Below are 52787 nucleotides of genomic sequence, written 5' to 3'. Positions count from 1 at the left end.
AAAATGTGGATAACTCCAACACCAAATTCCACAAACCACTGGTTAGACGGTTTTTGGCGTTTTCGGTTTTCCGAAGGTCCAGACCTTATTGATCACAAAGTTCACCGGCATCGCGATCAGTGTGGAGATGGCTTGGGCCCAGTAGGATTTGGTGCGCAGGCCGGTGGAGTCGTCGAAAAGTGAATCGGAGAGTCCGATGGGGGTCGTCGGGTTCATGAGCAACGTCATGCATGTCAGCGACACCGCGAACGCGAGCGCGCCGGTGGCCAAGAAGGGGAAGAACCCGCGGATCCAGGAGCGCGCGTGCACCCCACGGAAGGTCCAGGCGCGGTTGAGTTGGTAGTTCCACGTGTTGGCCAGGAGGAACGCCAGGGTGGACATGAGGTGGTACCAGCGGATGTTCCAACGGGTGGAGCCGAGTTGCATGAACACGTCGTTGGCGTGCAGATCAAAGCCGTTCTCTAGGGCTTTGTTGGCCAAGTAGAACACGACGAAGTTCACGAGCACGCCGGAGCCGCCGACGATGCCGAAGCGCAAAAATTGGCGCAGCCCGGCAACGAGGCGTATGGCAGTGCTGCCGCTTTCGGGCGCGGCGGCGTGCTGGTCGCCGGCGGCCGGCGACGGATGAGTGGGGTTAGTCAACGGTGTTTCCTAGGCGGGCGACTGCCGCTTCGATGCGCTCGTCGGGTGCGGTGAGCGAGATGCGCACGTGTTGGGCGCCGGCGGGGCCGTAGAAGTCGCCGGGGGCGCCGAGGATGCCGTGGTCGGCGAACCAGTTGAGGAGTTCGCGGGAATCCATGCCGTCGTGGTGGACCCAGAGGTAGAGGCCGGCATCGGAGTCGTCGATAGTAAGACCTGCGTTTTGGAGGGCCTTCATGAGTACAAGCCGTCGCGCGGCGTAGGTGGAGCGCTGCATTTGTTCGTGCAGGTCGTCGCCGAGGGCGGCCACCATGGCGGCTTGGATTGGGCCGGGCACGATGAGGCCGGAGTGCTTGCGGATAAGCAGAAGTTCTTGCACTAGGGCTTCGTCGCCGGAGATGGTGCCGGCGCGATACGACGCCAGGTTGGACGTCTTGGACAGCGAATGCAGGGCGAGCAGGCCAGTGTTGTCGCCGTCGGTGACGGACGGGTGCAGGATGGATACCGGTTCGGCGGACCAGCCGAGGTAGAGGTAGCACTCGTCGGAGGCGATGATTGCGCCGGTTTCGCGGGAGAATTCCACCCAGGCGCGCATCTGCTCGACGTCAAGGACTGCGCCAGTTGGGTTCGACGGCGAGTTGATGAAGACGAAGGCGGCGTCGCGGGGTGCGGCGGCGGGGTCGTCGCAACGAATAACTTCGCAGCCTGCCATCAGCGCGCCGACCTCGTAGGTGGGGTACGCGACCTCGGGGATCACAACTTTCTCGCCGCGCAGGCCCAACAATGTGGGCAGCCACGCGACGGCTTCTTTGAGCCCGATCACGGGCAGCACGGAGCGTTCGGTCAACCCTGCGATGCCGAAGCGGCGGGCGTGGGAGGCCACGATCGTTTCGCGCAATTCCGGCGTACCCGCGGTTTGCGGGTAGCCGGGCGTTGCGGCAGCTTCGGACAGCGCGAGTTGGATGGACGGTGCGACCGGGTCGACGGGGCCGCCGACGGAGAGGTCGATGAGCCCGCCGTCATGGGATGCGGCGCGCTTGCGCACGTCGGCGATGGTGTCCCATGGGAAGTCGGGCAGTTGTGATCCGAGTGGGGTGCGTGCCACGGTTTAGTCCTGGTTCTGCGGCGGCAGTGCTGCGACGAAGGGGTGGTCGAAGTCCTGCGGGCCGGTCTTGGCGGCGCCGCCTGGCGAGCCGAGTTCGTCGAAGAAGCCGACGTTGGCGTCGTAGTATTCACTCCACTCGTCGGGGGTGTCATCTTCGTAGAAGATGGCTTCGACGGGGCAGGCAGGTTCGCAGGCGCCGCAGTCGACGCATTCGTCGGGGTGGATGTAGAGCATGCGCTTGCCCTCGTAGATGCAGTCAACGGGGCATTCTTCGACGCAGCCGCGGTCCATGACGTCGACGCACGGTTGAGCAATCACGTAAGTCATGGGAAACAGTATGTCACTTCGTCTTGATCAGTGGCCAAACGCCTCCGGCGATTCCGGTGAGAAGGAGTGCGAGGGTCCACCCGGTTGGAGGGAGGATGACCATGGAGGCGAACAGTGCTGCTGCCCAGACGGCAAGCGGAACAATCATGCTTTTCGACGACCACAGCCGCGCCGTCTTCGCCAACACCGCATTAAACACCGCTGCGATGATGACCCAGAACCAGTTCAGGTACGCCACTTCCAGGATGAGCGAGCCGAGGGCGCCGACGCTCAGCCAGGTGATGCCGGCGATGGCTTCCCCGCGTGAAAAATTGTCGCGGATGACGGGGTGGCTCATTTGGGGATTCCGGATAGGACGTGGGTGGCGTCGTCGTGAAGCGGTGCGCCTGCGCCGAGTTGGAAGTGTTCGACGCGCTGGATGGGTTGGGTGATGAGGTTGGACAGGGCGTAGTAGACGACTGGGCCTTGGGCGATGGTGGCATGGGGGTTGACGTCGGTGGTGCGGCCGTCGGCGATCCAGAGTTGGGTGGCGTGGGCACGCATGGCGGCGATTTTGGCGCTGTAGGCGTGGTCGTCAAGGGAGACGGCGATGTCGGAGGTGGCGACTCCGTCGAGTTCGCCGGGTTGGGCAAGGCGCCAGCCGTCGGGGGCGGTCTCGGGCGTAAGCGCTGCGGTTTCTTCGGCGAGGCGCACGGCCCACAGGATGCGCGGGATAGCGACGCGTTCGGCGGCGGTGTGGGTGATTTCGTGGGCGCGGATGTGGTCTGGGTGGCCGTAGCCGCCGTCGGGGCCGTAGGTGATGACAAGGTGGGGGCGCTCGGCGTCGAAGATCGCGGCGAGTTCGGCTACTGCGGCGTCGCCGGAGTTGACAAAAGCGCGCGGGTTGCGGCTTGCGGGCGAGCCGGCCATGCCGGAGTCGCGGAAGCGGCCGGCCCCGCCGAGGAAGGTGCCGCGCGCGCCGATGGCGGCCAACGACTCGCGTAGTTCGCCGATGCGGAAGCCGCCTAGCTGGTCGGCTTCGTCGACGACGAGGTGCTGGTACGGCTCGCCGATAACTTCGCCTTCTTCGCCGAGTGTGCAGGTGACGACGAGGACGTCGGCGCCACGTCGGCTCAGATCGGCGATGACGCCTGCGGTGGTGATGGCTTCGTCGTCAGGGTGGGCGTGGACGGCCACTACTCGGTAGCCGGTGAGGTCGCGCGTTGTCATGGTTTCTCCTTCGGTGTCGGGCCTACTGTATCGGCCAGTTGCCAGCGGGCGGCGTCGCTGATACCCCCGGGCCAGGTGGAGACGCCTGGGATGGCGACGCCACCGGAGGATGCTGCGATGCGTGTTTCGTTGAGGATGGGCACCCACACGGCGTCGCGCTCTTCGGCTTCGGCCACGGCTGCTCGGGCCTCGGTCGCACTCATGGTCCCGTCCAGGATTCGCCCGGCGAGCGCTTCGTTGCCCACGGAGCACAGGCCGGAGAGGTTGCCAGCACGCGAAGTTTTGGACGGACACGCCATGCGGCTGGCAAGCGTGGTCATGGACGTGGAGTTGCGCTGCCACACCACTGCCAGGTCAACTTCCGACGATGGCAGGCTGCGCCCGGCGAGCGTCGTCGCGTCGGTAGAGGTGAGTTTTGCGGGAATGCCGGCGCCGTTGAGGATGTCGACAAGGGTGCGCGCCGCTGCGGCCGCCGCCGGGTCCATCGCATCCGCCCCGACGCGGATGGGCACGGTGCGCGCTCGTAGCGCTGCGGTGTCCTTCTCCCCCGGCGTGAACGCATGCTCTGCTACGGCCAGGTTGGTGCTGCGGCCGGCGGCGATGTGGGCGAGCAGGGGGACGTCGATAAGCGATCGCACTTGCTCGCGCATTGCTTGGTCGAGCCCGCTTGTCGCGGAGATGACGACGCCAAGCACGCGTGACGACGACGCCTCGCGCACCTCCACCCCCGGCACCCGGCGAAAGACCTCTTCCGTGGTTTCCTGCGGCGTGACGTCGGCGAACGCGAGCTGGCCGGAGCGCAACTGGTCGGCGGTTTGTGTTGTATCGCGCGCGGCGGTCAGCGTCAAAATGTCCACGCTTGCTGGCTCAGTACCCCAAAACCTGTCGTTTCTATTCAGCACTACCGTGCCGCGGGCCCGGCCGACATCTGCCATGAGGAAACGCCCGGCAGACGCAGGGACCATGTTGCGCAGTGCGAACGGGAAATCGCTGGCGTCAGCGGCGAACAGGTGCGACGGCAGCAGGTAGGCAAAGAGCTCCTCGCGGTTAGCCACGGGGCGCTCAAAGTCCACATCGACGACCTTGCCGCCTTGACCAGAAATGCGGATCGCCTGAATTGCCCGGTAGGCCGCAGGGTTGACGGTGCCGGCGGTGGTCACCATCCCGCGCCACAGGTAGGCAAAGTCGGAGCCGGTAATTGGAGTGCCGTCAGACCACTGCGCCTCCGGTGCGATGACGTAGCGCACGGTTTGGGCCGCGGGCGAGGTCGGCAGCGTTGAAACCCCCACCAGCAGGTCCCTGTTCGGGCTCGTGCCCACATATGCGCTAGGCAGGGTGAGGTCTGCGATGGCACGCACCGTCGAGGAATCGTCCGCAATCAGGTGCGGGTTGAAGCCTCCTCGTACAGGGTCAACACCCACTTGCACCTGAGTGCGGTCGCTGCGGCGCGGGTTGTCGTCGGAAGGTGTCGTCGATACGCCAGATGTTTCGCTTTGGGCGGATTCCGGCTCAACGAGCGGCGGCGGGCCCGGGTTCGCCGAGCACGACGCGACGAGGCAAAGCGCGGAAAGCGCCGCCGCAGCACGGGTGGCTGGGCGGCGCGATCGAGGAGGCTGCATGAAGAACAGGCTAGCTGTTCTTCTGCTTCGCACGGGAGCGGGCACGGCCACGCTCGGTAGCGTTCAGGATGAGCTTGCGCACACGCATCGCCTCAGGGGCGACCTCGACGCACTCGTCCTCGTCACAGAACTCGATGGCCTCATCCAGGGAGAGGGTGCGGGCCTTCTGCAGCGTGACAGTCGCGTCCGCAGTGGCGGAACGCATATTGGTCAGCTTCTTTTCCTTGGTGATGTTGACGTCCATGTCCTCGTCACGCGAGTTCGCACCAACGACCATGCCTTCGTAGGTCTCGGCACCCGGCTCGACGAAGAAATCGCCGCGGTCTGCAAGCTGCTGCAGGGCGTACGCGGTGACCTGGCCGGAACGGTCGGCGACGAGCGAACCGGTCGGGCGGCCCTTGATCTCGCCGGCCCACGGACGGTGCTCGATCGAGTAGGAGTTGGCAATACCGGCACCACGGGTCTCAGTGAGGAAGGTCGTACGGAAACCGATCAGGCCACGCGACGGGACGTCGAACTCCATGCGGACCCAATCGCCGGAACCCGCGTTGGACATTGCGGTCATCTGACCCTTGCGGTTTGCCATGAGCTGGGTGACGGCACCCTGGTGCTCCGACGGGACGTCGATGATCATATGGTCGTACGGCTCGTAGGTCTTGCCGTCGATCTCCTTGGTCACTACCTGCGGCTTGCCAACGGTGAGCTCGAAGCCTTCTCGACGCATCGTCTCAATCAGCACGGTCAGCGCCATCTCGCCACGGCCCTGGACCTCCCACGCGTCCGGACGCTCGGTCGGCAGCACCTTGATGGAGACGTTACCGATGAGCTCCTGATCCAGACGAGCCTTGACCATGCGGGCGGTGAGCTTGTCGCCACCGTTACGGCCAGCCATCGGCGAGGTGTTCACGCCGATGGTCATGGAAATTGCCGGATCGTCGATGGCGATGCGCGGCAGCGGCTCGACGTGCTCCGGATCGCACAGCGTGTCACCGATCATGATGTTCTCCACACCGGAGACAGCGGCAATGTCACCTGCGACAACGTCGCCTTCAGCCGGAACACGGTCGAGGCCCTCGGTGACGAGCAGCTCAGCGATCTTGACGTTCTTAACCTGCTGGTTGCCGTCCTCGTCGTAGTGGACCCATGCGACCTGCTGGCCCTTCTTTACCGAGCCCTTGAACACACGGATCAGGCCGATGCGGCCCAGGAAGGAGGAGGAGTCCAGGTTGGTCACCTGCGCCTGGAACGGTGCATCGATCTCAGCGGACGGCTCCGGCAGGACGTCGTAGATAACGTCGAACAGCGGCTGCAGGTCCTCGTTGTCCGGCAGGTTGCCGTTGCCCGGGTTCTCCAGGGACGCGCGGCCTGCACGGCCTGAGGTGTACAGCACCGGCAGCTCGAGGAGGTTCTCAGCAGCCTCTGCAGCCTCCGGGTCCTCCAGGCCAGCGCCGAGTTCGAGGAGGAGGTCCTGTGCTTCCTCCACGACTTCGTCGATACGTGCGTCCGGACGGTCAGTCTTGTTCACACAGATGATGACCGGCTTCTTCGCTTCGAGGGCCTTGCCCAGGACGAATCGGGTTTGCGGAAGCGGGCCTTCGGAAGCATCGATCAGCAGCACGACACCATCAACCATGGACAGGCCGCGCTCGACCTCGCCGCCGAAGTCGGCGTGGCCCGGGGTATCGATGACGTTGATGACCAAGTCCGCACCGTCTTTACCCTTGCCGGCGCGACGGATGGCGGTGTTCTTGGCCAAAATGGTGATGCCGCGCTCGGACTCGAGCTCGCCGGAGTCCATCACGCGGTCGCCATGCTCGCCGTGGTCGCCGAAGACGCCGGACTGCTCCAGCATGGCGTTGACCAGGGTGGTTTTGCCGTGGTCAACGTGGGCGACGATAGCTACGTTGCGAAATTCAGGGTGCGACACTCAACAGATCCTTTTACATTGTCGGAAATAACGGTTACACGATACTCCCCAGCTAAGTTGAGCGCACCTCTCCGCTACCCCTCCAACGTGGCGCGGAGCTCTGCAAACGCGTCATTGAAGAACTGTTCGGCCGTTCCAGTAGTAATGACAGCCCCTTCCGTCCCTCGCGCGGAGAGCTCGACGGTGGTGGTGCCATCGCCGTTATCTGCGGCATCGATAGCCAGCGGCGCCTGGTAGTCCTTATTCAAATACACACCGATAAGACGGAACTTCAGTGCACTGCCGACGTTGACAGCCAGTTCGCTGGCGGTTTTGTCCTTGACATTGAACTTGTCCAGTCCGGACAGCCGCTGCTCAATCTCCTCAAGGGACAGGTTGGTGGTGAACGTCTGGGCATCCATTGTGATCAGTCCTTTCAGTGTTGGGGACAACGGATCTCACGTTCTCACGGGTCTTAAATGTGCCCGTGCTCACAAGGGTAAACAGATAAAACTGGGAGAACACCGAAAGTTTCTGGACAATTCCCCCTACAAAATCAACGGTTTCCACTTGACGCTGTTACTTATGTGACTAATGTTGCTTGAGTTAATGTCCGTGGCCCCTATGTAATAAAGGACAGCCGTGCGCACTCCCCGATCTTTTGCACGCTCCGCCGTCGCGGCGGTTTGCGCTGCCGGCATGCTGGTAGCCGGTGTCGTCGATACGCAAATGGCTCATGCCAAATCATCGAACCCGCTCGATAGCCTTGGCCGCCCCACCCCCGAGACCGTCGCCCGAGTCCACGCGTTCGCGGACCAACCACAGGTGCCGGAACAGGTCGGCAACGCGCTTCGCACCGCCGTGAACTTCTTCGCTGGTACCGGCGAGCTCGGCGGCCCTCCACTGCCAGAGGACGCCCCGGCCTTCACGCAGTTCGCCTGGCCGACGGTCTCCGGGCACTGCATGGGCAAGGGGCTGCACTCGACCGCGTCCGCAATTGCGGTACCGGGACCGACCAAAACACCAGCGCCAGGCGCAGGCGCGGGACAGACCACGTTTGTGTTCACCGCACTAGGCACCCCGGCCGCCGCCAAGGACCAGGGGCTCATGAAGGTGTACTGGGTTAACCTCAACACTTTTCGCACCGGCGTAACACCTTTAGATAACAACGGGATAAACCCAACAGGACCGTCCACCCTGTCCGCCACCGCAAACACAGGCAAGGGCCGCGTCCTCGCAGTCGTCGACGGTGCAGTACGCACCACCGACAAGACCTGCGCATTTGCCCCGACCGCCGCTTCGATCAACGTGAGGTAACCGATGACCGTCGACCTACACCCGGTAAAGCAAGAGACCTTTGACACGTCCGCGAACATCAACACGGACCCAAAGGGATTCCTGCGCGAGGTAGACACGTACCAGGTCACCGACTTTGGCCTCTACATGGCACGCGGGGCGAATCACCCCGAGTTCGGCTACCTAGAAAGCTGGCTGCTGCCGGAACTCGGCCTGCGGGCAAACATCTTCCACTACCGCGAGGGCGCAGAGCGCGATCAGGACTTCTACTTCGACATCGCCGACATTGACGTTGATGGCGATATCTGGCGCACACGCGACCTGTACGTCGACATTGTGTCGCTGACAGGCAACCCGATCGACGTGCTTGATATCGACGAACTCGCAGCCGCGACGTCTGCAGGCTTGATCACTGCCGAAGAGGCAGAGAAGGCCATGGACGTCACCCTCAACGCCGTTGAGGGCATTACTCGGCACGGCGACGATGCCATGGAGTGGCTGCGCGCCCTGGGTATTGAACTGACGTGGGCGGACGAAGTCGAGTTAACTCCTGTGGCATAACACCCCAATTCCCGTACTGCACCCCACCTGCACCCCGCAGGTGGGGTCGTTTCATGCGAATAACATTCACGATCCGTGAAGAAGCTGAGAAAGCGTTGCGATGGCTACAGATGCCTATCAGCGTGCAGAAACACCCATTCCTGTCATAGCCCTGTGAGGCAGCATGCATTTCGCCGTAAATTACTTTTCACAAACACTGTGAACTGCCTAACACTTCATGTAAGTTTTTGTGCAACCTGATTACGTCGTGTTCACCTGAGCTTCAAGTTTTGGTGGGCCCAATCGTGGTGCAGGGGTCGTCGAAATACCCATTTCGTCGTACCGCCCAAACACGGGCAACCGTCGCAAAGTTCTCTGCGTACGGACGATCACTGAAAGGACCCAGACCATGAGCAAACGCCTCCGTGTCGCCGCTCTCGCCGGACTCTCCTCCCTGTCCCTCGTCCTCGCCTCCTGCTCCTCGGATGGCGGAACCGAAGAGACCACCGCAAACCAGGCCGGACAGGACTCCGCGAACTCCAAGGAAGCTGACAACTCGGGCGAGCAGCTCGAAGTCAACGCTGCCGGTGATTACAACCCGCTCGAGCGCGACCAGATCCAGGATGGCGGCGAGCTCACTCTCGCGATTACCGAAATTGCTGAGCAGCAGAACGTGTTCCACGCGAACATGACGTCCTACACGGACACCATCTGGAGCAAGTACAACCCGCAGCTCACGCTTTTCGACGGCGACGGCACCTATCACCCGAACCCGGCTTATCTGACCGACGTGAAGGATGAGACCGTCGACGGCAAGACCGTGGTCACCTACACCATCAACCCGGACGCCGTGTACAACGACGGCACCCCGCTTGACTGGACCGCCTTCGAGAACACCTTCAAGTTCAACAACGGCTCCAACCCGGATGTCCAGGTCAACTCCACCGACGGCTACGAGCTCATCGAGTCCGTCGAGCGCGGCGAGGACGACAAGCAGGCCGTGGTCACCTTCAAGCAGGCATACCCGTGGTGGGAGGGCCTCTTCGGCACCCTCGTGCCGCCGCAGGTCAAGGACGCGGACACGTTCATGAACGCTTACCTGAAGAAGGTCAACCCGGAGTGGGGCGCTGGCCCGTTCAAGGTTGAGAACGTTGACTTCGAAGGCGGCACCGCCTCCTTCGTCCCGAACGAGAACTGGTGGGGCGAGAAGCCGAAGCTGGACAAGATCACCTACCGCCAGATGGAAGACCAGGCATCCCTGAACGCCTTCCGCGCAGGCGAGATCGACGCAACCGGCGTTTCTTCCCGTGACCGTCTGGCAACGGCGAAGGAGATGGGCGACTCCATCGAGATCCGCACCGCCCTGAACCCGGCGAACTACCTGATGACGATCAACTCCACCGCCCCGGGCCTGGACGACATCAAGGTCCGCGAGGCCATCATGCGCGGTGTTGACCGCGAGCAGCTCGCCGCGATCCGCTTCCAGGGCCTCGGCTACACCGAGGATCTGCCAGGTTCGTTCAACCTGTACCAGACCCAGCCGGGCTACGAGGACAACTTCGGCGAGGTCATCCAGTACGACCCGGAGAAGGCCAAGGAGCTGCTCAAGGAAGCAGGCTACGACGAGTCCAACCCGCTGTCCGTGCGCTACGTCACCCTGGGTGACTCCCCGATGATCCAGGCGACCACCACTGCCCTGCAGGCAATGCTGCGCAACATTGGCATCGACGTCCAGGTTGAGGAGCGTCCGAGCTCCGACTTCTCCAAGGTCGTCTCCGAGCGCGACTTCGACCTGTTCATGTCCGGCTTCCGCTCCTCCGACCCGTTCGGTGTGGCGTACTTCGGCCAGATCTACAAGTCCGATTCCGAGCTGAACAAGTCCGGCACCGGCACCCCGGAGATGGACAAGAAGATTGAGGAACTGCAGCAGCTCCCGGATGCTGACGAGCAGATCAAGCGCGCAAACGAGCTTGAGAAGGAAGCCCTGGCTCAGTACGGCATCATGCCGTACGCCAACGGCCCGGCCATCGTCGCCGTGAAGAAGGGCCTGGCAAACTTCGGTGCTAACTCCTTCGCGATCCTCCCGATCGAGAACGTGGGCTGGGCGAAGTAACCGTAACGGTTCGACGCACGTGAAATCCACGAACTGAGTGCGAGCCCGCCCAGCATTCCCACGCTGGGCGGGCTTCCAATCTTTCTCAATAACTCCCCCGTCCGCCCACCACGGAACTGAGAGACACTATGTTTCGATACCTGATCCGGAAGACGCTGAGCTGGGGCTTGATTGTTTTTCTTGCCACCAACCTCACGTTTTTTCTCGCCAGCTTTTTCCTCGATCCCCGCGCCAACTACTTTGGCCGCCGACCACCTCTGCCAGAAGAGCAGATCGATGCACTGCTCGATCCGTTGAACTTGAACCCAAACACACCAATCTTCGAGCGTTGGTGGACGTGGCTTACTGGCGTCCTGACTCGTTGGGACTGGGGTAAATCCCCGATCGGCGACTCCGTCAATGAACAAGTCTCCTACCGCATCTGGGTCTCCGCGCAGCTGACCCTGTTTGCCACCCTGCTGTCGATCCTCCTCGGTGTCGCCCTCGGTGTGTACACTGCGTCGCGCCAGTACAAGCGCGCCGACCGCATGTGGCAGGGCATCTCGATCATCACGATGAACATTCACGTGGTCGTCGCCTCGATCGCCGTGGTGTGGTTCGGTCTGAAGGTCAACGAGTGGACCGGCAAGCGCGTCTTCTACGTCACCGGTGCTTCCAACCCTGGCGTTGAAGGGTTCTTCCCGAAGATGGTCGACTACGCCCAACACCTCGTGCTCCCCACCTTGTCACTGTTGATCATTTCGTATGCGGGCTATCACTTCATGCAGAGAACACTGCTGTTGGATAACTTGAACGCCGATTACGTCCGCACCGCCCGCGCGAAGGGCCTAACCAAGGCGCAAGCAGTGCGCAAACACGCGCTGCGAACCTCGCTGATTCCGGTTGCTACCTCGGTGGCGTTCTCGGTGCCCGGCATCTTCACCGGTGCCGTGATGACGGAGCGCATCTTCGCGTGGCAAGGCATGGGCCAGTACTTCATCCAAACGATTGCGCGTAACGACGTCCACGGTGTCGTCGTTGTGGCCGCATTCGGTGCCGCAATGACCGCAGTGTCCGCTATCTTGGCCGACCTCATCGTTGTTGCCCTCGACCCGCGCGTGCGCGTGAGCTAAGGAGATCACAGCCATGACAAACAAGCCACCACGCGGTACATCCCGCAAGCTCAGTGACCCCCGCGCCCACGCCACCTCGAGCGAGCTGGCGCTGCACGCCGCAATGCCGGTCAACGACATGACCGCCATCTCTGAGACCGGCCGCCAGGCCGACGGCGTGATGAGTAAAGACAAGAACACGCCGCCAATCCTGCCGAAGCAGGGCGATAGCATCGAAGATCAGCAGACGATGCGCGCAACGCGTAAGTCGAAGATTTACCTGCGCCGCTTCATGCGTAACAAGGCCGCGGTTGTCGGCCTGGTGATTTTCTTCCTGATGGTACTGCTCGCGCTCTTTGGCAAGTTCATGACGCCGTGGAGCTACGACGACCCGGACTTCATGAACCTGTCCGTCGCGCCCTCCGCTGAACACTGGTTTGGCACTACTGACTCCGGCAACGACCTGTTTGCACAGGTGGTGCACGGCCTCGGTCGCTCGCTGTCGATCGCTGTGCCGGCATCGATTGCCACGACGGTGATCTCCGCGATTGTCGGTGCAGGTGCTGCCCTGTTTGGCGGAAGCTTGGAGAAGATTGTGCTGGCAGTGATCCACTTCCTGCTGGCTGTGCCGACGTTCCTCATCATCGCCCTGCTGGTATCCGGCTCGGGCGGCGACTGGAAGGTGCTCACCGTCGTGCTCATCGCGTTTGGCTGGATGTACTCAGCACGTGTGATTTGGTCCTTGTCGTTGTCCATCCGCGAAAACGACTATGTGCGTGCCGCCAAGTTCATGGGCGTGTCCAACTCCAAGACGATCGTGCGCCACATCATCCCGAACGTCGCGTCGCTGCTGATTATCCAGCTGATGTTGGGCATCGTGTCCACGATCATGTCGGAGACTGCCCTGTCGTTCTTGGGCCTCGGTGTGAAGCTGCCGGACGTGTCCCTGGGTACGTTGTTGCAGTCTGGTACCGCAACCCTGGTGACCGCTCCGTGGCAATTCTACTTCCCTGCCCTCGTCCTGACCTTGCTCACCGTGTCCATGGCGTTCATCGCCGATGGTCTGCGTGACGCACTCGACCCGAACTCGAACTCTGGAGGTTCTGCAGCATGACAACCAGCATCAACAACTCGGGTTCCCCGGTGCTTTCGGTACGCGACCTCAACGTGTCGTTCCCGTCGGAAGCCGGTGTGGTCCGCGCGGTGCGAGGCGTGGATTTCGATCTCCTCCCAGGCCGTACCCTCGGCATCGTGGGCGAGTCAGGTTCCGGCAAGTCCGTCACCTCTCTCGCTGTCATGGGCCTGTTGCCGGATTACGCCAAGGTCACCGGTTCTGTGAAGTTTGAGGGCGAGGAGCTCCTGGGCAAGTCGGATGCCGCAATGTCGAAGATTCGTGGCAACGGTATCGGCATGATCTTCCAGGATCCGCTGTCCGCTCTGACCCCGGTGTACGACATCGGCACGCAGTTGGTGGAAGCCATCCAGGCGCACACGAACATCTCTAAGTCGAAGGCGATGGACCGTGCTGCAGAGTTGCTCGATCTGGTGGGTATCCCCGAGCCGAAGAAGCGGCTGCGTTCCTTCCCGCACGAGTTCTCGGGCGGCATGCGTCAGCGTGTGGTGATCGCAATTGCGATTGCGAACAACCCGAAGGTGCTTATTGCCGACGAGCCCACCACCGCCCTCGACGTAACCATCCAGGCTCAGATTCTGGAAGTGATCAAGAAGGCGCAGCGTGAGACCGGCGCTGCCTGCATCATGATTACCCACGACATGGGCGTGGTCGCAGGCACCGCCGATGACGTGCTGGTGATGTACGGCGGCCGTCCGGTCGAGCGCGCCGAGGTCCACCAACTGTTCGACAACCCGAAGATGCCGTACTCGGTGGGCCTGCTGGGTTCCACTCCACGTGTGGATCAGCCATCGAACGAGCCGCTAACGTTTATCGACGGCAACCCGCCGATGCTCATCGACGTCGCCGACCGCTGCCAGTTCGCACCACGCTGCCCCATCGCCACCGAGGCCTGCCTGACGCAGGAGCCGCCGCTGGTGCCGAACAAGGGCGACGAGAACCACATGGTTGCGTGCGTGCGCCACGATGAGATTGAAAACGGCACTCTCGACGGTAAGCCGTTGTTCCCCGCACCTGTCCTGCCGGAGAACAAGTTCGCGGGCATCCCGCGCGAGGAGCGCGAAGTCACCCTCGAGGTAGAGAACCTTTACCGTGCGTTCCCACTGACCAAGGGCGCGCTGGTGAAGCGCCGCATCGGCACCGTGGAGGCTGTGAAGAACATCTCCTTCGATGTTCGCGCCGGTGAGTGCATGGCCATTGTGGGTGAGTCCGGTTCCGGTAAGACCACGACCCTGCTGGAGATCATGGGCCTGGATCCACAGGGTGATTCCCGCATCGTGATCTGTGGCAAGGACGCGGCGAAGATGAGTGCGTCGGATCGTCGTCAGGCACGCCGCAATATTCAGATGGTGTTCCAGGATCCGATGAGCTCGCTGAACCCGCGTATGACGGTCAAGGAGATCATCCAAGAGCCGTTGGATGCGTTGGGCTACGAGGGCGACAAGGATGCCCGTATCTCCGAGCTCATGCGCACGGTGGGTCTGGATGAGAAGCAGTTGGACCGCTTCCCTGGCCACTTCTCTGGTGGTCAGCGTCAGCGCATCGGCTTGGCGCGTGCGTTGGCCACGAACCCTGCGGTGATCGTGCTCGACGAGCCGGTATCGGCCCTCGACGTGTCCATCCAGGCCGGCGTGATCAACCTGCTGGATTCGCTCAAGCGCAAGCTTGGCTTGTCCTACCTGTTCGTCGCACACGATCTGTCGGTGGTGCGCCACCTGTCGGATCGTGTGGCCGTGATGTACAAGGGCGACTTTGTGGAGTTCGGCGAGACCGACGACGTCTTCGACAACCCGCAGCATCCGTACACGAAGGCGCTGCTGTCGGCGATTCCGATCCCTGATCCGGATGCGGAGCGCTCCCGCGTGCGCACGGTGTACAAGCCGGAGGAGGTTACCTCCTAACGGTCACATCGACGGGCAGTGTCGGCAGTTTCTTCTCCTGCGCTGCCCACATCTGCCACCAAGGTGCGTAGCCCGGGTCCCTGCGCAAGGCCCGGGTTTTTCGCGTTGCTAGATCGGCAGTCACACGGATGGTGTCCACTGTTCCGCGTGCCCGCGCAGCGCTTATCGACGACTCCGTAACCGCCCCAACCCCTTCCACCACAAGATCCTCTGCAGGGTCGAGCGCCACCCACTCCGCGCGTTTGTGGTTGATCCAGTCCCATCGCCAAAACCCTGGGGTTACGGGATGTAACACGTCGCGGGCGACCATCGCCGCGCCTTCTTCGAGGCCGTACCAGCCGGGGTAGAAATCGTCGAGGTGCACCACCCGGATGCTGAGCGCTTCGCCGATCTGGTTGGCCAAAGTAGTTTTGCCGGAGCCAGAAGGGCCATCAATGAGCAGGGTGTAGGTCATCGCACTGACCACACTGGGCGCAGGTCGCCTGTGAGCCACGCGATGCCAAGTGCAACGAGCGCCATGCCAAGGCACACAACCATGACAGCCCAATCACGGCTGTGCAGTTTGGACTCGCGTGCCCAGGAACGCTTCGTCGGGCCGCCGAAGCCACGCGCTTCCATTGCGGTGGCGAGCTTCCCGGCGCGGCGCAGCGACATCACCAGCAACCCGAATGACAACGTGAACCAGTATTTAATCTTGCCCTGGTCTGCGATGCCGCGGGCGCGGCGCGATCGGCGCATGGCGTCCAGGTCGTCGCGAAGCAGTGTGAGCATACGAAGCGCCGCAACGGTGCCGATGACAAAGCGTTCGGGGAGGCGAAGGACTTGGGAGAGGCCGTCGCCAAGGTCAGTCGGGTCGACATCGGCGGACAACAGCACCACCGGCAGCGCGATGGCAAGCACGCGCAACACCATCGCACCGGCTAAGGAAACGGACAGTTCCGTGACGTGAATCAAACCCCAGTTCAGGTAGGTCTCCCCGCCCGCCTGTCCGTAGAGCGCCATCGGAATGCCAGCCAGGGGCGCGACGATGAGGATCGGCACCGCGCGTTTGAAAAACCGTCCGTAGCTCAACCCACACAACGGCACCATGAGCAGCGTGAACGCGAGCACAACGGTGGCGGAAACCCAGTCCACGGTGAACATCAGCGGCGTGGTCAGCAGCGCCAAGCCGAGAATGCGGGTGACGGGGTTGATGTTTGCCAGCAGGTTCATGGCTACCTCTCCCCTGCCGTGATGTGCTCGGTGTGGTCTCCAAGCGATGCGATAAACGCTTCGTCGTGGGTAATCGAGATGACCGTGACGCCCTTGTCCGTGAGTTCGCGGATCAGGCCGACGAGTTCGACGAAAGTGCGGTCATCCTGGCCGAAGGTCGGCTCGTCCAAAATAAGCAACTTCGGAGCGTTGACCAGCGCGGTTGCCACCGAAAGTCGGCGTTTCTCCCCGCCAGAGAGTGTGAACGGGTTGGCGTCGACGAGGTGGGTCAGGCGCAAACGCTGCAGCAGATCATCGATGCGTTCCTGCGGCGCACCAGACAGCGCCATTTCCTCGCGCACGGTGGCAGTGACAAATTGGTGTTCCGGTTCCTGGAAGACGTACCCGATGCGTTGCGCCAGATCTGCCGAGGACCAGTCAATCGACGGCTTGGCTAGCCCCTGGCGGATAGTTTCCGAGTACTCCACCCGCCCTTGCTTCGGCGGTGTGAGCCCGGCAAGTACCTGCACGAGCGTAGTTTTTCCCGAGCCGTTTTCACCGGTCACCACGGTGGAGAACCCCTCAGGCGCAAGCACCGTGCGCGGTGGGCCGAAGCGTGTCAGCAGATTCTGTGTCGATACCGCAGCCGGCGTGCCAGCGGGAACCTGCTTCGCCGGCGGCAACGAAGGCACCTGCGGCAATTCGTCCTCGGTAATGCGGCGAAGACCGTCCGCATCCAAGCGGTAGTAGGTGTCCACCACGTGCGACCAGTGCTTGGGGCGGTGCTCCACCACAATCAGGGTCGCACCGGTGCGTGTGCAGACGCGGTCGACGGCGTTGATGACCTCGTCGCGGCCACGCGGGTCGAGGTTCGCGGTCGGCTCGTCGAGCACCAAAATATCCGCTCCCATGGCCAACACCCCGGCCAGTGCAAGGCGTTGCTTCTGTCCACCGGACAGGCGTGACGTGGGGTGATCGAGCGGCAGGTCCAAGCCGACGGCGCCCAGCGAAGCCTCAACGCGACGCCAAATCTCATCGCGCGGCACGCCAAGATTTTCGGCGCCGAACGCGACATCGTCGCCCACGCGCGACAGGATTGTTTGCGCCTCCGGGTCCTGCAGCACCATGCCTACCGTGCCGTTGACCTCGAGGATGCCGGTTTTGCTGCCGTCCTCGGAGTCGTCGATAAGTTTCGCGATGACCGCGAGCAACGTGGACTTGCCGGAACCAGAGTCGCCGGAGATGAGGATGCGCTCGCCGCGCTCGACGTCGAGATCAACGCCAGTAAACGCAGGTTGGGGACGCGTGGCGTGCTGGTACGTCAACCCTCGAGCACGAATCGCCAGCGTCATTTACGCAGCCTGGTTGAAACGCTCACGGCCTGCGCCGAAGCGGTCCAGCGCACCGGTCTTCGCGAGTGCCTTGACCAGGTAGTGGCACAGCACGCCGCCAAGGATCGCGCCGGAGATTACCATGCAGGTCAGGTAGATGATGTTGAACTGCAGGCTCATCGCCAGGTTCGCCGACAGGAACAGCTCGAGGATGAACGCGCCGACAGCGGAGCCGATACCGGCCAAGATTGCCACCGTCAGATCGAAGCGACGGTACGCGAAGAGCAGGAAGATCAGCCCTGCGCCAAGACCCTGTGCAAGGCCCGAGTAGAGCGTCTCAATGCCCCACTGGCTGCCGATCAACGCTGAAACCGACGCCGCGATGACCTCGACGAACACGGCTGCGCCAGGCTTGCGGATGATCAGCCCGCCAAGCACTCCGCCGGTGAACCAGATACCGGTGACCAGGCCACCAAGGCCCGGCGTCAACGTATCCAGCGCCTTAAACCCTGCGTAGCCAACGCTGTTCCACACCCAAAACAGCAGACCACACGCCACACCGAGGACGGCGGCGGTGACAATATCGATTACACGCCAAGAATTGTTCTTAACAGGCACAGTCATGTGCTTTCCTTCCTATCGCCGGCATTACCCGGATCAGGTTCAACGGTCCGCCCGAAGGCATCTCAGCTGCGAACGCAGCACCCGTGTGTGTTCAGTTCTCGGAGGCGATGCTACAACACGCCCCAGACATGCTTATCGACGACGTCCCGCATCGGTGCGGTGGCGTCGTCGATAAGCAATTATGCTCCTAGCCGCGCCCCAACTCGATGTGGAGACCCGGCACGGAATCGATCAGGTTGCGGGTGTAATCCGCCTGCGGGTCGGCGAAGATCGCATCCGCCGGCCCCTGCTCCACAACCTTGCCCTGGCGCATCACCACAATGTCGTCTGCGGTCTCGCGGACCACAGCCAAGTCATGGGTGATGAACAGGTAGGACAGGTTCATCTCATCCTGCAGGCCCTTGAGCAACTGCAGAATCTGGTCCTGCACAAGCACGTCGAGGGCCGAGACCGCCTCGTCGAGGACGATGACCTCCGGGCCCAACGCCATCGCACGTGCAATCGCGATGCGCTGACGCTGACCGCCAGAGAGCTCGTTCGGGTAGCGACGCATCGCGGACCTCGGCATCTGCACCATGTCCAGCAGCTCCGCCACGCGAGCGTCGCGCTCCTTACGCGAACCCACCTTGTGCAGGCGCAACGGCTCCTCGATGCAGCGGTAGATCGAGTACATCGGGTCGAGCGAACCGTACGGGTTCTGGAACACCACCTGCATCTTGCGACGCAGATTGAACAGTTCCTTGCGGTTTAACTCCGAGATGTCGCGGCCCTCGAAGTACACGGTGCCGCTGGTCGGCTCAAGCAGGCTTAGCGCCATGTTGGCCACAGTGGACTTGCCGGAGCCAGACTCACCCACCAGCGCAAGCGTGGTGCCGCGGCGAAGATCGAAGGACACCTCATCGACCGCGCGCAGTGTCTTCTTCGCACCCTTTTGGCCACGGACGTCGAACTCCTTGACCAGGTTATCCACCCGGATGACGACATCCTCCGGCTTGGTCTCGGCCACCGTGACGTCTTCATCCTTCAGCGCAGCGTGCGTACGCGCGGCTGCCAGCGACGGAGCCGCGTTCACCAGCCTGCGGGTGTACGGGTGCTTCGGGTTGCGCAAAATATCCAGGCTCGGGCCGCGCTCAACCACACGACCGCGGTGCATAACCAGCAGGTGGTCAGCGCGCTCTGCTGCAAGTCCCAGATCGTGGGTGATAAACAGCAGCGCGGTTTGGGATTCCTGGGTGAGCTTCTCCAGGTGGTCCAGAATGCGCTTCTGCACAGTCACATCGAGGGCAGACGTGGGCTCGTCGGCAATGAGCAGCTCCGGGTTCGCAGCCAAGCCCATCGCGATGAGCGCGCGCTGGCGCATGCCACCGGAAAACTCGTGCGGGAACTGACCCGCACGACGCTCCGCGTCCGGCAGGCCTGCATGCTCAAGCAACTCGATGACGCGCTGGTGGCGCTCGGAACCTTCGACGATGTTGTTCGCCTTCAGCGACTCCTCCACCTGGGTACCGATACGCCACACCGGGTTCAGGTTAGACATCGGATCCTGCGGCACCAGACCAATCCTGTTGCCGCGAATCTTCTGCCAGCCCTTCTCATCGAGATTGGTCAGTTCCTCGCCGCGCAGCTTGATCGAGCCGCCAGTGACCTTGCCGGTGCCAGGCAGCAGGCCGAGCACCGCCATGGCAGAGGTGGACTTGCCCGAACCGGACTCGCCCACGATTGCGACCTTCTGGCCCGGGTAGATCGTCATATCGAAGTCACGCACAGCCTCAACCACACCCGTGGAGGACTCGAACGTGATGCGGAGGTCGGTCACCTCAAGCAGCGGCTCGGGCGCGCCAGTGTTGTTGTCTTTGCCGATTGCGGTGGTCATCGCTTCCTCGCCTTCGGATCAAGGGCGTCGCGCACGACGTCGCCCATCATGATGAAGCTCAGCACCGTCAGTGCGAGCGCAATTGCCGGGTAGAACAGCACCATCGGCTGAGTGCGTAGCGACGCCTGCGCAGCCGAAATATCGCCACCCCACGACACCACCGTGGACGGCAGACCGATGCCCAGGAAGGACAGGGTCGCTTCGGCCACGATGAACTGGCCGAGCGCAACCGTGGCGTACACGATCACGGGAGCAGCAGCGTTCGGCAGGATGTGGGAGGTGATGATCTTCCAGTCGCTCGCCCCCACCGCGCGGGCGGCGGTGACGAACTCGTCGTTCTTAATCCCCATCACTGCACCGCGGGTGATGCGGGCGATCTGGGTCCAGCCGAACATGGACAGCGCGAATACCACCATCCAGATCGAGCGCTTGTTCTGGAACATGGACATGACGACGATCGCGGCCAGCACGAGCGGCACCGCGAAGAAGATGTCAGTCAGACGCGATAGCAGTGTGTCCCAGATGCCGCCGAAGTAACCGGCGATCGCACCGATGAGGCCACCAAGCACGGTCACGATCAGTGTGGTCAGCACGCCGACCGTAACCGATGCGCGAGCACCGTACATCATGCGCGAGTAAATATCGCAGCCTTGACGGTCAAAGCCGAAGATGTGCCCGTCCGTCGGCCCGTTCAGCGAGCGCGACAGCATGCACTCGCGCGGATCGACGCTGGTGAACAGACCAGGGAACACAGCGACGGTGACGGCAAGCAGGATCAATACTGCAGAGAACCAGAACAGCGGCCTGCGACGCAGGTAGTTCCAAGCTTCAGCCCACTGGCTGGTGGGTGTACCGGCATCCGGCACAGCATCAACTGCGCCGAGGCCAGTCTCATCGGTCTCTGCGACGTAGTATTCCTGACCGCGCAGCACCCCAGCATTGGCCATCGTGCGATCAGCCGACATTTCAGGTTGTGGAATGGAATTAGTCATAGCGGATCCTTGGGTCGAGTACTGCGTAAAGCAGGTCAACGATGAGGTTGGCAACGATGTAGATAATCACCAGCACAGTGGTGATCGACACGACGGTCGCGGGCTCGCCCTTAATGATCGACTGGTAGATCGTGCCACCGATACCGTTAATGCCGAAGATGCCTTCGGTCACAATCGCGCCACCCATCAGCGCACCAAGGTCAGCGCCAAGGAAAGTCACGACCGGGATCATGGAATTGCGAAGCACGTGGCGAGTCATCACGGTACCGTCGCTCAGCCCCTTAGCTCGCGCGGTACGGACGTAGTCTGCGCGAAGGTTTTCGCTCACGGACTGACGCGTCAGCCTGATCACGTACGCGCACGACAGCGCACCAAGCACGATCGCAGGCATGAGCAACGCTTCAAATGACTCATTGCGCCCCACCGTTGCAGGCAACAGTCCCCACTTCACGCCGAAGAGGTACTGCATGACAAAGCCGATCACGAACGACGGGACGGCGATGACGATCAGCGATGCGACGAGAATCGTGGAGTCGAAGACACCGCCGCGGCGCACACCGGCGATCACGCCGAAGATGATGCCGAACACAGCCTCAAACGCCAGCGCCATCAAACCGAGCTTGATGGTCACCGGGAACGCGTTAGCCATCACCGACGCGACGGGCTGGCCGGAGAAGGTCTTGCCAAAATCGCCCATGAAAATGCCCTTGATGTAGAGCAGGTATTGGACGATAAATGGTTTATCAAGGTTGTATTCCGCTTCGATGCGGGCGCGGGCGGCCTCGGACAGGCCGCGGTCTCCGCCAAGCGCCTGTACGGGGTCGCCCGGCATGAGGAACACGAGGGCGTAAAGCAACAGAGTGGCCCCGAAGAAGACGGGGATCATTTGGAGCAGCCGCCGCCCGATATAACGCAGCATGGTTCCGGGCTCTCCTTTTCCATGTGAGTCGGGACGAAAACCAATTTTGAGTGTGAAACGAGTAATGACCCGCCGCAAAATGCGAACGGGCCACTTTGCGTGGTTGCTTAGGTTACCACCTAGTTTTTGGTGATCTGATGCAGCACCGGAAGTGAGCGCCAGGAGAACGCGACGTTCTCTACGTTTTCGGAGTAGCCACCTGCAACGTTGGAGTACCACAGCGGGATCGCTGGCAGATCCTCAAACAGAACCTTCTGCACCTCGTTGTACTTTTCAGCAGCAGCTTCCGGAGAAGCTGCGGTTGCTGCTTCTTCCAGCAGTGCGTCGACTGCCGGGTTGGAGTAACGCGCATAGTTCGAGGAAGCGCCCGTGCCGTACAGCGGGATCAGGAAGTTACCCAGCGACGGGTAGTCAGCGCTCCAGCCGGTACGGAATGCGCCCTTGACGGCGTCGTTGTCCATATCGTCGAGCATGGACTTGAAGTCCGGGTAGGCGTTGCCCACTGCCTCGATGCCGATGGCGTTGCGGATGGAGTTCGCAACAGCATCGACCCATGCCTGGTGGCCACCATCGGAGTTGTAGGAGATCTCCAGGTCACCGGTGTACGGGTTGATCTTGTCGGCTTCCTCCCACAGGCGCTTTGCCTCCTCCGGGTCGTACTTGAGCACGTCGACGCCCTCAAGGTTGTCGGAGTGGCCCGGGATCACCGGTGCGGCAAAGTCGGTCGCCGGGGTGCGGGTGCCGTCGAAAATGGTCTTGGTGATCTGCTCGCGGTCGATCGCCTTAGAGATTGCCTGGCGACGAAGCTTGCCTTCCTCGCCGCCGAAGTGCTCTTCGTTCTCGTTGATCGTGATCGACTGGAATGCGGCTGCTGGCTGGTTCACAGCGCGCTCGCCAAGCTCGTCTTCGAAGTTGGCCAGTGCAGAATCCGGCACAGCATCGAGCACGTCGAGATTTCCGGAGAGCAGGTCGGCATAGGCCGCGTCCTGCTGGGCGTAGAAGATGAAGTTCACGCCGTCGTTCTGCGCCTTGCGATCACCCTGGTACTCCTCGTTCGGCACCACGATGGCGTCCTGGTTGTGGTTCCACTCCAGCAGCTTGTAAGGGCCGTTCGAGATCGGGTATTCGCCGTACGCTTCCATGTCGTCGAACGCAGACGGGTGAAGCGGCGAGAATGCCGTGTAGCCGAGGCGCTGCGGGAAGTCAGCCTCCGGCTGCTCGAGCTCGATGGTGAAGGTCTTGTCGTCGATAACCTCCAGGCCCTCGAGCGGCTTTCCGTCCTCGTAGCCCTTGATCGGCTCGAAGAAGTACGCGTTCATCTGGGAGTTCTCGACTGCGTAGTTCCACGCGTCGACGAAGTCCTTCGCCGTCACCGGGGTACCATCGGCCCACTTCGTGTCCTTCAGCGTGACACGGTAGGTCTTCTCACCCTCGAGATCGATGGACTCTGCGAGCTCGTTGTGGCTTTCGCCGTCCTTGTCGTAGTAGGTCAAACCTGCGTACAGGACATCGACGATGCGGCCGCCGCCAGTCTCATTCGTATCTGCGGGCAGCAACGGACGCTGCGGCTCGGAACCGTTGGTCAGAACGTAGTTTCCAGCTCCGTCGGCAGAATTGTCGGCGGAGCCACCACATGCGGCAAGGCCGAGCGCCAGTGCGCCGGCGCCGAGGGCGGCAACTGCTTTCTTGATATGCACCTTGACTCCTTGTGTCTTTTCATGTTTTCGCATGTTGTGCTGTCAAACACTCAGCGTGCTCTAAGGAGTCCACCACAATAAACGTAACCTCCCATAATCCGGCCGCCCCGCGCGTGCGGTCCAATGGACCGAAAAATAGAAACTGCGCCGCCACAACCCAGGGGGGATGTGGACGGCGCGGTCGTTGTCGTTGTTGCGAATCTAATTCGCCAACAGCGGGGTGTTACTTCTTGGTGATCTGGTAGTAGAGCGGCACCTGGTTCCAGCCGAAGACAACGTTGTCAACGTCCTCGGAGTAGCCACCGGTCAGGTTCGAGTACCACAGCGGGATTGCTGGCAGATCCTTCAGCAGGATCTCCTGCGCCGCGTTGAGGTCCTTCACGGCTGCTTCCTGGTCTGCTGCACCGTTGGCCTTCTTCAGCAGGTCGTCGAACTCAGCGTTGGAGTAGTCGCCGTCGTTCGAGCCTGCGCCGGTGCCGTACAACGGGCCAAGGAAGTTGCTCAGCAGCGGGTAGTCTGCCTGCCAGCCGGTACGGAATGCGCCTTCGATGGTGCGGTTGGTCACGTCATCGCGCAGGGACTTGAAGTCCGGGTACGCGTTGCCCACTGCCTCGATGCCGAGGGTGTTGCGGATGGAGTTCGCAACAGCATCGACCCATGCCTGGTGGCCACCGTCAGCGTTGTAGGAGATGGTGAACTCGCCGGTGAACGGTGCGATTGCGTCGGCTTCAGCCCACAGACGCTTCGCCTCCTCCGGGTCGTACTTCAGTACCTCAACACCGTTGAGGCTGTCGGAGTGGCCCGGCAGCACCGGGGAGGTGAAGTCCGTGGCCGGGGTGCGGGTGCCGTCGAAAATCGTTGCCGTGATCTCCTCGCGGTTGATCGCACGCGAGATTGCTTGACGACGAAGCGCACCCTCCTCACCGCTGAAGTGGTCGGCCTTCTCACCGATCGTCATGGACTGGAAGATCGCTGCTGGCTGGTTCACTGCACGGTCGCCGAGCTCGTCTTCGAAGGTGGCGAATGCAGAGTCCGGGATGGCGTCGAGGACGTCCAGGTTGCCGGAGAGCAGGTCGGCGTAGGCGGCGTCCTGCTGCGCGTAGAAGACGTAGTCGAGGCCGTCGTTCTGGGCCTTGCGCGGGCCGTCGTACTCAGCGTTCGGGACAACAACTGCGTTCTGGTTGTGGTTCCACTCGGACAGCGTGTACGGGCCATTGGAGATCGGCTTCTCACCGTACGCCTCGATGTCGTCGTATGCGGACGGGTGCATCGGGAAGAACGCCGTGTAGCCAAGACGGCTCGGGAAGTCAGACTCCGGCTGGGTCAGCTCGATAGTGAAGGTCTTGTCGTCGACAACTTCGAGGCCCTCGAGCTTCTTGCCCTCCTCGAAGCCCTTGATCGGCTCGAGGTGGTACGCGCCGAGCAGCGAGTTCTCTACCGTGTAGTTCCATGCGTCGACGAAGTCCTTGGCCGTGACTGGGGATCCGTCGGACCACTTCGCGTCCTTCAGGGTGACGCGGTAGCCTGCGTCGCCTTCCGGCTCGATGGACTCGGCGATATCGTTTTGCACTTCGCCGTCGCCGTCGTAATAGACCAGGCCTGCGAAGATCTGGTCGATGATGCGGCCGCCACCGGTCTCGTTGATGTTGCCCGGTACGAGCGGGTTCTGCGGCTCCGAGCCGTTGACAAGAACGTAGTTGTCGCCACCGCCGTTGTTGGTACCTTCAGCGCCACCGTCTGCAGAATCGTTTGAGTCACCGCAGGCGACCAGACCGAGCGTCAGAGCACCGGCGCCAAGAATCGCCGCTGTCTTCTTCAGTTGCATGTGTTCTCCTTCGACCAAGTATGGAGCCAAGGAATGTCCTGTGGCTCACAATTTGGATGTCCATGTATTTCACCACACTTGACGGTCGCCCGTGCGAAGTTTCACAAATATCTTTTGAAACGCTGTGAGCACCGTGTGTCAGGAGGTACGTGCAATACACTCAAGGCCCGTGGCGTTTGCGTCGCAAAGCAGTTGCACCTGTATGAAAGGACCCTCATGGCCGGTGGCCTCCTCGCACTTCTCGACGATGTCGCACTGATCGCACGACAAGCCGCGGCAAGCGTCGACGATGTCGCCACCTTGACCGCAAAAACATCCACGAAAGCAGCCGGGGTTGTAATCGACGATGCCGCGGTCACCCCGCAATACGTCTCCGGTGTTACTCCGGCGCGTGAGCTTCCGATGATCTGGCGCATCACCAAAGGATCCCTGCGCAACAAGCTGCTGTTTATTCTGCCGATCGCGCTGCTGCTCAACGCGATTGCACCGTGGGCATTGGTCCCGATCCTCATGCTTGGCGGCGCATACCTGTGCTTTGAGGGCGCGGAGAAGATCGCCCATAAGCTTTCCTCCGACGCCGAGGAGCAGCAAGAACAAGCGGTCAATAGAACAGAGCAGGACGAGGATTCTCTGGTCAACAGCGCGATCCGCACGGACTTGATCCTTTCTGCGGAGATCATGATCATCGCGTTGGACGAGGTCAAGGACCAGTCAATTTGGATGGAGGCCGCAGTACTGCTCGCGGTTGGCATTTTCATCACGTTTGCCGTCTACGGCGCTGTGGCACTACTGGTGAAGATCGATGACATCGGCCACGGCATGATCAAGCGTGGCAACGCACCGAAAACCGGTCACGCACTGGTGAAAGGCATGCCGTACGTGCTTAGCACCATCGGCATTATCGGCACTGTTGCGATGCTCTGGGTCGGCGGTCACCTCATTGTTCGTGGCCTCGATGAGGTCTTCGGCATTGACTGGCCACACCACATCATCGAAAAGGGTCAGGAACTCGTCGGTGGCGGTGTGCTTGGCTGGTTCGTGGACACCGGCGTCTCGCTCGTCGTTGGCCTGATCGTCGGCTTCATCATCGTCGGCATCGTCACTGCTGTGGGCAAACTGCGCGGTGGTGACGCATCCGAGCGCTCCCAAGAGACTGCCCCGACGGACGCTGCGTAGGCTGCGCCTACAATGCGCCCATGGCACAAAAGCTTTACCCACTGGCTCCATCCACATGGGGTGCGGCCGTTGAAATCCCCGTAGATCACGTCTCCCAAGCGGCGTTGTTCTCGGATTTCGCTGGTAAGCGAGGCACCTCCTATGTGCCCGTCGTGCTTGAGGCGAACCCCCTCAACGCGTCGTGGCGTTTGCGGCTACACAATGCAGCATCGCAAAACAGCATGCTGGCTGGACCAGTGCTTGGGGAGGTTTCGCCGCAGTGGCGTTCGCTTTTCGACGAGGTGGAGCGCGTCCACTCCTCAATCCTGAAACCCGTTGCCCTGGCGGCAGTGAAGTTGGAACGCGACATCGGCCAATTCGAGGTCAACTTGTTGCTGCCCGAGCCCCAGTTGGCGGTTCCGCGCAACAACGCACCTGAGACTGCCTCTGTCCTGCGTGCCGGCGACATGTTGGTCATCGACACCACCGAAGGGGAATTTAACGCGGCAGATCTAGCACACCGCTCCCCTGGCCAATGGTTCGTCGGATTGCAAGCGCTCGGCGACACCGCCGTCGCGACCCTGGATGGCAAGGTGCTCGGCTCGCTTGCGGAGCCCGAGGTCGTCGAATGGGTTCGCTCCTACGAGCACGGCAACCTTTGGGCACGCGCGATCCTGCTCGACGGCATGGCGGCGCTGGATGCCGCAAGCCCGGACGAAGGCACCGACACCGTCCCGCCGCTATCGGCGGCGCCGGTGCGCCAGATCACGCCGTGGCAAGTGATCGACTTTCCGGACGGCAGCTGGGCCATCACCGTGGAGCGCGACGCAGCGATCGACCCCCAAGACACGGTGCACCCGAAGCACACCGCACGCTATGTCTCGCTCGAGGGCAAAGGCCGCCCAGACGAGCTCGACGCACCGACGGAGATGTTCGCGCGTCTCGACGAGACCGAAACACCCGACAAGCCCACAGCGCCCGCAGCGCCCGCGAAGCGCCCGGACGCAACACGAGTTGCGCAGAACGACCGCCCAGAGGGCTACCTCACCGAGGTGGAGAAGGTCCAGCTCAGGAGGCGGAACCGGAAGCGTCGTCGTGGTGGAAGGCATCGTCGATAAGCAAAAGCTCCTATGGTGGGAACCGTAACGAACCCGAAGTTTAAGGAGCGATCATGGCTGACCATGGACCGAATCCGTACGTCGTTGACATTGAAAAGGCGACGCTTGATAACGAGGCGTTCCGCGACACCCTGTGGACCGGCAAGTTCCTGCAGCTGACCGTCATGACCATCCCGCCGGGCGGCGAGATCAGCGCTGAGATCCACGACGGTCATGACCAGTTCCTGCGCCTCGAAGAAGGCGAGCTGCGCGCAATGATCGGCGCATCCGAGGACGACCTCGAAGTCGACGAAGTGATCAAGGATGATTGGGCAGCATTCGTCCCGGGCGGCAAGTGGCACAACTTTGTCAACGAGTCCGACAAGCCGGCAAAGCTGTACTCCATTTACGCACCGCCGGAGCACAAGCCGGGTACCCGCCACGAGACCAAGGCGGACGCGGATAACGACCCGGATGAACACGACGCTGTCTAATCCAAACACAGGCAACGTACAGTAATAACGTCACGGCCCCGAGCACCTGCCGGGGCCGTTTTCGTTTGCTACATTCTAAGGGCTTATTCACACGCAATTCGACATCTTTGTTTAAGAAGGCCCTCCCATGCGTTTCCCCTCTCGTCGCAACGCTTTGCTGTGTGCAACCACCGCAGGCAGCTTGCTTCTCGCCGGTTCCGTATGCGCCCCCGCGCACGCCCAGTCCAGCCTGAGCTCTTCTAGCTCGTCTGGTTCGTCCGGCTCGTCGCGCCCCTCATCGCCGTCGAACGAGTCCTACACCTTCCCGAAACCACCTGAGAAGCGCGCGTCCGACCCTGTGACCATGCCCGACGGCACAATCGTGCAGGTGATGGACGATGTGCTGGGCAAGTATTCGAAGCACGTCGGGTTTAAGGACGGCGACCTGGGTGCGATGGCGCCGCTGAACAACAGCAAGGAGTTTGCCATGATCTTCGGCGACTCCTTCCGCGAATCCATCAAGGGCCCCAAGAACGAATGGTTGAGCCCGGTTGGTGTTGTGGCGAAGATGAACGACGACGGTTTTATTGAAATCGTCCGCCCCCTGAACAACGGACGCCGAGTGGAAAGCCTGGTGTCGTACCACCACACTGACAATCTGACGCTTATCCCGTCGGATGTGATCAACCTCGACGGCACCTTGTACATGCAGGGCATGTGGAACAAGGGCATCGGTAACGTGCTCTACACGGAGATCTGGAAGTCCACTGACAACGGCCAGACCTGGAAGTCGATTTCCAAAACCCCAACGAATTACATTCCGGGAGGCCTCGGCGACCTGATCACCTGGGAGAAGGGCCCGGACGGCTACGTGTACGTGATGTCGAGTGCCTTCACCCGCAAGGAAAGGGTTTTCCTTTCGCGTTTTAAGCCGCAGGACATTGCGGATCGCAGCAAGTGGGAGCTCTACGACTACTCCGAACCCGACGCCGACAAGAAGTGGAGCAACGTCGCTGCCCCAATTCTGTCGGACGGTGTCAAGGCCGGCGAGATGAACCTGCGCTACATCAACGGTCACTGGGTGCTCGTGATGTTCAACGAGGAGAAGCTGGCCATCGAGGTACGAATTTCCGACACGCTTGAGCAAAACTGGGACAACGTGCCCGTGGCGACTATTGCCAAGCACGGCTCCTGGCTCAGGCCGCAAAATCCCAAGAACTGGTCGCAGCCTTACGGCGGCTACATCGTGCCTGGGTCCACGATTGACAACATGGACATCGTCGTTTCCCAGTGGAACACCGGCACGAACGACCGCTACATGTCCACCCAGTTCAACGTGAAGGGCCTGGACACCTTCTTCGGCATCAACATGGACGAGGCTATCGAGGACGACAAGGTCCTGGAGGTCGAAGAGCACGCCGCCACCGACACCCCGGACATGCAATCCGAGGAAAACCTGGTCCAGAGCAAGCCAGAGACGCTCCTGTCCTCCGAGGACAACGACGCTCTGCGCACCACAGGCATCGTGTTGGGCGTCGTCGCCGCACTTGGCGCGGCTGGCATGCTGGTGTTCCCGTATGTGAAGGATCAGATCCCGCAGCAGGTCGTCGATATGCTTCCGCCTCAGATTCGACAGATGCTCGGCCTCTAGCCACCCCTGGGAAAGCCCAGTATCATCTCGGCAGTGACTGTCCCTGTAAAGCGCTCGCCGTGGCCTGCTCTCTGGAGCATGATGCTCGGGTTTTTCATGATTTTGGTGGATTCCACCATCGTCTCCGTAGCCATCCCGGCGATCTCTGACGGGTTGGAGGCGTCATATAACGAGGTGTTGTGGGTCAACAGTGCTTACCTGCTCGCCTACGCGGTGCCGCTGCTGATCACGGGGCGTCTCGGGGACCGCTTCGGGCCGCGCACGATCTATCTGATCGGCCTGACAATCTTTACTGTTTCTTCGCTGGCGTGTGGCTTGGCGGGAAGTTCGGCTGCGCTCATCGCCGCCCGGGCCTTCCAAGGTTTGGGTGGCGCGCTGGTAACGCCGCAGACGATGTCGGTGATGATCCGCACGTTTGCACCGAAGGAACGCGGCGGCGCCATGGGTGTGTGGGGTGCGACTGCCGGCCTTGCCACGGTGACCGGACCTCTGCTGGGCGGTGTGCTTGTCGACGCCGCCGGGTGGCCCTGGATCTTCTACGTCAACGTCCCAATCGGCATCATCGGCCTCATCCTGGCCTGGATATTTGTGCCGAAGCTGGAGCAGAATAACCGCCACTTCGACTGGCCCGGGGTGGTGCTCAGTGCGCTTGGCATGTTCTGCCTGGTCTTCGGCGTGCAGGAGGCCCAGCAGTTCGGTTGGGACTGGCGCGTGTGGACCCTGCTCGTCGTTGGCGTTGTTGCGATGGTGTTCTTCTTCCGCTGGCAGTCACGCCAATCCACGAACGCATTGGTGCCGCTTGCACTTTTCGACGACCGAAACTTCTCCCTCGCAGCCTTCACCATCTCCACCGTCGGCTTCGCGGTATCCACTTATGTAATTCCGTGGATGATCTACATCCAAACCGTCGGCGAGCTCTCCCCTACCCACGCCGCGCTGCTGATCTTGCCATCCGGCTTGGTCTCCGGCGTGTTGTCGCCGTACATCGGCAGACTCACTAACACGCACGACCCGAAGCCGTTCGCCATAGCGGGAATGACGCTGGCGGCGCTGAGCATCGGAGCAACCGCACTGATCACAACACCTGGGGTTGACCCGAACTGGATGTATGCCATTTCGGTGATCTACGGCGTGGCCAACTCGATGATGTGGGGGCCACTTTCCATGATTGCCACCCGCAACCTGGACCCAAAGTTGGCGGGTGCCGGTTCGAGTGTGTACAACACCACCCGCCAGATTGGTGCAGTGATCGGATCGGCAGCAATTGCCGCGATGATGTCCGCGCAGCTCGATTCGCGGTTGGGTACACACGCGGGTGCGAACGGCGGCGCCGCGGAGACACCGCCAGCATCGCCAACTGCATCGCCAACGCAGGTTTCCGGCCCCCTTCCGGAGTTTTTGCACGAGCCGTTTGCGGCTGCGATGGCAACGTCGATTTGGTTGCCGTGCCTCGTTATCGCCACCGGCGCTCTGACTGCCTGCTTCTTTGCAAAAACCAAGTCCTGGGGCAGCGCCTAGAGAGGTAGGACCGTAGCGGAACAGCGCCTAGGTTGGTGCGCTTAAGGGCGCGGCATGATGCGAACGCGGTCCCAGTCACCGTGGTCATTGAGCACGTAGGCCACGCGATCCGAGTTCGAGCGGTCGTCCCAAAGGTTGAAAAATTCGAAGTGGTTCGGCTCCACCCGCCAGAGGTTGAAGCGGTCACCATCGACAACGCGCGACGCAGCGCCGCGGATGCGCACTGCCCGGCGCATGGGCTGCCACCAGAAATTCAGCGCAGCGGCCCAGCTCTTCTCAAGCTGGTCCACCTTGGCCGTTCCTGTCGCGGTTCCGAAGTGGAAGCCGTCGGAGTTGAGGTACAGAAGGTCGACGACTCGCGCATCGGGCTGACCGTTGTCGTCCACCGTGGCCACGGTGACCGCAGTAGGGTCGCCGACTTCGTTCTCAACGGCTTCTTTAAACCACGTGGCAAACAGTTCGTTCGGGTCCGCAGGAATATTGTCGGGATCAAACTTTCCCAGCGAGATATGTTGCTTGGGTAGCTCACCGATATAATCCTGCGACAAGTAGATCATGCAGCGATCGTAACAACTGGTCCGACCCTGTGCTGGTATTTCCCTTATGAACTCCCCACGGCGTAAACCTCGTGCGCCAAAGCGACGCATCACGGGCACCTACCCCATTGCTTCAGGCCACGCGGCCATCATCGCGGATCCGGACCGCGACGGCGGCTACACGTTAGAGGTGAATAACGTCCCGTCGTCGTATGTGGTGCCCGGCGCGCCCGAGGTGTTGGAGTACGACTACATGCGGTGGATCGCGGGGTTTATCCAGGGGTTTGTGGAGGACCGGCCCCTCGCGCCGTTTGCTGCGGTGCATCTGGGTGCTGCGGGGTGTGCGTTGCCGAGTTATGTGCAGCATCGGTGGCCGAGCAGCAACGTTGCGGTGGAGCTGGATGGTCAGTTGGCGCGGTTGGTGCGCGATGCGTTTGATCCGCCGGTGGCGATCAAGGTGGCGGAGGCGCGCGCGTTTACGCATGCGTTGCTGGAAGGTTCGGTGGATGTGATTGTGCGCGATGTGTTCGCTGGCCCGGACACGCCCCGCCCACTAACCACGGTGGAGTTTTATCGGGCAGTACATCGAGCGTTGTGTCCAGGTGGGTTGTTTGTGGCGAACATTGGAGATGCCGCTGGTCTTGCACGCACGCGTGCGGAATTAGCGGGTTTGAGCGAGGTGTTTCGCCACACCATGGTCGCGGCAAGTGCGCCGGTGCTCGCCGGCGGCGCGTACGGCAACGTGGTGGTCGCGGCGTCTGATCAGCCGTTGCGGTGTTGTGCTGACGTGCCGTCGAAGTTGGGGCAATTGCTTATCGACGACACCCCGCCCCACCACGACTAACCCACCGCAAGGGACTTCAGAGCCGTAACTCAGTGCCCAGCGACGGCTGGTAGAGCGCGGCGTATTCCGCGGTGAGTTCTTTGAAGTGCGGGGATGTGACCTCGGCTAACGCTGCGATGTAGTCCGGCACCATGGCCTTGGGAATACGCAGTCCCATGGTCAGGTGCGGGATCCAGCGGGCGCCGCGTCCGTCCGGGTTGGCGGCGCTGACGCGCTGGGCTGCCGTGTCGAGGGATTCGGGGGCTTCAAGCAGCCAAGCCACGGTTTGTTTGGATTTGGTGCCGAAGACGACGACCCCGGTTCGTCGTAAAGCAGCCGGCAATTCTGGCGGCAGGATGACTGCCGCCTCCCCGATAGCGTTGCGGTGCATGGTCGGGGCGAAGGTAACCGAGATGTGCGGCCGTTGGTGCTGCTGCGGGAAGCCCCGCTCCGCGAGCTCCGCGTAGATCTGCCGAACTGCGCGTTCTTCCTCCTCCGGGATGCGCAACAAAATATTCTCGGGTGACACGCCAGTAGCGTACCTATTTACATGAGTATTGTGGCTGCATGAATCCTTTCGAGCGCGCGCTGGCCGCCGCACCCGATTACGTTCCGTCGTATTTATCCAAGGTTTCACCGGGGGACTTTTCGCTTATCGACGACACCTGGCAGATCCACGCCCGCACCTACACCGGCAGCGACGCGGTGTACGGCTTGCGCCTCGGCGAGGACGACACCGTGGAGACCGTGACCATCAACAGTGTGGTCACGCCCGATATCCCCGAGTTGCCGCAGCGACCGGTGACGCTTCTGGACTGGTACGACGCCATCGTCTACCTCGACGGCTGCGGGCGCGAAGCCGACCGCCAAGACCCGCGCTGGCACGGCGACAATCTGGAATCCGAACTCGAGCGCGCCGAGCACAACGTGGTCGAGGTGTCCTACACCCCGGTGCGCCTGGAAGCGTTCGCCGACCCGAAGGCCTGCGAGGACTACCTCAACCGTGTCCTTTCCTCCAGCCCAGTGCGAGTCGAGGTACGCGAGCTGTCCTGGCCGGGCAATGCGACACAAACCGGGCTTGGGGATGCCAGCCTCATCGCCGACACCGGCCACCCCGACGCATACTCCCCAGGCCCCTACACCACCTCGATCGAGCCAAACCAGTGGTACGAGATCCTCCAGGACATGGGCTACGCCTCCTACGTCTACGCCCAGTACATGGACGCCGCCGCAAGCACCCAGCCAACCCAGTGCGGTGCGGCGACCGCGTACCGGATCTCTGACCTGCCGGAATACGTCGCCTTCGAACCGTCGGCTGAGTACAACTGGTGGGCACTGTGCTTTCCCGACCTGAACTTCATGCTCAAGGTCTCCCCTGACGCCACGCTGCTGTACATCACGGTGGATAACAACGGCGGAAGTGTGGTCGTCGAAAATAAGCACCAAGTGCCGTACGCCAAACGCCACGAACTCCAGGAACGATTCCAGCGCAGGTGGGGCCACCTTGCCGACGACTCCATCCCGCACACCGACGCCGAAATCGACGCCGCAATCGCGACCGCACTCGAAGCCATTGGGGGTAAATGATGAGCACACGCTTTACCACCGACACCGTCGATTCGCTGCCACCGATGGACACCGACGACGGCTGGTCCCACAAGGGCTGCAACTGGACCAACGCACCGTGTGGCGACACCGCACAGTACTTCGTGTCCTATCCCTGCCCCGAACATGGCTCAGCGCACGCGGGTGAAACGCTGCTGTTCTGCCCACGCCACTATGCACTCAGCCTGCTGTACGTGGCCGAGGTCGCTATGCCCGACGGCGACCTGGACTTCGCCGACCTCGTGTTGGAGCACGGGGCGCTCTAGGCGATTCCCCAGCGTCCCCCTAACTCACCCCCAGACACTTGACGCCAAGCCAGGCGTGCCTTACCTTACCTCCGAGGCTTGTAAGGTAAGCCTAATCAATATTTAGAAAGGTACTGGGTTGAAGCTCATCCAGCGCGCAGGGGTAGCCATTGTCTCCGCTGCAACAGTTCTCGGCCTCGTCGCATGCTCCGGCGAGACCCAACCACAAGACACCACCGCAACGTCGGCGACATCCGCCACGGCGTCCTCGACACGCAAGGCGGACGGTAGCGTCCACGTCACAGACGCTGCGGGACGCACTCTCGAATTCGACGAGCACCCCGACCGCATCGTCCTCGCCGAAGGACGCGCAGTCTTTGCTACCTCTGCTCTGCAAGATGACCCATTCGACAACATCGTCGCCTACGGCCAAGACCTGTTTAAAGCCGCACCCGCATTCCGCGAGAAGCTTTTCCAGCAGTTCCCGGAAGCCATCGACATGCCCATGATCGGCTCGATTCAAAAGGGTGACGTCACGGTGGAAAACCTGCTCGCTCAGGATCCGGACGTAGTCATCATGACGCTCGACCAGAAAAAGGCCACCGAAGAAAGCGGCTTCCTGGCGGACATGGACGCCGCCGGCATCACGTACGCCTTCATCGACTTCCGCCAAAAGCCACTGGAAAATACTACCGTTTCCATGTCCCTGCTCGGCGCCCTGCTGGACAAAGAAGATCGGGCAGCGAAGTTCAACGACTTCTACGACACTAAGGTCCGCACTGTGACAGACCGCGTCGCAACCATCAAGGACCGCCCCGACACCTTGGTGTGGACTGCAGCCGGGTTCACCGACTGCTGCAGCGTCGCAGGCGATGTCCACCTGGGCACCCTGGTCACCGCTGCAGGCGGGCATAACCTCGGACCTGATGTCATCAGCGTTGACTCTCCAAAGCTCACCGCAGAGAAGCTGGTAGAGATCAATCCGGAGAAGCTCATCGTCACTGGTGGTGAGTGGGCCCGCGATCCGAACAAGACCGAGCAGTTCCAGCATGTCGAACTCGGCTACCAGGCCGACGCCAACACAGCACTTAAAACCTGCTCTGGTCCGTTGGAGATCCCCGGCATCGAGCTGCTCGACGCCCCGAAGAACGGCAACTACTACGCCATCTACCACCAGTTCTACGACAACCCGTTCAACGTGTTCGCCCTCGAAGCGATTGCGAAGTGGCTGCACCCCGAGGAGTTCAAGGACCTCGATCCGGCAAAAGAGTTCGAAGAGTTCCACGACGAATGGCTGCCGTACGACTACAGCGGCACCTTCTTCGTCAACGCGTCGGATGCTAACTCCTAATGGCTACAGCGGTAACACCTCCAGTCATGTATGACGAGACAGAGGCAATGGAGGCGATTGCGACGTACCGGCAACGGGGTCGTCGCAAAGCAATCGCGATTGCGGGGCTCACCCTCGCCGCGGTTGTGAGCTTCCTCATCGCAGTCATCGTCGGTCCGTTGGACATTTCGCTCGGCCAGGTTTGGAATGCGGTTTTCCGCCCTGAACTTGTCGACGAGCAAACGCGCACCGTCATCCGCACCCTACGCCTTCCGGCTGCGATCATGGCAGTCCTCGTCGGCGTAGCACTGTCGCTCGCAGGCGCGCAGATGCAGACAATCCTGGACAACCCGCTAGCGGAACCGTTCACCCTCGGTATCTCCGCAGCGGCAGCCTTCGGCGCGGCAATGTCCATCGTCATCGGTTGGGTGGTGTTGCCGAACGCTCAACTCAACTTGGCGTTCACCGCAGCATTGTCGGCACTTGTCGCAGTCGCCATCGTTGCTGCGGCCGCAGTGTGGAAAGGTGCGAACGCCGAGTCGATGATCCTGCTCGGCATCGCCCTATCGTTCCTCTTCCAGGCGCTACTTTCGCTGTTGCAATACGGCGCGAACACCGAAGCGCTCCAACAGATTGTGTTCTGGACAATGGGCTCGCTGCAACGCGCGAACTGGACCACCACGTCCATTCTTGCCGTGGTTATTGCAGTCGCCATCCCGTTTTGCGTTGCCAATTCATGGCGGCTTACAGCGCTTCGGCTTGGCGACGACCGAGCCGCCGCCCTCGGTATCAATGTCGCCCGGCTCCGCATCACCACCCTGCTCGTCGCTTCAGTGCTCGCAGCAGCCTCGGTGGCGTTCACCGGCATCATCGGTTTTATCGGTCTCGTCGGCCCGCACGTGGCCAGGATGCTGGTCGGCGAAGACCAGAAGTTCTTCCTACCCGCCTCAGCTGCAGCTGGGGCAATGCTGCTCAGCGTCGCTTACGCCGTATCCCTTTCCATTATCCCGGGCGTGGCGATCCCGATCGGCATCATCACGGCGCTCGTCGGCGTGCCATTCTTCATCTTCCTCATTTTCACCCGCAACCGGCGGAAAGGCTGAAACCATGGCAGTCCAAGTAGACGACCTGACAGTGAAATACGGGCGCAGCACCATCCTCGACTCCATGTCGTTCGGCCCGCTAACTGAAGGCAACGTAATCGGCCTGCTCGGCCCAAACGCCGCCGGAAAATCAACGCTGATCAAGACCCTGGCAGGCATTAAAACGCCAACGTCCGGCACCTGCACAATCACTCTCGACGGTGCGACTGTCTCCGACGCTAACCGCCCTCACGTCGTCGGTTATGTACCACAGGATCTGCTCACTGGAGCCTCGCTCACCGCGTTCGAGTCCATCGTGATCGCAGCCCGGCGCGGCGGTGGCTCCACCGAAAATCCCGTCGAAGCCACAGCACGCATCATGAGCCGGCTCGGAATCACAGCGCTTGCAGACCGCATGATGTCCGCCATGTCAGGCGGCCAGCGACAACTCGTCGGCATCGCACAGATGTTGGTACGCGAGCCTCGCATCTTGCTTCTCGACGAGCCCACCTCCGCCCTCGACCTCCGCCACCAAGTCGACGTCCTCCAGCTGGTCCGTGAGGTCATCGCAGGCACCGACAAGCTGGCAATCGTCGCCATCCATGACCTCAACCTCGCTGCCCGCTACTGCGACGAGCTACTCGTTATGAAAGGCGGCAAGACGATCACCCACGACTCCCCCAACGATGCGTTCACACCCGAACTGTTGGAGCAGGTCTACGGCATCCGCGCCAAAGTTCTCCACGACGGCAACGTTCCTGTCATTTGCCCAGTGTAGGTGCCAGCACAGATCCAGGGCAGGTGCTGAATACCCCGCTTGACGCGCCGACGACAGCAGCAACCGTCGACTACATCTACCTCGACGTTCACAATCCGAGAGACCCGCTAGATGTCGATGAAGTTGAGGCGCTCGTCGACAAGCATGTCCACATGCGCTTCATCGAGGGCAACCTGCCTTTCTCGACTAACCCGGTCTCCCCCGAAAAAGCTCCGTCAGCGAGGGAAATCATGAGGGTTGAAGAGGCGGGTTAGAACGGGCTTCCCCGTCCGTGTCGGGTGAGTTTGGCACACTGTCACCATGACTGATCCAGTACTGCGCTCACGTCCAGGTAATGACATGGCCATGGCCCGCCAGGTCGCTCCAATCCTTGAGCAGATGCTTGGCGCCGGCTACTCCACCATCGAGCCTGGAACCAAAATTTGGACAGCGGCGGTCGCAGGCGAACTCCGACAGTGCATTGAAAACAACCTATTGGAAGGCGCATGGAGTCAGTGGTCAAAGCTCGAGATCCAACTCGAGCACGCATCCCGCGAGGCAGTATTGCTGGCGGCAGAAATGGTTTTCCTGCGCGAACAGCCAGTGCACAAAGCGAAGCCATCAACCCGGCGCGAGCACCTCGAAATCGTCCTTGGTGTGCGAGATGACCTTCCCGATATTCCCGCGCAGATGGCCGAGTGGATCGCGGAGCCGAATGCTGCAGGCTTCAAACCTGGTCAGGGATACTACGGTTCGTTGTGGCGCCACCTAATCTGGATGTCTCGTTTTGTAGAGCATTGGCGATCGCTTGGCGACGACACCCGAAATCGTGCGATGGCCGACCCGTGGATGCTTCAACAGACCATGCTTGATTCAGGTGAGGATCGTGCGGACATCCGCAACGCCCTGCAGTTCCTTATCCGCCCGGATGCGTTCGAGCCTATTTCCTCACTCGGTATGAAGACCGCCATCCGGGACGGGTTTTCTGATCGCATCGAGCGTCGCGAGGGTGAAAGCCCACAAGCCATAGATCGAGACCTTTTTGATATTCGTGCTGCGCTTGCTGAAGAGACGTCCGAACCGTTCCACTTCTGGTCTCCTGGGATCGCTGAGCAATGGAACACTTCTTCTACAAAGCAACTAGCCGATGACGACCAGTTGGAGCCTCGCGGAACCCATTACTGGCTCTTCGCACCTGGTCAAGGTGCAGAGGATTGGGCGAACCAGCGCGATGAAGGAATCATGGCGCTAGGGTGGGACGAGCTTGGGGACTTTGCGCAATACTCGTCGAAGCCCGCTATCCGGAAAGCGCTTGACACTGAACATTCCAACAAGTCGTTTCGCAACGACACTCTGGCTATCTGGCAGTTCCAGTATGAGATTCAGCCTGGTGACATCGTGTTTGCAAAACGTGGCCGCAGCGAGATCATCGGACGTGGCGAAGTGGTCTCTGCGCCACGCTGGGATGCTAAACGCGAGCACTACTGCAATGTCCGAAGCGTGAAGTGGACACATCATGGCTCGTGGAAACTCCCCCAAGACAAGGCTGTAGTGAAGACCCTGACTGATGTCACTCGCTTCACCGAATTCATCGAGCAAACCGAAGCGATCTTCGACCAGGTCCCGGAGACTGAGTCCGCCACGGGTAACGCCGACGTATACCGCAGGGAGCACTTCCTACGCGATGTCTACATGTCTGCCAACCGTTACGACCGACTACGTTCCTTGCTTGAGCGCAAGAAGAACGTGATTCTTGCCGGACCTCCCGGCGTGGGCAAAACGTATGCTGCAAAACGTCTGGCGTTCTCCATGATGGGCGAGAAAGACTCATCCCGCATTCAAGCAGTGCAGTTTCACCAGAGTTACTCCTACGAGGACTTTGTCATGGGGTACCGCCCCACAAGCGAGGGTGGGTTCTCTCTGGCAGAGGGACCGTTTTATTCCTTCTGTGAGAAGGCCCGCGATGATCAGGAAAACAGCTACTTCTTCATCATCGACGAAATCAACCGCGGCAACATATCCAAGATTTTCGGCGAACTGCTCATGCTGATCGAGGCCGACAAGCGTGGTGGTCAGGGGCTGCGCATGCTGTACAACAACGAGGTCTTCACTGTTCCCGAGAACGTGCACATCATCGGCATGATGAATACCGCCGATCGAAGCCTTGCCGTTATGGACTACGCGCTACGTCGTCGCTTCGGCTTCTTCCACATGGGTCCCGGTTTCGCCACCGAACAGTTCCAGCGCTTCGTCGAAGCACAGGAAGCCACCGGTTTGACTGCGCTCGTCGATACGCTTACTGCGTTGAATCGGGAGATTGCGGGGGATCCCGGGCTCGGTCGAGGTTTTGAAATCGGTCACAGCTACCTCTCTACAAAGGAAGCCGGCCAAGACGATCTGTGGCTGACGTCCGTGGTGGAAGACGAGCTGGTTCCGCTACTGGAGGAATACTGGTTCGACCAACCAGACAAGGCAGCGCACTGGGAAACCAGGCTCCGCGGAGCTATCAATGACTAAAACGAAGGTGCTGCTGGCGAACGTCTACATCATGATGGCGTACGCCTTCAGATCGCTCGAGCGTATCCACGACACCACACAGTCCACCACCGAAGTCGACCACCTCCACGACCTGCTTGCAGAAATCGTGCTCGTTGAAGCGACGAGGCAGATCAAACGAGGCCTCGACCATGGGTACCGCCAAGAAACTGCGGAACTGCAAACGGTTCGTGGACGTATTGACCTGCAAGCATCGATCCGGCAGCGCTCCTTTGTGCGGAGTTCCTTGGCATGTCGCTTCGACGAGTTCGTCGCGGACACTCCCGTGAACCAAGCGGTGCGCGCGACGGTGCTGCTTTTGGCGCGACACGGGAAGGTTGCCCAGCATCGTCGAGAAGCATTGGCTCGCCTGCTCCCCGTCTTCGCGGAAGTTACCCCAGTTCACCCGCGATCAATCGTATGGAAAAACCTTCGGCTGAACCGGGTCAACGCCTCCTACCGGTGGCTCCTCGCAGCCTGCGAGCTCACGGTCAAAGGCTTGCTTCCCATCGAAGGATCCGGCAAAGCGCTGCTGCCATGGATGAACGACGAAACCATGAGTACCTTGTTCGAACGATTCGTCAAAGAATATTTCCGCGTCCACCACCCACAGTTTGGCGCGAAGGCAGCGCAGATCCCCTGGGCGGTCGAAGAGGGACACGGACGGCACCAATTGCCTGCGATGCGCACAGACATCACACTGAGTGACGGTAGCTCGATGCTGATCATCGACACGAAATACTACGGATCATCCATGCAGGTCAGCCACTACGGACGCGAGACGATCCACTCCGGCAACCTGTACCAAATCCATACCTACGTAAATAACGCCGCGGCACTCGGCCGCGACGTTTCAGGGTTACTGCTCTATGCCCGCACCGACGGACCTGTGCAACCGGACCTCGACGCTGTCATCGGCGGACACCGAATCGGTGCGACCACGCTCGACCTGACAAAGCCGTGGTCGCTACTACGTGAAGAGCTCGACGCGTTACTCAAACGCTTCTAATCCCACTGGGGGTTGTCCACGTCCACGCCTGCGTTCTTCGCGTGCGCGGTGACCAGTTCGAGCAGGTAATCCTGGGCGCCGTTGTAGGCAGCGTGGAAGCGGTCGTCGCCAACGTACATACGGGCCAGGATGAGCTGGCGCGCCGGGGTGACGTCGTACCACTGGCCGATGCTCGCGCGGTGGCGTTCCACTAACGCCTCGGCTTCCGTCGAACCCGGCGCGACGCCGGCATCGCGGGCCGCAACCAGGTCCTTAGCCAGCGCGTCCTGCTCTTCCTGGAGGCGTTTGAAGTCGCCTTCGCCCATCTGCGCCAGCTTCTCCTGGGACTGCGCCCATTCCGGTGTATCGCCCCAGCGTTGCTGCGCTTCTTCCTGGTAGGCGGGCATGTTCTCGCCGAGGTACTTCTTCATTGCGTCCATGTTGATCGCTCCTTGTGTTGATTCGTTGATGAGTTTTTCGACAGAGGCGAGTTGTTCCTCGAGGGCATCTCGTCGAGAAGCAAGTGCTTGCTTGTGATGCTTGAGGGCGCTTGCGAGGGTGTGCGGGGAGGCGTCGAGAAGCGATGCGATCTCCGCGAGTGGCACACCAACGCCGCGGTAGAGCGCGATAGCTGCGCCGCGTTCAAGATCCGCCTCGGTGTAAATACGGTGGTCCGCCCACGTGCGCTCCGGCTCGATAAGCCCGAGGGTTTCCCAGTGACGCAACGCTTTCGTCGATACGCCAAGAGCTTGTGCTGCTTGCCCGATCGTGTACTCGTTATCCTCTGTCATGATTGTGATTGAACAGGTTGCCGCTGGGGCAAGCGCAAATTGGAGGCGAACATGGACGATGTGCGTGTAGGCGATTCGGAGCGCTCAGCAGCCCTGGACAGGTTGGGCACACTGTTCGCCGACGGCTACCTCGACGTGAGCGAGTTCGAAGAACGCACAGGGCAGGCTGCAGTAGCGCGCACACGTGGCGAGTTAACCACGCTTTTCGACGACCTCCCGGCCGAACCCGCAACACCAGCACAACCGTCCCCTTCGGAGATGGAGCTGGAACGCAAACTCTCCGCGAAGAAGAAGATGGATGCGGCCATGACGGCAACGGGCGTCCTCGGTTTCATCACGTTTTTCGTCGACCTCGATTACGCCTGGGTGGTGTGGCCCGTGATGGGCGCACTGATGATCGCCTGGTACGCGATATTCGATATCTCCGAAGAGGAAGACGAGGTCCTCGAGGAGCTTCTAGAAAAGGACAAGAAAGAGCGTGCTGAACGGCTCAAGCTGGCCTACGAGCGTCGCAAAGAACTTGGGAAATAGCCGGATATTTCCTGTGCACGGCGGTTAGAGTTGGCGCATGATGTTGCGTCGCGCGCTCGCGCTTGTTACTGCCAGTTCCGTTGCGTTCGTCTCCGCCTGCGCGGGTGGGGATTCCAGGGAAACCGTCGTGGTCACCTCTGTGAAGTGGGTCAACCCCGATGGCTCGGAGGTTGAAGGGGAAGATGATCCGGATGGTGAGAAGGGGTCGTCGACAAGCGATTGGCGCGAGCTGTACGAGAAAGTCCTCGACGCGCCAGGCGAGCAGGATTTCGAGGTTCCGCTGGCCACGGATGGCGAATTAGATTTCACACTGAACGGTAATTACAACTACGCGCTCGTTGAAGCCAACGGTGGCGGCAACCCGGAACTGCTGCTCAGCCAGTGAGGCGACAACATGTACTCGGACCGTTATGCCAGTGTCTTGGTGTTCACGACGGACGGTGGGGCGCTGGAAGCTGCTGACCAATCACTTGTATACGGCGCCGCTGGAGCCGGTGGTTTCCGGGCTGGTCTCTTTGCCTCCCAGCTTGGGCGTGGCCTGTACCAGACCACGCACTCTTCGGGCATGGGCGAGGGCCAAAGTACCTGGGTAGATCTGGAGGGCGCCTCGTTGGTTGCATCGCAGGAATCCTCTGATTTCTACGCTATGAATCCGTCTCCGCTACACCTGGTCATTGACTGGATGACACTCGAAGACCGAGCACCGCTTGAAACTGGCGAACTCACCGTTCACCTGGAGGAAAGCACTGTCGAGCGCGTCGGCGGCGAGGACGTTGTTATCGAGGGCACTGTGGTGATGAAAACTGGTGCCGAGCTGCAACCCGAAGGCATGCCAAACGGCGAGGACCCCTCGAGCGAATACTTCCTGCTTGAGCTGGATTCGCCTCAGGAATTCACGGATTACCAGCACGCCGGATCCGTGTACACAAAGTCCACGGATTCCGTGAGCCTGGGGCGTCGGGAGATCGGCGCCCGTGGCCACCAGTACCTCCAAAACCTGGAGTGGGAGAAGGTCGTTGGACAACGCGTGCGGCTGACGGTTGCGCCTCAGTACATGCACTTCCAGACCGACGCCGGAATGCCGATGGGCGCGCTTCGCGTTGGGCGCTACGAGAAGGTGGAGATTCTTTAAACGTTCGAATCTATGTTCGAACATGGCGGGGTGATGTCTTGAGGGGTTGATAGGTTTATGGCAACTCACGAAAGGAGGGGCCATGACCAGCGAAATCACCCAATGCGTCAACGATATTTCCGCTGCGCTTCGCACATTGAGCACGCTTTTCGACGACCCCTCCACCCTCGTGTTTGACGACATCCGCCGCGACATGGAACGCCTGGAAGAACAATTTAAGAAGAAGGCAACCATCGACGCCGCGTTCGCTTTTATTGCCGAACGCGACGACGCCGGCCGCATCGTCGGCGCCAACTACCCCAACGCGTACCTCCAGCAATACCTCGACCTGTCGAAGGGCGAAGCCTACAACCGCCTCGAGCGCGGCCGCTTGCTGTTTGGCCCACCGCCGGAGCCTGCTGCTCCCCCGGTTGAGGAAGACCAGGATGACGACCTTTTTGGTGCCGCGGACGAGGACCGTCAGGAGCAGCAGGAGCAGCAAGAGCAGCAGCGGGAACAGGACCGTCAGAAGCAGCAGCAAGACGACGCCCGCAAGAACTCCTCCCAAGTCAGCGCCGAAAAGCAAGACATCATCCGGCGCGAACTGGACAAACTTCTCAAGGCCGCCGCCGGCGAGCGCACCCGCATCTACGCCGACGCCATGGCCGAAGCGCTCCTGCGCAGCCCGGAAGACCTCCGCCAGTTCGTCCGCCGCGCCGTGGCCGAAGCGAACCGGAAGCACGCTCCCCACTCGAACCCGAATGCGGGGTATGAAAACCGAGGTTTGTCGTTTGGTCGTCGTAAAGCAGATGGCACCGTGGACATCCTCATCAACGCCACCGCCGGCGCCGCCGCGTTGATCAAGGCGCACGCGGACAAAGGTCTCGCGCCGAACTCCAACCTGCCCGCCGACCAACACAACGAGGTCGATTCCCGCACCCCACGACAGCGGCGCTTCGACCAGTTCTTCGCTATCTTCCAGCAGTACGAACAGGACTGCCAGAAGAAGAACGGCGGGGCGGCTTCGGTAGTGATCTCGATGACGCTCGACGACCTTGCCGACGGCGACGCCTCCATGCTCTACGACACCAACACCGGCATCGAAGTCGACTGCTTCGACCTCATCCGCCTTGGCATGGACGGAACCACCGACTTCCTCCTCCAAGTCGACGGCGTCACCTCAGTGCCGCTGTGGATGGGCCGGACCGCACGACTCGCCTCGGTCGAACAGCGCATCGCAATGTTCGCCATCCAAGGCGTGTGCTCCTGGCTGGGCTGCACCACCCCAATGACGGAGTGCGAAGCCCACCACATCCTTGCCTGGATCAAGGGCGGCAACACGGACATCGAAAACCTCACCGGACTGTGCCGCGAACATCACAGGTGCAACAACGACAACAGAGACGGCTCCTTGAACAAGGGGTACATGGATTACGACCCCCAAACAGGCAAAGCCGGGTACCGAAAACACCCCTTTGACCCGCTGAAATACAACCAATCAGTACCCGCGAAACACTCCGCAGTCAGCAGAATTTACGCAGCCAAAGGAAGATGCGACTGCGCCCGGACCGGGACACTCGACCCTGCCCTTTACCCGCCGGGTTACCCACCGGGCCACCCACCTGGTAGCCCACCGATGCCCAAAGGTGCCTAACGGTGCCTACCCTCGAAGGCATGCGTATTTTCACCGTCGGCCATTCCAACCTCGAGTTTGACCAGTTCACTGACATGCTCGAGGCTTCCGGCGTGCGCTCCATCGTGGACGTGCGCAAACTCCCCGGCTCCAAGAAGTACCCCTGGTTCAACGACGACCACCTCGCCGAAAACCTACCCGAGCACGGCATCGCCTACTCCCGAAACGAAGGCCTAACCGGGCGGCGCAACGTCTCCAAGACCATCCCCTTTGAGGTCAACGGAAACTGGCGCAACCGCAGCTTCCACAATTACGCGGACCACGCGCTTGGCGACGAGTTCGCGCAAGCCCTCGCAGAACTCAGAGACCAGGCCATCGAAACCCCAACGGCGATCATGTGCTCGGAAGCAGTGTGGTGGCGCTGCCATCGCCGCATCATCGCCGACCACCTCCTCGCCCACGGCGACGACGTGCAGCACATCATGGGCATGACCCAGCATGGCCCCACCCTGACCCCCGCAAAGCTCAACGACGGCGCCACCGTCGGCGACGACAAAAAGGTGCGCTACCCGGCACAAGAAACCGAGTAGCGCACCTCGAGTTTTAACCCTGTGCTCTAGCGAGAGTGGCTAGCGAGTGCGATTAGTTAGAACGACGGCGCAGCAGCACCAGGAAGCCAGCAACCACGAGGGCCAAAACGCCCAGGCCGATCGCGACGTTGCGCCAGGAAGCCGATGGCTCGGCCTCTGCTTCCGGAGAAGCGTCCGCGGAGGAATCCGCACCCTCACCACCGACGACGCCTCGGATCCACTCGGCCTGCTCGGCGACCGGCGCCACCGCGACGGCGGCGTTGGAGGTCATTTCCTCCTCGGTCGGGTTCTCGGGATCCTCGAACAGGCCGGCTGACATGACGCCGGCAACCTTGCCGTCGGCGAAGATGGCGCCGCCGGAGTCGCCCGGCTGGATGCGGGCGCCGTTCTTGAGGGCGACCTCGAGGGCGGTTGGGGCGTCGAAAAGGGCGAGCGGGGAATCGCCACGCACCTCGGCCTCGGCGGAGGGCAGCTTGGTGGAGCCGCCCGAGCCGTCGGAGGACCAGCCGTAGATGTTGACTGCGCCGGCGGGGACCTCGTCGGCAACCTCTGCAAACGTGTCTAGCTGCATTTCCTCTTCGGTGTGGAGCAGGGCGATGTCGCCGCGCGGGGCGATCTCGTGGCGGTCGACCTTGTAGACGCGCTGGTCGTCGCCCTGGCCGGTGCGCACCGAGCCGCCCGGCTTGGCGGCAGCCTCGACGCAGTGGCGGGCGGTGATTACCCAGTGGGGGTCGATGGCGGTGCCGGTGCAGACGCCGTCGTCGGGGTCGGAGTCGTCGACACGCACGGAGACCACGGGCTTGGCCTCGTCGGCATCACCGGCGAAGGTGGTGCTTTCCATCGCCCATGCGGGTTGGGCGACGAGGGCGCCTGCGACGGCGAGGCTAGCTGCGTACTTTTTCACGATTGTTCTCCTTCACTACCGCGGTGATGCGGCGAATTACAGTTTCAAGCGGCCCGCGCGGAAATACCGCGAGCCATACGTAGGCGATCACGATGGCGCCGCCCACGGTCACCCAGACGTTGAGCCATTCGGCGGTGAGCACGTGGATGCAGTACAGGGTCAGCGGCATCCGCCCCAGCGGCGCGAGCCATCCGAGCCACCGTTGCGCCAGGCAGCACAGGGAGCAGATGCTTATCGACGCCCCCACGCTGCCCACAACGTCTATGAGCCCGCCGGTGTGTCCGGTGGCGTCGAGAAGCGGTGGCAACGGTGTGGTCCAGCGCAGCGCCACATCCAGGGCGAACAGCGCCCCGCCGACCACGAGGCCGGGCCACAACGGCATGTAGCGTTTGAACAGGATGCCGGCGATCATGAGCGTGGCCCACATCATGGGCGGGTACGGCCAGGACGACGGCGCGAGCACCGCCGAGCCAAAAGTGAGGGCGCACGCGAGCCACAGCAACAGTGGTGTGTCCCAGCGTGGCGCCCAGGCGAGCAGCGCCATGCAGACCCCGATGGTGCCGAGCACCACCACGATCGACCCCGAAAATGGGGCGAGCGCGAAGTGCAGGGCGATCAGAAGGATGCCGCGCACGATGAACTCGGCGGGCTGGGCGCGCATGTACCCCATTGAGACACCGGCGATGAAGGCGAACAGTGCGGCCGGGAAGCCGAACAGCACCTGTGCGGTGATGCCGTCTTGGACGGTGAGGTGCGCGACCATCATGGCGACGAGTGCCACCGCGCGGGCGGCGTCGATTCCTACGTTTCGGGTCTGCATGGCTGCGAAAGTTACGCAGCCAGATGTTGCGGTGACGTTAACGTGGGCGCAACACCCCCGCCGATACGATCGGGGCCATGACAATTCGGGTACTTGTGGTCGACGACGAAGCCTATCTCGCCGACGCCATCGCCACCGCACTCAACAACGCGAACATGCAGGCTAGTGCCGTTTACGACGGCCTCGAAGCACGTTCGCGTATCGACGACACCCGCCCCGACGTTGTCGTCCTCGACCGGGACCTGCCGGGGTTGCATGGTGATGAGGTGTGCAGGTGGGTCGTCGATACGCATCCTGCGACCCGGGTGATCATGCTGACTGCATCCGGATCCCTGGACGACAGGCTGGAAGGCTTCGGGCTCGGCGCCGACGATTATCTGCCCAAACCGTTCGAGGTGCCGGAGTTGATCGCGCGGGTTAATGCGTTGGCGAAGCGCAACGCCCCGGCGCGCGGCGAGGTGTACCGCTGCGGTGATGTGCGCCTGGACACCTTCAGGCGCGAAGTTACCCGTGGTGGCGAGACGGTGCCGCTAAGCCCGAAAGAGTTCGCTGTGCTCGAGGTACTCATGGAGGCCGACGGCGGGGTGATCTCTGCCGAGGACCTGCTCGCGGAGGCGTGGGACGAAAACGCGGACCCGTTCACTAACTCCCCGCGCGTGACGGTGTCGCACCTGCGCAAGAAGCTAGGCGAGCCGCGCATCGTGCACACCGTGGCCGGCGCCGGCTACTACGTGGCGGAGGAGGAACGATGAGGCTGAGTTTGCGAGCCCGCATCACGGTGATGTTCGTGGCCACGGTGCTTGGGATGGGGTTGGCGCTGATCGGGCTGGTGTATGCCTACCTGAAGCTCACTCCGGTGCCGGTGACGGCTACGTTCCCCACGGTGGAGGACGGTGTGATCATCGACGGCGCGGTGCCGATCACCAGCGAGATCCTGCGCCGCGTCCTGCTTGCCTCCCTGTCGGTGCTTGCCCTGTTGACCCTGCTTGCGGGCGTGATCGGCTGGTTCGTGGCGGGCTTGGTGATCAAGCCCCTTCGCGACATTGCCGACGACGCCGCCACCGTCACCCGCGGCGACCTCTCAGCCCGCATCACCCACCATGGTCCTGATGACGAAGTCGGCGAACTCGCCGACGCCCTCAACGTCATGCTCGACGAGCTGGCTGGCGCGGTGGAGCGCCAGCGCCGGTTCGCCTCAAATGCGTCCCACGAGTTGAAGACCCCGATCGCGACGATCCAGACCATGGCGGACGTCGCACTCACCGGCGACGACGCCAACCTACGTCCCACCCTCACCCGCGTGCGCGAGGTCAACGCCCGCAGCGCCGACACCGTGGCCGCCCTGTTGCAACTGGCCAACGTGGACGTGCGCGACCGGCAACGCCTCGAACTGGCAGAACTGTGCCGCGAGGTGTGCGCCGACCGCGATGTTCCCGCTGACACCGTGCCCGTGACCGTGGACGCCTCCCCCACCCTGACCCGCCAGGCCGTGGACAATTTGCTGCGCAACGCGCTTACACACGGCCATGACCCTGCGCTCACCCTGCGCAAGGTGGACGGCTTCGCCGAGGTCACCGTGGAATCCGGCGGCGAGGCCTACTCCGCGGCCGAGGTTGCAACCTGGACCGAACCATTCGCGCGCGCCGAACGCACCGCAGGTGCCGGCCACGGGCTCGGGCTGGCACTCGTCGATGCGATCGCGAACGCCCATGGCGGATCCCTGGTGCTTGCGCCGCGGGCCGGTGGTGGGCTCGTCGCAAAGCTATCGCTTCCGGCCTAAAGCTCCCGGATGTAGAGCAGCATGCGGGAGCCTTGCTCGATGTTGGTCAGGCCGTGGCGCTCGTAAAAGCGGCGCGCATCGGTGTCTACCTCGTCGACGTTGATTTGTAATTCGCCGGCGCTGTGCTTGCGGATCTCCTCGAAGACCCGCTGCAGCAGCGCCGTGCCGACCCCGCGATTGCGGTGGGCAGGTGCGACGTAGAGCTCGTCGAGCATCGCCACCGGCCCGTCGTAATACGGGCTCGGGCGCAGGGTGACGTAGGCGAAACCAATATCGCCGGCGAGGAGAACGAAGGCGTCGTCGTGTGCGATGATCTGCGCAAACCGCTCCTCAAGGCCTTCGGGAACCGGGGTATCAAACTCTGTGTTGAAATCGCGCAATAGCTTTGCGACGACCCCCGCGTCCGCTACCTCCGCGACCCTGATCTCGTTGGTTGTAGTCATATGCGCACACCTTAACGGCCCTCTTCTGAAACATTTTGAAGTGACCATTAGAGTATTTCGAGTGCCCTAGCAGGGCAGCATGAGAAAAGTTCGATATTGAGGAGGCCCCGGTTGCGTCATTTCAGCCCACTATTCACGATGGGACCTGCACGACGCGACCACATCCCCGCCTTCCGCACCGCGCTCGGCGTGGCCATCCCCATGTTTACCCTGCTGGCGCTCGGGCGGCTCGACCTTGCCATCTACGCGAACTTCGGCGCTTTTACCGGCGTGTACGGCCGCCATGCCACCCGCGAGGTTCGTCTGAAGCACCACATGCTTGCCGGCACCGCACTGACCTTGATGGTCACCCTCGGCGCCACCATCGCGTGGTTTGATGTCAGCCCCTGGGTCCTGCTGATTGTCACCTCTATTGCGTCGTCTGTGTGGGCGACGATCGCGCTGGCCACCGACATGAAACCGACCGGCTCCGTGTTCGTGATCTTCGCTGTCGCCGCCGTCGGTTCATTGAGCAACCCGGTCCATCCGCTGCTCGCCTGCGCCATCGCAGGCGGCGCGGCCCTGGTGTGCCTTGTTTTAGGTTTGTTCTCTCACCTCATCGGCGAAGGGCCGGGTGGCGACGCGAAGGAAAGCGAAATCCCCACCCGATCCCCCGACGCAGGCCGGGTGCCGCGCCGCCGCCTTGCGGTCGAGGCCAACCGGTTCTTCTTCGCCCCGCTGCTCGCTGGAACCTTAGGCCTGATTTCGGTGACGCTTTTCGACCCCCTCTCCCACTCCTACTGGGCCATGGTCGCCGCGGCCGCTCCCCTAGTGAACTCCCGGTTTAAGGTGCAGTACTTCCGTGCCATCGAGCGCGTCCTTGGCACCCTGACCGGTATCGCTGTGACCGGCTTCCTGCTGTCGCATCACCCGCAGGGCTGGCAGATTGTGGTGTGGATCGTCATCCTGCAGTACCTGACCGAGATGTACGTGACCCGCAACTACACCATCGCCGCCAGCTTCATCACCCCGACCGCGCTTTTGATGGTGCAAGTTGTCGACGCCGCCCCAGTCGTCCCAATGCTGCTCGCCCGCACCGCAGAAACCATGCTCGGCGCCGTGGCCGCCCTGACGATCATCGCGGTGGGATACGTGCGCAAGTACCCCACCGTGGTGCTGCCACGGCGTGGCGACGACCCCTACTAACCGCATTTCCCCAGTTCGCGCATTTTTTATTCGCTATACTGGTGGCGGTTGCCCGTAAAGTTCGATCGGGCTGGGTGAGAAAGGATGGGGTCACAATGACACAAAAGGCGAATACTTCCCGCAAGAGCCGGAAGCTACTCAAGAGCAAGACCGACTTCAGCCGCGACCAGTTGGCCGACCTGTTTGAATCCCTCGCCACCCGCATCCGGGCCGGCGACATCACACTTGGTACCGGAGAATCCGCCCTAGCGATGGAACTGCCAGGTACGTTCCGCACCACGATGGAGGTCACCGACGCACAAAAGCGTCGCGGCATCGAGCGCGAACTCGAGCTGGAAATGAAGTGGTACGTCGATGACAACGGCGCCCCCGTCGATACGGAAGCGCCGGCGTCTGGGTTCACGATCTCCTAGCGTCGCGTATCGCCGAACCCAATGTCTTCTGGCACATCGACCGGTGCCGGGAATGTGCTCGTCGTCGGCGTGCTGGCAGGGCTCGGTGTTGACGTGGACGGCGAGAAGGTCCTCGGGTTGGCGTGGGGCGCAATCAGGGCTTGGATTGATATACCGTCCCTCCAGGTGATCGCATCAGACCAGTACTACAGCTCCGTCGATGCTGAAACTGTCCGATACGAAAGCGGAACACGGGGAGTCGACGTCGAGTTGGAGGTCGACGGTGACGGAGTGGTCGTACACTACCCTGATCTCGCACGGCGGGTCTGATCCGGAAACAACTCTGACTACGCTGGGCGGCATGCAGGACTTGATCATCGCGCCCGGCCCAGGGATCCCCGGTGGCCTTGTCGTCGCCGCGGCGGACCTGTCGGAGCGGTTCGCGAAGGCATCGGGCCCGGGCGGCCAGGGCGTCAACACCACCGACAGTAAGGTGCAGCTCTCCATCGACATCGCGGAATGCGCATCGCTTTCCGACGCCCAGCGTCGCTGCGCCCTGCGCAACCTCGAACACCGCCTGGACGGCACGGTGCTCACCGTGAGCGCATCGACGCAGCGCTCGCAGATCCGCAACCGTGCCGAGGCACGCGAACGCATGGCCGCCCTCTTGCGCGAGGCTCTCGCCCCACCGCCTCCCCCGCGGCGGAAAACGAAGCCGACGCGCGGCTCGGTGCGGCGCCGTCTCGAAGCGAAAAAGCGGCGCTCGGAACTCAAGTCCACGCGACGGCGACCCCAAATTCCCTAGTTCGAACCATCCGCGTGCATATCCTCACGCTGACGGACCTGGTTCGGGTAACCGCTACGTCGAGACAGCGTGAATCGGCTGAATCCTCTCGATCTCGGCGAGGATTTTGTCTTCTGCCACATCCAGGTCGTACTGGGTCTGTAACCCGAGCCAGAACTGGGGGCTCATTCCGAAGAACTTCGCTAGACGAAGGGCCGTGTCAGCGGTTACAGCGCGCTTACCGTGAACAATTTCGTTGATCCGGCGGGGCGGAACGCCGATGGAGACGGCGAGCTTGTGCTGGGTGATCCCCATTTCCTTGAGAAAGTCCTCCATGAGGATCTCACCGGGGTGAACCGGAGGGAGCTTGTCAGTGGTCGTCAACGATCTCAACCTCCTCTGGCCTCGCGGCGGACCACCGAAAACAGATCCGCCACTGGTCATTGATTCGAATGCTGAACTGACCCCGCCGATCACCTTTCAACGCCTCAAGCCGGTTCTCCGGGGGATTCCGTAACTCATCAAGAGTCTGCGCGTGCCCAAGCTGGCGAAGCTTGCGCAGCGCTACTGAGTGAATGCGGGAATCGATCGAGCGAACCCGCTCTCGATTCCACAAACGCTCGGTGTCCTTGTCAGCGAACGACTGGATCATGCTTCACCTTATCCCATTACGTTGTTAGCAGTTCCACCCCAGGGCA

56 protein-coding genes and 1 riboswitch are annotated in these 52787 nt (G+C 61.7%); of the genes, 31 read left to right on the top strand and 25 right to left on the bottom strand.

Annotated elements, in window-relative coordinates:
* Positions 1-42 precede the first annotated feature (42 nt).
* The 8 genes from HMPREF3048_RS03630 to HMPREF3048_RS03595 form a co-directional block, all read right to left on the bottom strand.
* A complete protein-coding gene (locus tag HMPREF3048_RS03630; RefSeq protein WP_070771223.1) occupies positions 43-567 on the bottom strand; it encodes a GtrA family protein in 525 nt (174 codons plus the stop codon).
* Between the two features lie 67 nt (positions 568-634).
* A complete protein-coding gene (gene dapC, locus HMPREF3048_RS03625; protein WP_070771220.1) occupies positions 635-1744 on the bottom strand; it encodes a succinyldiaminopimelate transaminase in 1110 nt (369 codons plus the stop codon).
* Between the two features lie 3 nt (positions 1745-1747).
* Complete coding sequence (gene fdxA, locus HMPREF3048_RS03620; protein WP_070421608.1) at positions 1748-2071, bottom strand: ferredoxin; 324 nt, start codon at positions 2069-2071, stop codon at positions 1748-1750.
* A gap of 13 nt (positions 2072-2084) precedes the next feature.
* Positions 2085-2408, bottom strand: coding sequence for a hypothetical protein (locus HMPREF3048_RS03615; protein ID WP_070771219.1), 324 nt, complete (start codon positions 2406-2408; stop codon positions 2085-2087).
* On the bottom strand, positions 2405-3280 hold the full coding sequence (gene mshB / locus HMPREF3048_RS03610) for an N-acetyl-1-D-myo-inositol-2-amino-2-deoxy-alpha-D-glucopyranoside deacetylase (protein WP_070771218.1): 876 nt from the start codon (positions 3278-3280) through the stop codon (positions 2405-2407). The genes HMPREF3048_RS03615 and mshB overlap by 4 nt, the downstream gene beginning before the upstream one ends.
* Positions 3277-4899: an ABC transporter family substrate-binding protein gene (locus HMPREF3048_RS03605; RefSeq protein ID WP_070771217.1), complete on the bottom strand. Its 1623-nt coding sequence runs from the start codon at positions 4897-4899 to the stop codon at positions 3277-3279. Before HMPREF3048_RS03605 ends, mshB begins: the two co-directional genes overlap by 4 nt.
* A 10-nt stretch (positions 4900-4909) precedes the next feature.
* On the bottom strand, positions 4910-6826 hold the full coding sequence (gene typA / locus HMPREF3048_RS03600; RefSeq protein WP_070484497.1) for a translational GTPase TypA: 1917 nt from the start codon (positions 6824-6826) through the stop codon (positions 4910-4912).
* Between the two features lie 74 nt (positions 6827-6900).
* Positions 6901-7227, bottom strand: a complete 327-nt coding sequence (locus tag HMPREF3048_RS03595; protein WP_070484494.1) for a hypothetical protein — start codon at positions 7225-7227, stop codon at positions 6901-6903.
* Between the two features lie 277 nt (positions 7228-7504).
* Between HMPREF3048_RS03595 and HMPREF3048_RS03590 the strand changes: the two genes are divergently transcribed.
* From HMPREF3048_RS03590 to HMPREF3048_RS03565, 6 genes are all read left to right on the top strand, one after another.
* A complete protein-coding gene (locus tag HMPREF3048_RS03590) occupies positions 7505-8122 on the top strand; it encodes an Rv1157c family protein (RefSeq protein WP_224213884.1) in 618 nt (205 codons plus the stop codon).
* A 3-nt stretch (positions 8123-8125) separates the two neighbouring features.
* The gene (locus HMPREF3048_RS03585) at positions 8126-8662 is read left to right on the top strand and encodes a ribonuclease FAU-1 family protein (RefSeq protein WP_070484488.1); all 537 of its coding nucleotides are present in this window, start codon (positions 8126-8128) and stop codon (positions 8660-8662) included.
* Positions 8663-9050: 388 nt separating this feature from the next.
* The gene (locus tag HMPREF3048_RS03580; protein ID WP_070421615.1) at positions 9051-10754 is read left to right on the top strand and encodes an ABC transporter family substrate-binding protein; all 1704 of its coding nucleotides are present in this window, start codon (positions 9051-9053) and stop codon (positions 10752-10754) included.
* Positions 10755-10882: 128 nt separating this feature from the next.
* Positions 10883-11866, top strand: coding sequence for an ABC transporter permease (locus HMPREF3048_RS03575; RefSeq protein WP_070421616.1), 984 nt, complete (start codon positions 10883-10885; stop codon positions 11864-11866).
* 103 nt (positions 11867-11969) lie between these two features.
* Positions 11970-12959 (top strand): ABC transporter permease, encoded by a 990-nt coding sequence (locus tag HMPREF3048_RS03570; protein ID WP_101733235.1) that lies wholly within the window; start codon positions 11970-11972, stop codon positions 12957-12959.
* Positions 12956-14878: an ABC transporter ATP-binding protein gene (locus tag HMPREF3048_RS03565; RefSeq protein WP_070771216.1), complete on the top strand. Its 1923-nt coding sequence runs from the start codon at positions 12956-12958 to the stop codon at positions 14876-14878. Before HMPREF3048_RS03570 ends, HMPREF3048_RS03565 begins: the two co-directional genes overlap by 4 nt.
* Here the strand turns inward: HMPREF3048_RS03565 and HMPREF3048_RS03560 are convergent.
* From HMPREF3048_RS03560 to HMPREF3048_RS03520, 9 genes are all read right to left on the bottom strand, one after another.
* Entirely contained in the window at positions 14868-15332 is a 465-nt protein-coding gene (locus HMPREF3048_RS03560) for a nucleoside/nucleotide kinase family protein (protein WP_070771215.1), read from the bottom strand. The genes HMPREF3048_RS03565 and HMPREF3048_RS03560 overlap by 11 nt on opposite strands.
* Positions 15329-16090: an energy-coupling factor transporter transmembrane component T family protein gene (locus tag HMPREF3048_RS03555; protein ID WP_070771214.1), complete on the bottom strand. Its 762-nt coding sequence runs from the start codon at positions 16088-16090 to the stop codon at positions 15329-15331. Before HMPREF3048_RS03555 ends, HMPREF3048_RS03560 begins: the two co-directional genes overlap by 4 nt.
* A gap of 2 nt (positions 16091-16092) precedes the next feature.
* Positions 16093-17421 carry an ABC transporter ATP-binding protein gene (locus tag HMPREF3048_RS03550; RefSeq protein ID WP_070771213.1) on the bottom strand — a complete coding sequence of 443 codons (1329 nt, stop codon included), beginning with the start codon at positions 17419-17421 and terminating at the stop codon, positions 16093-16095.
* Positions 17422-18024: an ECF transporter S component gene (locus HMPREF3048_RS03545; RefSeq protein WP_070421621.1), complete on the bottom strand. Its 603-nt coding sequence runs from the start codon at positions 18022-18024 to the stop codon at positions 17422-17424.
* Positions 18016-18119, bottom strand: a riboswitch (TPP riboswitch). Its footprint overlaps the gene before it by 9 nt.
* Positions 18120-18211: 92 nt before the next feature.
* Complete coding sequence (locus HMPREF3048_RS03540) at positions 18212-19897, bottom strand: ABC transporter ATP-binding protein (RefSeq protein WP_070771212.1); 1686 nt, start codon at positions 19895-19897, stop codon at positions 18212-18214.
* On the bottom strand, positions 19894-20844 hold the full coding sequence (locus HMPREF3048_RS03535) for an ABC transporter permease (protein WP_070421663.1): 951 nt from the start codon (positions 20842-20844) through the stop codon (positions 19894-19896). Before HMPREF3048_RS03535 ends, HMPREF3048_RS03540 begins: the two co-directional genes overlap by 4 nt.
* 37 nt (positions 20845-20881) lie before the next feature.
* Entirely contained in the window at positions 20882-21808 is a 927-nt protein-coding gene (locus tag HMPREF3048_RS03530; RefSeq protein ID WP_070421623.1) for an ABC transporter permease, read from the bottom strand.
* Positions 21809-21927: 119 nt separating this feature from the next.
* Positions 21928-23505, bottom strand: coding sequence for a peptide ABC transporter substrate-binding protein (locus HMPREF3048_RS03525; RefSeq protein ID WP_070771211.1), 1578 nt, complete (start codon positions 23503-23505; stop codon positions 21928-21930).
* A 223-nt stretch (positions 23506-23728) separates the two neighbouring features.
* On the bottom strand, positions 23729-25330 hold the full coding sequence (locus tag HMPREF3048_RS03520) for a peptide ABC transporter substrate-binding protein (protein WP_070421625.1): 1602 nt from the start codon (positions 25328-25330) through the stop codon (positions 23729-23731).
* A gap of 216 nt (positions 25331-25546) precedes the next feature.
* On the opposite strand from HMPREF3048_RS03520, the gene HMPREF3048_RS03515 reads away from it, so the two are divergent.
* The 5 genes from HMPREF3048_RS03515 (at position 25547) to HMPREF3048_RS03495 (ending at position 31224) form a co-directional block, all read left to right on the top strand.
* Positions 25547-26506, top strand: coding sequence for a DUF808 domain-containing protein (locus HMPREF3048_RS03515; protein ID WP_070771210.1), 960 nt, complete (start codon positions 25547-25549; stop codon positions 26504-26506).
* 20 nt (positions 26507-26526) lie between these two features.
* Complete coding sequence (locus HMPREF3048_RS03510) at positions 26527-27603, top strand: hypothetical protein (protein ID WP_070771209.1); 1077 nt, start codon at positions 26527-26529, stop codon at positions 27601-27603.
* Between the two features lie 53 nt (positions 27604-27656).
* Positions 27657-28076 (top strand): cupin domain-containing protein, encoded by a 420-nt coding sequence (locus tag HMPREF3048_RS03505; RefSeq protein WP_070771208.1) that lies wholly within the window; start codon positions 27657-27659, stop codon positions 28074-28076.
* A 127-nt stretch (positions 28077-28203) separates the two neighbouring features.
* Positions 28204-29706: a DUF4185 domain-containing protein gene (locus tag HMPREF3048_RS03500; protein ID WP_083316703.1), complete on the top strand. Its 1503-nt coding sequence runs from the start codon at positions 28204-28206 to the stop codon at positions 29704-29706.
* Between the two features lie 33 nt (positions 29707-29739).
* Complete coding sequence (locus tag HMPREF3048_RS03495) at positions 29740-31224, top strand: DHA2 family efflux MFS transporter permease subunit (RefSeq protein ID WP_246818836.1); 1485 nt, start codon at positions 29740-29742, stop codon at positions 31222-31224.
* Between the two features lie 41 nt (positions 31225-31265).
* On the opposite strand, the gene HMPREF3048_RS03490 is transcribed toward HMPREF3048_RS03495, so the two are convergent.
* Positions 31266-31781 carry a pyridoxamine 5'-phosphate oxidase family protein gene (locus HMPREF3048_RS03490; protein ID WP_070452676.1) on the bottom strand — a complete coding sequence of 172 codons (516 nt, stop codon included), beginning with the start codon at positions 31779-31781 and terminating at the stop codon, positions 31266-31268.
* A gap of 46 nt (positions 31782-31827) precedes the next feature.
* Here HMPREF3048_RS03490 and HMPREF3048_RS03485 point away from each other — a divergent pair, with 46 nt between their 5' ends.
* Positions 31828-32604 carry a spermidine synthase gene (locus HMPREF3048_RS03485; protein ID WP_070452673.1) on the top strand — a complete coding sequence of 259 codons (777 nt, stop codon included), beginning with the start codon at positions 31828-31830 and terminating at the stop codon, positions 32602-32604.
* A gap of 16 nt (positions 32605-32620) precedes the next feature.
* Here HMPREF3048_RS03485 and HMPREF3048_RS03480 read toward each other — a convergent pair whose 3' ends face one another.
* The gene (locus HMPREF3048_RS03480) at positions 32621-33112 is read right to left on the bottom strand and encodes a 2'-5' RNA ligase (RefSeq protein ID WP_070421633.1); all 492 of its coding nucleotides are present in this window, start codon (positions 33110-33112) and stop codon (positions 32621-32623) included.
* A 38-nt stretch (positions 33113-33150) separates the two neighbouring features.
* Here HMPREF3048_RS03480 and HMPREF3048_RS03475 point away from each other — a divergent pair, with 38 nt between their 5' ends.
* From HMPREF3048_RS03475 to HMPREF3048_RS03440, 8 genes are all read left to right on the top strand, one after another.
* Positions 33151-34170, top strand: coding sequence for a hypothetical protein (locus HMPREF3048_RS03475; RefSeq protein WP_070771205.1), 1020 nt, complete (start codon positions 33151-33153; stop codon positions 34168-34170).
* Complete coding sequence (locus HMPREF3048_RS03470) at positions 34167-34454, top strand: hypothetical protein (RefSeq protein ID WP_070421635.1); 288 nt, start codon at positions 34167-34169, stop codon at positions 34452-34454. The genes HMPREF3048_RS03475 and HMPREF3048_RS03470 overlap by 4 nt, the downstream gene beginning before the upstream one ends.
* 118 nt (positions 34455-34572) lie before the next feature.
* Positions 34573-35784 (top strand): ABC transporter substrate-binding protein, encoded by a 1212-nt coding sequence (locus HMPREF3048_RS03465; protein ID WP_070484437.1) that lies wholly within the window; start codon positions 34573-34575, stop codon positions 35782-35784.
* A gap of 26 nt (positions 35785-35810) precedes the next feature.
* A complete protein-coding gene (locus HMPREF3048_RS03460) occupies positions 35811-36866 on the top strand; it encodes a FecCD family ABC transporter permease (RefSeq protein WP_168156424.1) in 1056 nt (351 codons plus the stop codon).
* Between the two features lie 4 nt (positions 36867-36870).
* The gene (locus HMPREF3048_RS03455; RefSeq protein WP_070452660.1) at positions 36871-37623 is read left to right on the top strand and encodes an ABC transporter ATP-binding protein; all 753 of its coding nucleotides are present in this window, start codon (positions 36871-36873) and stop codon (positions 37621-37623) included.
* 23 nt (positions 37624-37646) lie between these two features.
* On the top strand, positions 37647-37877 hold the full coding sequence (locus HMPREF3048_RS03450; RefSeq protein WP_070771204.1) for a hypothetical protein: 231 nt from the start codon (positions 37647-37649) through the stop codon (positions 37875-37877).
* 46 nt (positions 37878-37923) lie between these two features.
* On the top strand, positions 37924-40119 hold the full coding sequence (locus tag HMPREF3048_RS03445; protein ID WP_246818835.1) for an AAA family ATPase: 2196 nt from the start codon (positions 37924-37926) through the stop codon (positions 40117-40119).
* Entirely contained in the window at positions 40112-41146 is a 1035-nt protein-coding gene (locus tag HMPREF3048_RS03440; protein ID WP_070771203.1) for a 5-methylcytosine restriction system specificity protein McrC, read from the top strand. Before HMPREF3048_RS03445 ends, HMPREF3048_RS03440 begins: the two co-directional genes overlap by 8 nt.
* Here the strand turns inward: HMPREF3048_RS03440 and HMPREF3048_RS03435 are convergent.
* Complete coding sequence (locus HMPREF3048_RS03435) at positions 41143-41916, bottom strand: MerR family transcriptional regulator (RefSeq protein WP_070771202.1); 774 nt, start codon at positions 41914-41916, stop codon at positions 41143-41145. The two genes, HMPREF3048_RS03440 and HMPREF3048_RS03435, sit on opposite strands and share 4 nt — an antisense overlap.
* Before the next feature lie 51 nt (positions 41917-41967).
* Here HMPREF3048_RS03435 and HMPREF3048_RS03430 point away from each other — a divergent pair, with 51 nt between their 5' ends.
* From HMPREF3048_RS03430 to HMPREF3048_RS03410, 5 genes are all read left to right on the top strand, one after another.
* Positions 41968-42447, top strand: coding sequence for a DUF1707 SHOCT-like domain-containing protein (locus HMPREF3048_RS03430; RefSeq protein ID WP_070484427.1), 480 nt, complete (start codon positions 41968-41970; stop codon positions 42445-42447).
* 37 nt (positions 42448-42484) lie between these two features.
* Complete coding sequence (locus HMPREF3048_RS03425; protein ID WP_070771201.1) at positions 42485-42832, top strand: hypothetical protein; 348 nt, start codon at positions 42485-42487, stop codon at positions 42830-42832.
* Between the two features lie 9 nt (positions 42833-42841).
* A complete protein-coding gene (locus tag HMPREF3048_RS03420) occupies positions 42842-43579 on the top strand; it encodes a hypothetical protein (protein ID WP_070771200.1) in 738 nt (245 codons plus the stop codon).
* 82 nt (positions 43580-43661) lie between these two features.
* Complete coding sequence (locus HMPREF3048_RS03415) at positions 43662-45212, top strand: HNH endonuclease signature motif containing protein (protein WP_070771199.1); 1551 nt, start codon at positions 43662-43664, stop codon at positions 45210-45212.
* Positions 45213-45232: 20 nt separating this feature from the next.
* Positions 45233-45781: a DUF488 domain-containing protein gene (locus HMPREF3048_RS03410; RefSeq protein ID WP_070771221.1), complete on the top strand. Its 549-nt coding sequence runs from the start codon at positions 45233-45235 to the stop codon at positions 45779-45781.
* Between the two features lie 52 nt (positions 45782-45833).
* Here HMPREF3048_RS03410 and HMPREF3048_RS03405 read toward each other — a convergent pair whose 3' ends face one another.
* A complete protein-coding gene (locus tag HMPREF3048_RS03405) occupies positions 45834-46685 on the bottom strand; it encodes a trypsin-like serine protease (protein WP_070771198.1) in 852 nt (283 codons plus the stop codon).
* Entirely contained in the window at positions 46666-47505 is an 840-nt protein-coding gene (locus HMPREF3048_RS03400; RefSeq protein ID WP_070771197.1) for a DUF418 domain-containing protein, read from the bottom strand. Before HMPREF3048_RS03400 ends, HMPREF3048_RS03405 begins: the two co-directional genes overlap by 20 nt.
* An 83-nt stretch (positions 47506-47588) precedes the next feature.
* On the opposite strand from HMPREF3048_RS03400, the gene HMPREF3048_RS03395 reads away from it, so the two are divergent.
* Positions 47589-48257: a response regulator transcription factor gene (locus HMPREF3048_RS03395; RefSeq protein ID WP_210384137.1), complete on the top strand. Its 669-nt coding sequence runs from the start codon at positions 47589-47591 to the stop codon at positions 48255-48257.
* Entirely contained in the window at positions 48254-49285 is a 1032-nt protein-coding gene (locus HMPREF3048_RS03390; protein ID WP_070771196.1) for a sensor histidine kinase, read from the top strand. Before HMPREF3048_RS03395 ends, HMPREF3048_RS03390 begins: the two co-directional genes overlap by 4 nt.
* Here the strand turns inward: HMPREF3048_RS03390 and aac(3)-XI are convergent.
* On the bottom strand, positions 49282-49728 hold the full coding sequence (aac(3)-XI, locus tag HMPREF3048_RS03385) for an aminoglycoside N-acetyltransferase AAC(3)-XI (RefSeq protein WP_046095284.1): 447 nt from the start codon (positions 49726-49728) through the stop codon (positions 49282-49284). The genes HMPREF3048_RS03390 and aac(3)-XI overlap by 4 nt on opposite strands.
* Before the next feature lie 138 nt (positions 49729-49866).
* On the opposite strand from aac(3)-XI, the gene HMPREF3048_RS03380 reads away from it, so the two are divergent.
* The 4 genes from HMPREF3048_RS03380 (at position 49867) to arfB (ending at position 52110) form a co-directional block, all read left to right on the top strand.
* Complete coding sequence (locus HMPREF3048_RS03380) at positions 49867-50913, top strand: FUSC family protein (RefSeq protein ID WP_070614127.1); 1047 nt, start codon at positions 49867-49869, stop codon at positions 50911-50913.
* Between the two features lie 95 nt (positions 50914-51008).
* Positions 51009-51326: an amphi-Trp domain-containing protein gene (locus HMPREF3048_RS03375; RefSeq protein WP_070614128.1), complete on the top strand. Its 318-nt coding sequence runs from the start codon at positions 51009-51011 to the stop codon at positions 51324-51326.
* 21 nt (positions 51327-51347) lie between these two features.
* Positions 51348-51635, top strand: a complete 288-nt coding sequence (locus HMPREF3048_RS12495; protein WP_070614129.1) for a putative glycolipid-binding domain-containing protein — start codon at positions 51348-51350, stop codon at positions 51633-51635.
* A gap of 31 nt (positions 51636-51666) precedes the next feature.
* Positions 51667-52110: an alternative ribosome rescue aminoacyl-tRNA hydrolase ArfB gene (gene arfB / locus HMPREF3048_RS03365; protein ID WP_070614130.1), complete on the top strand. Its 444-nt coding sequence runs from the start codon at positions 51667-51669 to the stop codon at positions 52108-52110.
* A 54-nt stretch (positions 52111-52164) separates the two neighbouring features.
* On the opposite strand, the gene HMPREF3048_RS03360 is transcribed toward arfB, so the two are convergent.
* Together HMPREF3048_RS03360 and HMPREF3048_RS03355 are read right to left on the bottom strand one after the other, a co-directional pair.
* Positions 52165-52425: a HigA family addiction module antitoxin gene (locus tag HMPREF3048_RS03360; RefSeq protein ID WP_070568690.1), complete on the bottom strand. Its 261-nt coding sequence runs from the start codon at positions 52423-52425 to the stop codon at positions 52165-52167.
* A 34-nt stretch (positions 52426-52459) separates the two neighbouring features.
* Positions 52460-52741: a type II toxin-antitoxin system RelE/ParE family toxin gene (locus tag HMPREF3048_RS03355; protein WP_070568662.1), complete on the bottom strand. Its 282-nt coding sequence runs from the start codon at positions 52739-52741 to the stop codon at positions 52460-52462.
* Positions 52742-52787 lie beyond the last annotated feature (46 nt).

This window comes from Corynebacterium sp. HMSC075D04 (assembly GCF_001815635.1).
In the GTDB taxonomy this organism is placed as follows: domain Bacteria; phylum Actinomycetota; class Actinomycetes; order Mycobacteriales; family Mycobacteriaceae; genus Corynebacterium; species Corynebacterium coyleae.
Note: the sequence above shows the minus strand (reverse complement) of the source record. Positions and strands in the feature narration are given on the sequence as shown.

Excerpts from the sequence above, each read along its gene's own strand:
- fdxA (WP_070421608.1), bottom strand. The coding sequence starts at position 2,071 with ATGACTTACGTGATTGCTCAACCGTGCGTCGACGTCATGGACCGCGGC.
- HMPREF3048_RS03615 (WP_070771219.1), bottom strand. The coding sequence starts at position 2,408 with ATGAGCCACCCCGTCATCCGCGACAATTTTTCACGCGGGGAAGCCATC.
- mshB (WP_070771218.1), bottom strand. The coding sequence starts at position 3,280 with ATGACAACGCGCGACCTCACCGGCTACCGAGTAGTGGCCGTCCACGCC.
- HMPREF3048_RS03605 (WP_070771217.1), bottom strand. The coding sequence starts at position 4,899 with ATGCAGCCTCCTCGATCGCGCCGCCCAGCCACCCGTGCTGCGGCGGCG.
- HMPREF3048_RS03595 (WP_070484494.1), bottom strand. The coding sequence starts at position 7,227 with ATGGATGCCCAGACGTTCACCACCAACCTGTCCCTTGAGGAGATTGAG.
- HMPREF3048_RS03590 (WP_224213884.1), top strand. The coding sequence starts at position 7,505 with ATGCTGGTAGCCGGTGTCGTCGATACGCAAATGGCTCATGCCAAATCA.
- HMPREF3048_RS03585 (WP_070484488.1), top strand. The coding sequence starts at position 8,126 with ATGACCGTCGACCTACACCCGGTAAAGCAAGAGACCTTTGACACGTCC.
- HMPREF3048_RS03580 (WP_070421615.1), top strand. The coding sequence starts at position 9,051 with ATGAGCAAACGCCTCCGTGTCGCCGCTCTCGCCGGACTCTCCTCCCTG.
- HMPREF3048_RS03575 (WP_070421616.1), top strand. The coding sequence starts at position 10,883 with ATGTTTCGATACCTGATCCGGAAGACGCTGAGCTGGGGCTTGATTGTT.
- HMPREF3048_RS03570 (WP_101733235.1), top strand. The coding sequence starts at position 11,970 with ATGCCGGTCAACGACATGACCGCCATCTCTGAGACCGGCCGCCAGGCC.
- HMPREF3048_RS03565 (WP_070771216.1), top strand. The coding sequence starts at position 12,956 with ATGACAACCAGCATCAACAACTCGGGTTCCCCGGTGCTTTCGGTACGC.
- HMPREF3048_RS03560 (WP_070771215.1), bottom strand. The coding sequence starts at position 15,332 with ATGACCTACACCCTGCTCATTGATGGCCCTTCTGGCTCCGGCAAAACT.
- HMPREF3048_RS03555 (WP_070771214.1), bottom strand. The coding sequence starts at position 16,090 with ATGAACCTGCTGGCAAACATCAACCCCGTCACCCGCATTCTCGGCTTG.
- HMPREF3048_RS03550 (WP_070771213.1), bottom strand. The coding sequence starts at position 17,421 with ATGACGCTGGCGATTCGTGCTCGAGGGTTGACGTACCAGCACGCCACG.
- HMPREF3048_RS03545 (WP_070421621.1), bottom strand. The coding sequence starts at position 18,024 with ATGACTGTGCCTGTTAAGAACAATTCTTGGCGTGTAATCGATATTGTC.
- HMPREF3048_RS03540 (WP_070771212.1), bottom strand. The coding sequence starts at position 19,897 with ATGACCACCGCAATCGGCAAAGACAACAACACTGGCGCGCCCGAGCCG.
- HMPREF3048_RS03535 (WP_070421663.1), bottom strand. The coding sequence starts at position 20,844 with ATGGCCAATGCTGGGGTGCTGCGCGGTCAGGAATACTACGTCGCAGAG.
- HMPREF3048_RS03530 (WP_070421623.1), bottom strand. The coding sequence starts at position 21,808 with ATGCTGCGTTATATCGGGCGGCGGCTGCTCCAAATGATCCCCGTCTTC.
- HMPREF3048_RS03520 (WP_070421625.1), bottom strand. The coding sequence starts at position 25,330 with ATGCAACTGAAGAAGACAGCGGCGATTCTTGGCGCCGGTGCTCTGACG.
- HMPREF3048_RS03515 (WP_070771210.1), top strand. The coding sequence starts at position 25,547 with ATGGCCGGTGGCCTCCTCGCACTTCTCGACGATGTCGCACTGATCGCA.
- HMPREF3048_RS03510 (WP_070771209.1), top strand. The coding sequence starts at position 26,527 with ATGGCACAAAAGCTTTACCCACTGGCTCCATCCACATGGGGTGCGGCC.
- HMPREF3048_RS03505 (WP_070771208.1), top strand. The coding sequence starts at position 27,657 with ATGGCTGACCATGGACCGAATCCGTACGTCGTTGACATTGAAAAGGCG.
- HMPREF3048_RS03500 (WP_083316703.1), top strand. The coding sequence starts at position 28,204 with ATGCGTTTCCCCTCTCGTCGCAACGCTTTGCTGTGTGCAACCACCGCA.
- HMPREF3048_RS03490 (WP_070452676.1), bottom strand. The coding sequence starts at position 31,781 with ATGATCTACTTGTCGCAGGATTATATCGGTGAGCTACCCAAGCAACAT.
- HMPREF3048_RS03485 (WP_070452673.1), top strand. The coding sequence starts at position 31,828 with ATGAACTCCCCACGGCGTAAACCTCGTGCGCCAAAGCGACGCATCACG.
- HMPREF3048_RS03475 (WP_070771205.1), top strand. The coding sequence starts at position 33,151 with ATGAATCCTTTCGAGCGCGCGCTGGCCGCCGCACCCGATTACGTTCCG.
- HMPREF3048_RS03470 (WP_070421635.1), top strand. The coding sequence starts at position 34,167 with ATGATGAGCACACGCTTTACCACCGACACCGTCGATTCGCTGCCACCG.
- HMPREF3048_RS03460 (WP_168156424.1), top strand. The coding sequence starts at position 35,811 with ATGTATGACGAGACAGAGGCAATGGAGGCGATTGCGACGTACCGGCAA.
- HMPREF3048_RS03455 (WP_070452660.1), top strand. The coding sequence starts at position 36,871 with ATGGCAGTCCAAGTAGACGACCTGACAGTGAAATACGGGCGCAGCACC.
- HMPREF3048_RS03445 (WP_246818835.1), top strand. The coding sequence starts at position 37,924 with ATGACTGATCCAGTACTGCGCTCACGTCCAGGTAATGACATGGCCATG.
- HMPREF3048_RS03440 (WP_070771203.1), top strand. The coding sequence starts at position 40,112 with ATGACTAAAACGAAGGTGCTGCTGGCGAACGTCTACATCATGATGGCG.
- HMPREF3048_RS03435 (WP_070771202.1), bottom strand. The coding sequence starts at position 41,916 with ATGACAGAGGATAACGAGTACACGATCGGGCAAGCAGCACAAGCTCTT.
- HMPREF3048_RS03430 (WP_070484427.1), top strand. The coding sequence starts at position 41,968 with ATGGACGATGTGCGTGTAGGCGATTCGGAGCGCTCAGCAGCCCTGGAC.
- HMPREF3048_RS03425 (WP_070771201.1), top strand. The coding sequence starts at position 42,485 with ATGATGTTGCGTCGCGCGCTCGCGCTTGTTACTGCCAGTTCCGTTGCG.
- HMPREF3048_RS03420 (WP_070771200.1), top strand. The coding sequence starts at position 42,842 with ATGTACTCGGACCGTTATGCCAGTGTCTTGGTGTTCACGACGGACGGT.
- HMPREF3048_RS03415 (WP_070771199.1), top strand. The coding sequence starts at position 43,662 with ATGACCAGCGAAATCACCCAATGCGTCAACGATATTTCCGCTGCGCTT.
- HMPREF3048_RS03410 (WP_070771221.1), top strand. The coding sequence starts at position 45,233 with ATGCGTATTTTCACCGTCGGCCATTCCAACCTCGAGTTTGACCAGTTC.
- HMPREF3048_RS03400 (WP_070771197.1), bottom strand. The coding sequence starts at position 47,505 with ATGCAGACCCGAAACGTAGGAATCGACGCCGCCCGCGCGGTGGCACTC.
- HMPREF3048_RS03390 (WP_070771196.1), top strand. The coding sequence starts at position 48,254 with ATGAGGCTGAGTTTGCGAGCCCGCATCACGGTGATGTTCGTGGCCACG.
- HMPREF3048_RS03380 (WP_070614127.1), top strand. The coding sequence starts at position 49,867 with ATGGGACCTGCACGACGCGACCACATCCCCGCCTTCCGCACCGCGCTC.
- HMPREF3048_RS03375 (WP_070614128.1), top strand. The coding sequence starts at position 51,009 with ATGACACAAAAGGCGAATACTTCCCGCAAGAGCCGGAAGCTACTCAAG.
- HMPREF3048_RS12495 (WP_070614129.1), top strand. The coding sequence starts at position 51,348 with ATGTCTTCTGGCACATCGACCGGTGCCGGGAATGTGCTCGTCGTCGGC.
- arfB (WP_070614130.1), top strand. The coding sequence starts at position 51,667 with ATGCAGGACTTGATCATCGCGCCCGGCCCAGGGATCCCCGGTGGCCTT.
- HMPREF3048_RS03360 (WP_070568690.1), bottom strand. The coding sequence starts at position 52,425 with ATGGAGGACTTTCTCAAGGAAATGGGGATCACCCAGCACAAGCTCGCC.
- HMPREF3048_RS03355 (WP_070568662.1), bottom strand. The coding sequence starts at position 52,741 with ATGATCCAGTCGTTCGCTGACAAGGACACCGAGCGTTTGTGGAATCGA.